Below are 52,902 nucleotides of genomic sequence, written 5' to 3'. Positions count from 1 at the left end.
CGCGCCGGCGCGCACCTCTATCCTGACCACATGGATACGCCGAGCGCGGCGGTCCGGCAACGGTGACAGGCGAGCATCATGCACATTTCGTTTCCCCCCGATCCGCCCGAGTATTGCGCACGCGATCTGGTGCTCGCATTCCCGGCACTGGTCGACGACAGTTGCGTGCAGTGTGCGATCACGGCCGAGGCGCTCGAGGATCACTTCGGCGCGGCGTCGCTCGTGGAGCGGGACCTGACCGACGCGTTCACCGCGCATCGCTCGGAAATCGAGAACGCGGCGCGCAGGATGCTCAAGGAAATCGGCGGGCGTCCGGTGCTGTTGCACAGCGGCTATTTCCGGTTCATCCGGTGACGCGGCCGGGCACGTCTGGGGACGTGTGCGGCGCACGGCATGGCAGGAGGGCGAGATGACACTGTCGGGCAACGTGCGGGAAGGCGAATGGACCGTCGAGGTCGAGACGCGGCCGGTCGAAGGGGGCGGCTTCCGCTGCCGGGTGCAGGTCGCGCATGGCGGGCCGCATGGCCACTTCGGGCATGCGTTCGAGCACAGCCAGACGTACCGGACGGAGCGCGAGGCCGTGCTGGAAGGGCTGCGGGCGGGAATGATGTGGATTGAACTGAAAATGTCGCAGGTTTTCGACGTGTGACGCGCGCCGCGCCGCGCGGGGGGCGCGGGCGGCACGAGAGACGCGGTCACGCGTGCGGCGCCGGGCAGACTGCGGCCGGCGCCGGTTGGACAACGCAGTCGTGGATGAATCATCGCCGGAATTCGCAGCGATGCGAGCGACGAATAAAAGACGGTCGTGCCCTGGAGGGCGCCGTCAGGAGAAATAACATGGGCGTCGGTATGCAAATCGCCTACCTCGGATTCGCCGGCTCGGCCGCACTGGAGGCGGAAGCGGGCGCGCAGCTCGTGCGCCTCGACCGCTTCCGCGCGCTGATCAGCGGCTGCCATCTGGCGATCGAAGCGCTGCACACCGGCAACGGACGGCGGGCTTATGACGTGCGGCTCGACCTGATCACGCGCGGCAACGAGTTGAGGCCGGTTCAGCGCTGCGTCGGCGAGGACGCGAAAGAGGCCATGTGCCGCGCGTTCACGGAGGCCGAGCGCGCACTGCTCGCGTTGCAGAACGGGCAGGGAAAGGGAACGGCAGCCACGAGCCCGGCGCTGGAGCCGGGGCCGCATGCGCACCACTAGCCTGGGCGCGGCGCAACAGACGGGAAACGGCGACGGGGCCACCACACGCCGGCACGCGCGTTGCGGCGCGGCGAACGCAAAAAACAAGCGGCCGGAAGCCGGCCGCCGATGCGCTGCTGTTGCGCGGAGTCAGGTTGTCAGGTGGAGAGTCGCGTCCCGGCCGCTCCCGGCGGGCGTGTCAGACGCGCGCGAGGCCTTCCGCGTCGATGATGCGCACGCGCTTGCCGTGGGTTTCGACGAGGGACTCGCGCTGGAAGCGCGAGAACATCCGGCTGACCGTTTCAAGCTTCATGCCGAGATAGCAGCCGATTTCCTCGCGGGTCATCCGCAGGTTGAATTCCGTCGCCGAATAGCCGCGCGCCTGGAAGCGACCCGACAGGTTCAGCAGGAAGTGCGCGACGCGCTGTTCGGCCGACATCGTGCCGAGCAGCAGCATCTGGCTCGATTCGCGGACGATCTCGCCGCTGAGCATCTGGTACAGGTAGTGCTGCATCGACTTGATTTCGCGGCAGGCCATCTCGAGCTGCCCGAACGGGATGATGCACACGACGCTGTCCTCGAGCGCGATCGCGTCGCAGCTATGGTTGCCGCCGCCGATGCCATCCATGCCGAGCGTCTCGCCGGCGATCTGGAAGCCCGTGACCTGCTCGCGGCCGTCGCGATGCATCATCACGGTCTTGAACGAGCCGGCGCGCACCGCGTAGATGCTCTGGAACGCGTCGCCCGAGCGGAACAGCGTGTCGCCTTGGCGGACGTGGCGCGTCGTGCAGATCATCGCGTCGAGGCGGCCGAATTCGGCGGGCGACAGGTGCGACGGCAGGCACAGCGTACGCATCGCGCAGCTCGAGCAGCGTGCGCCCGGATGTTTCGGCGCGTCGGCGCGTGCGACCGCGTGAAGCGGCATGGCCGGCCGGGTCGATTTGACGGGAACGGCGGCTTCACAAACGGATGCTGATGACATGATCCACTCCGGCACTTTCAGGCGCGGCGCGTTCGACGCGAACGCACCAAGGCATCGATGACATGGCATGCGGCGTCGAACTCGGTGGTCTTGTCGAAGAAGTAATCCGCTCCGGCCGACGCGCATGCCGCCCTGAATGCCGGTGCCGAGTGATTCGTCAGGACGATCGTGACGACACGCGGCGTGGTTCGCGACAGCATCCCGATCAGATCGAGACCGCCGCCGTCCGCGAGCCGCAGATCGAGGATCACGACATCCGCCCGACACTGGCTGATGTGAGCCCATGCGGCGTGGCTGTCTTCCGCCTCGCCCACGATCGCGACACCGCGGATCGCACCGACGAGCAACGCGATCCTCCGGCGCACGGCAATGGCGTGGTCGACGAGGAACACCCTGAGCTCGGGCGACTGACTGGCATTCATGGGAGCCAGTATCGCGTTCGGGCGCCGAAAAGGAAATCGGCCAAGTTGGAACTTTGCGTAGGCCGGTTCGCGCCCGTGTAGGGATTTTCCTACAGCGAGAGCGCGCTGCGCGCCGCGCGGCACGCGGCCAGATCCCACGCCGCGCACCCGACCGACTTGAACAGGACCGGCCCGTCAGCCTCGAACGTGCCGCCGAGCGCGTCGGCGAGCGACGCGACCTGATGCCAGTCCACCTGCGCGAGGATCAGGTCGCCGGCCTCGTGGCGCGCGCCGGCCAGGTCGTCGACGACGAGCCGGCTGGCGCGGACCGTTCCGGCGTCGATTTCGGCGGCATCGGGCGTGAACGCGCCGACGCCGACCACCAGCCGGCCTTCGCGCGCCGGTTCCCGGTAGACGGGCGTGCGGCTGGTCGTGAGGGTCACGACCACGTCGATCGAGTCGGGCACCCCGTCGCCGTCGAGCGGCGCGAGCCGCGGCGCCTGCGCAAGATTCGCCTCGCAGAACCGCGCCGCGCTCTGCGCGGTCGTGCCGCGCACGACCAGCTGCGCATCCGGGAAGATTGCCGCAAGCGCTTCCGCATGGTTCGCGGCCTGCTTGCCGGTGCCGATCAGCAGGATTTCGCGGGGCGCGCCGGCGTGCAGCGCCTGGATGCCGAGCGCGCTGATCGCGGCGGTGCGGCGCCCGGTGACGGTCGGGCCGTCGAGCACGAAGCGCATTTCCCCCGTGACCGCGTCGCACGCGACGACCTGCCCGTGAATCGTCGGCAGGCCGCGCGCGCCGTTGCCGGGGCACACGTTGACGAGCTTGTGGATCGCGATGTCGCGCGCGCTCGACGGCATCGACAGCATCACGCCGCCGGCCTGCAGCGGCACGACCATGCGCTCCGGGCTGACGATCTCACCCGCCGCGTATTCGACGACGGTCTGTCTGAGCGCGGCGAGCAGCGCCGGATAGTCGAGCAGCGCGGCGGTCGCGGCCGCGTCGAAAACGGGAGTCGGAGAGGAGGCGGTCATCTTGGGCGTCGTCTGGGTGTCGTCTGGGTGTCGAAGGGCGGGCGCGGCGTGCGCCCGGTGCGGTGCTGTCGGCGGCGGTCCCGCGCGGCAGTCTGGACTGAATCTATACCAGATATGGTGTGAATCACAAGCCAAAAAAATGGCGGCACGGCAGTTTTGGTTCTAATATATGTCCAGATGGGCGCGCATCCGGCCCGCCCGAGCGGCGGGGCAGCCGTGCATCTCGGGTATAGTGCGAACCCCTTTTGTCCAACGATCCGGCAGGAGCATCACGATGTCGTCCGCGCGCCTCGAGTTTCTGGAGGGCGGTTTCAGGCCGCTGCAAATTTACGAACAGGTCGCGGAGACGATTCGCGACGAGATTCGGGCGGGACGCTTCGCGCCCGATTCGCGGCTGCCGTCGGAGCGCGAGCTGGCGGCGCTGTTCAAGGTCGGCCGGCCGGCCGTGCGCGAGGCGATCGGCGCGCTGCAGAACGAAGGGCTCGTATTCACGAAGCGTAATTCGGGCACCTACGTCGCGGCCGCCGCACTCGAGATCCTCGCGCATCCCGGCGGCGCACGGGCCGCGACCGAGGCCGATTTCAGCCCGACCTCCACGCTCGACGTGCGGCTGATCCTCGAGCCCGCGATCGCACGCCTCGCGGCCGCGAAGGGCAAGCCCGACCGTGCCGCCGAGCACTATCTCGCGCAGATGGAGACCGTGACGGACGTCGCCGATCCGCAGCAGCGCGCGCTGTGGAACGAGAGCGACAGGCTGTTCCACCGGCAGCTCGCGCTGATGACGGGCGACGCGCTGCTGGTCAAGATCGCCGAGGAAGTCGCGAAGACAATGGACCAGCCACTGTGGAAGCGCCTGAAGGACGACGGCATTCACGACGCGGGCCGGATTCGCCTGTACGTGTCCGAGCACCGGCTGATCTACGAGGCGATCGTCGAGGGCGATGCCGATGCCGCGGCGTTCTACGTCGAGCAGCACATCCGGCGCGTGCGGCGCGACATCGCGCCGAAGTGACGCCGATGGGGCGGCGCGTCGAGCCTCGCTGGTCGCCATGACAACCAGCGAGGCGGGAATTTTTTTGAAACGGCTTGCATAACGACCACGCATGTCCTACATTGGTTTTTCTAAAAACCAGTTTGGAGACACCCCATGCGTTACCTTGCCATCGCCCTGGCCGTCGGAACGGCCGTTGGCGCCGTTGCCGCGGCGCACGCGCAGGAAGTCGTCGCGATCGGTCACTCCGCGCCGCTGACCGGCCCGCAGGCCGCGAACGGCAAGGACAACGAGAATGGCGCGCGCCTCGCCATCGACGAGCTGAACAAGCAGCGCGTGACGGTCGGCGGCAAGGCCGTCACGTTCAAACTGGTTTCCGAGGATGACCAGGCCGATCCGAAGGCCGGCGTGCAGGTCGCGCAGAAGCTGGTCGACCGCGGCGTCGTCGCGGTGCTCGGGCCGTACAACTCGGGCGTCGCGATTCCCGCATCGCGCGTCTACAACACCGGCGGCGTGCCGATCCTGCCGGTCGCATCGAACCCGGCGCTGACGAAGCAGGGCTTCAGGAACATCTTCCGGATCGGCGCGAGCGACGAGCAGCTCGGCGGCACGATGGCCGAATTCGCGGCGAAATCGCTGAAGGTCAAGACCGCCGCGATCATCGACGACCGCACCGCGTACGGCCAGGGCGTCGCCGAGCAGTTCGCGAGCGTCGCGAAGGCGAACGGCATCCGGATCGTCGACCAGGAATTCACGAATTCGTCGGCCACCGACTTCCTCGGCATCCTGACGAAGATCAAGGCGTCCAATCCGGACGTGATCTTCTTCGGCGGCTACGCGGCGCAGGGCGCGCCGATGGCCAGGCAGATGCGCCAGCGCGGCCTGCGCGCGAAGCTGCTCGGCGGCGACGGGATCTGCTCGGCCGACATGGGCAAGGTGGCGGGCGAGGCTGCGTCGATCGTGTTCTGCGCGCAAGGCGGCATTTCGCTCGACAAGACGGCCGAAGGGCGCACGTTCCTGAAGAAGTATCACGACGCGTATCACACCGACACGCAGGTGTACGGCGTGAACTACTACGACGGCGTGAAACTGCTCGCCGACGCGATGGTCAAGGCCGGCACGACGACCGACAAGGCGAAGCTCGTCGCGCAGCTCGCGAAGGAAAACTACAAGGGCGTCGCGGGCACCTATTCGTTCGACGCGAACGGTGACCTGAAGGGCGCGCCGACGACCGTCTACGTGATCCGCAACGGCCTGCCGGTGCCGTACGCCGAGTAAGCCGGCCCGATTCCCCGAACCCGAACCCCTCATGAAACTGACCCGTTCCCTTTCCACGGTCGAAGTGCATACCGGCGGCGAAGCGTTCCGCATCGTCACGAGCGGGCTGCCGCGCCTGCCGGGCGCCACGATCGTCCAGCGCCGCGCGTGGCTGAAGGACCATGCCGACGAGATCCGCCGCGCCTTGATGTTCGAGCCGCGCGGCCACGCCGACATGTACGGCGGCTACCTGACCGAGCCGGTGTCGCCGACCGCCGATTTCGGCGTGATCTTCGTGCACAACGAGGGCTACAGCGATCATTGCGGGCATGGCGTGATCGCGCTGGCCACCGCGGCGGTCGAGCTCGGCTGGGTGCAGCGCGCGACGCCCGAGACGCGCGTCGGCATCGACGCGCCGTGCGGCTTCATCGAGGCGTTCGTCCAGTGGGACGGCGAGCACGCGGGGCCGGTACGCTTCGTCAACGTGCCGTCGTTCATCTGGAAGCGCGACGTGTCGGTCGAGACGGCGTCGTTCGGCACGGTGACGGGCGACATCGCGTACGGCGGCGCGTTCTATTTCTATGTCGACGGCGCGCCGTTCGACCTGCCGATCCGCGAGGCGGCGGTCGAGAAGCTGATCCGCTTCGGCGCGGAAGTGAAGGCGGCCGCCAACATCGCGTACCCGGTCGTGCATCCCGAGATCCCCGAGATCAACCATATCTACGGCACGATCATCGCGAATGCGCCGCGCCATCCGGGCTCGACCCAGGCCAACTGCTGCGTGTTCGCGGATCGCGAGGTCGACCGCTCGCCGACCGGCTCGGGCACCGGCGGCCGCGTCGCGCAGCTCTACCAGCGCGGGCTGCTCGCGGCCGGCGACACGCTCGTCAACGAGTCGATCGTCGGCACGGTCTTCAAGGGCCGCGTGCTGCGCGAGACGACGGTGGGCGGCATCCCGGCCGTGATTCCGGAAGTGGAGGGCAGCGCGCACATCTGCGGTTTCGCGAACTGGATCATCGACGAGCGCGACCCGCTGACCTACGGATTCCTCGTCCGCTAAGACCCGTTGTACCAGGTTTGGCGCGCAGGCCCGCCCGGCGGGTTGCGCGCCTTTTTTGCGCGTGCGCGCCGCTCGTGCGCACCGTGCCGCCGTCGTGTCCGGGGCCGTGCGGCGCCCGCCGTGGCGGCGCGCCGCGCGAGTTTTGGTACGATGCACGCTTTCCAGCTGATCCCACACCTGCGTGAATCGCCGATACGTGTCGTTAGTGCGCGACCATTGCGCCAAATGGGTCGCGCGCGCCAAGCCCTTCGCGGCAGCCGTCGCCGCGCCAGTCAAGGGCGTCGTTGCCGCCGCCTGGTTCCATCTGCGTCATCCGACCCGCCGCAGCGTCGCGGTCGCGGCGGCCGCCGTGCCGGCGCTCGGCGTCGTGTACGTGCTCGCGCTCGTGCCGTTCACGCCGGGCATCGGCGACATTCGCAAGGCGCGCGTCGACCAGCCCGCGCAGATCCTGTCCGCCGACGGCAAGCTGCTGACCGAATTCAAGCCGGCCAACCGCGAATGGGTGCCGCTCACGCAGATCTCCCCGCACATGGTCGACGCGCTGATCGCGACCGAGGATCACCGCTTCTACGAGCACCACGGGCTCGACTGGAAGCGCACCGCGTCCGCCGCGCTGCACACGTTCTCCGGCGACCGGCAAGGCGGCTCGACCATCACGCAGCAGCTCGCCCGCAACCTCTATCCGGACGAGATCGGCCGCGCGCCGACGCTCACGCGCAAGGTCAAGGAAGCCATCACCGCGCTCAAGATCGAGGCGGTGTACAGCAAGAAACAGATCCTCGAGACGTACCTGAACACCGTGCCGTTCCTGTACAACGCGTACGGGGTCGAGATGGCCGCCCGCACCTATTTCGACAAGTCGGCGGACGAACTCGACGTGCTCGACAGCGCGACGCTCGTCGGCATGCTGAAGGGCAACAGTTACTACAACCCGGTGCTGAACCCGGAACGCGCGCTGCAGCGGCGCAACACCGTGCTCGCGCAGATGGTGAAGTACGGCAAGCTGTCGCCGGCCACGTACGACACGCTCAGGCGCCGCCCGTTGCGGATCGACTTCGAGCGCCAGAAGGAGCCGCCGGGGCCCGCGCCGCACTTCGCGCAGCAGCTTCGCAAGTGGCTGATCGCGTGGGCCGACCGCAACGACTACAACATCTATTCGGACGGACTGGTGGTCCGCACGACCCTCGACGCGCGCCTGCAGGCGATGGCGACCCAGGCGCTGGCGCTCCAGGCGAACCAGCTTCAGGGCATCGCGAACGGTGCGTGGGGCGGCCGCGAAGGCTGCGGGACCGGCAATGACCTGTTCCGCGCGTTCATGCGCGAATCGCCCGAATACCGCGCGGCGAAGGACGCGGGCAAGACCGACGAGGCCGCGCTCAAGGCGCTGGCCGCCGACCGCGGCTACCTGCGCGCGCTGTGCAAGTCGAAGACCGACGTGCAGGCCGGCTTCCTCGCGATCGATCCGCGCAACGGGCAGATCCGCGCGTGGGTCGGCAGCCGCGACTTCACGAGCGAGCCGTTCGACCACGTGCAGCAGGCACGCCGGCAGCCGGGCTCGACCTTCAAGCCGTTCGTCTATGGCGCGGCGTTCGCGAACGGTGCGACGCCGGAAGACACCTTTGTCGACCAGCCGGTCGAGATTCCGTTGAAGGGCGGCGAGATCTGGCGCCCGAACGACGACGTGCCGCCGACCGGCAAGCCGATGACGTTGCGCGACGCGCTCGCGCTGTCGCGCAACCGGATCACCGCGCAGGTGATGGAGAAGATCGGCCCGTCGAAGGTCGCGCGCCTCGCGCGCGACATGGGCGTGCGCGACAGCACGCTCGAACAGGTGCCGTCGCTCGCGCTCGGCACGAGCCCCGTCACGCTGAAGGAAATGGTGACCTCGTACGCGACGATCGCGAACGGCGGGCTGTATGTCGAGCCGCAGATGGTCTCCCGCATCGAGGACCGGCAGGGCAACGTGCTGGCGGAATTCGAGCCGTCGCCGCCCGAGCGCGCGCTCGATGCCGATACCGACAAGACGCTGCTCGACGTGATGCGCGACGTGGTCGACCGCGGCACCGGCGCGAGCATCCGCACGCGCTACGGCATTCGCGGCGACGTCGCGGGCAAGACCGGCACCACCCAGGACAATGCCGATGGCTGGTTCATCCTGATGCAGCCGCAACTGGTGGCGGGCGCATGGGTCGGCTTCGACGACGGCCGCGTGACGCTGCGCAGCGATTACTGGGGGCAGGGCGCGCACAGCGCACTGCCGATCGTCGGCGACTTCTTCCAGCGCGCGTTGCGTGCGCGCGCGATCGATCCGAAGGCCCGCTTCGACACCGAGGTCGCACCGGGCTGGTTCGCGTCGGCGCGGGCGAAACTGACCACCTGGATCGATTCGTGGTTCAAGACCGGGACGACGCCGGCTGCGCCCGCGAAGGTGCAAAGGCCCGCGCAGAAGGCTGCGTCGGAAGCGGCCGGGGCGTCGGGCGCGCAGGCCGCGTCCGACGGCGTGATCGAGGAATTCGTGCCGGCCTCCGAGGTCGCCGCGTCGGCCGCCGCGCTCGCGGCCAGCAGTGCGGCCAGTACGCCTGCTGCTCCGACGAACGGCGTAAGCGGCGGCAATGCAGGCGGCGGCTCTGGCAGCACCACGCCGCCCGCGTCGCCGGTCGCGCCGGACGCGGCACCGCCCGCGGTGGCGAGCGGAGCGAATTGACCCTGATTCTCTGCGCATGCTCATGTTTTGCGCCGGGCTGCCGTAATACTGTTTTTACGACAGCCCGACACGCGAGCACTCCGCTTCCTCATGCGCAGGTCCTACGAATACGTCGAACTTCAGGCCGGCGACCTCGCCGCCGACACTCCTCTCGAATTCGATCTCTATGATCGCAGCGGCGTGGCGCTGCTGCCGGCCGGCGCCACGCTCGGCAGCGCCGCGCAGCAGGAATTCCTGTTCAGGCGCTTCAAGCCCGCCCGGAAAGGCGAGGCCCGGCCGGCGCAGGCGCCGTCCGCCGAACGCCTGACGCTCGACGGGATGGGGCTCGCGATCGGCACGATGGTCGGCATCCGCCGCCGCACCGGCGCGGCCCGCGCAATGTACCGCTGCCGCCTGATTGGCTACAGCCCGTCGCAATCGACTTTTCTGAGCCCGCTCCAGGGCGCGGCGCTCGACATTGCGCGCGGCGACGATGTCGAGGCGGTCGCCATCGGGCATGCTGGCGTGTTCCGTTTCGCGGCGACGGTCGAAGCCGTCCACGCCAGCCCGGCGCCGTTCGTGATCCTGTCGCCGCCCGGCGTGGTGGATCGCCTGCGCACGCGCTCGCAGGCGCGTGTGCCGGTGCGACTCGCGGCGCGTTTCAGCGTTGGCGAGGGCAGTGGCGATAGCAATGGCAAGGACGACGGCGATGGCAAGGATGACCGAGATGGCAATGGCGAGAACGGCGTCGCCATCGTCCGCGACCTCAGCCTGAGCGGGATGTCGCTCGCCGCCGACCGGACGATCGCCGCCGCCGGCGAGCCGTTGCACGTGTGGCTACCCTATGAGGACGACGGTGCGATCAAGGAACTGGCGTTGTCGGTCACGGTGCGCCATGTGCGCGCCGATCCCGCCGCGCCGGATCTTTGGCTGCATCACGTCGAGTTTCAGGCGATGGAGGCGGCGGATACCGCCCGCTTGAAGGCGATGCTGTTCGACTGGCTGATCGCGTCGCCGCGCGCGGGCTGACTCGGCGGGTCGGCCAGCGCGTTGTCGCCGCGCTGAACCGGCTTGCGCAGCATTGCCCGCTTCCACGCCCAACCTGGACGAAAAAGCGCGCTCGGGCGCCCGGAACGGGAAGCAGACGCGGTGCGAGACGGATTGTCGAACTCACAATTTGATTGTGCGATGTACAAGCTTCGGCGCGTATGACGAAGGATGAACCCGACGCGGACTTCGCTGCCCACACCCGCATTCCCGCCCAAATACCCGATAATCGTCGGACGAAACCCGGCACCCCCCACCAGATTGTATTGTTTTCATCAACAGTGAATTCGTGATTAGGGTGTTTACCCTGATTGCCGGAACTCCTAGACTTCAGTTCATCGCAGCGAACGACAGATTTCGCTGCATAGGACAAAACAATCCCGGAGGTTCCAGATCATGAAATCGCTCATCAAGGCAGTTGCCGTCGCCGTCGTCCTGACCGCTCCGCTCGCGTCGTTCGCGCAGTCGAACCAGCAGCCGCTCACGCGTGCACAAGTGCGCGCCGAGCTGGTCCAGCTCGAGAAGGCCGGCTACAACCCGAACGACTGGGTCAACTATCCCGAGAACATCCAGGCAGCCCAGGCGAAGATCGCCGCGCAGAATTCCGGCGCGCAAGCCGACACCACCGGCTATGGCGCGGACAGCGCAGCGGCGTCGCAATCCGGTCAGCGCGTTGTCGTGCCGGCCAACCGCTCCTCGTCGATCTTCTTCGGTCATTGAGCCCCGTCTCCGGTGCCCGGCAGGGCATCGCGACCGCAAAAGGCCCGCTCTCGTCACGAGGCGGGCCTTTTGCTTGGGCGCGCGTGACTGGCCAGCACGAGCGCGATTCCGCCAAGAATCGCCGCCGATGAGATCACCAGACGCCAGCCCGGCGCCTCGGACAGGAACAGCACCGCGCCGAACGCGGCGATCGGCGGCACCGACAGTTGCACCGTGGCGGCCTGCATCGCGCTCAGGCGCCTGAGCGCCGCGTACCAGATCACGTAGCCGATGCCGGAAGTCAGCGCGCCCGACGCCAGTGCGAGCGCCGCGCCGCTCGCGGTCCAGTGCAAATCGGCGTGCAGCGTCGCGCTGACGACAAGCGCCATCGGCGCGGCGCGGGCGAAATTGCCAGCGGTCGCCGCGAGCGGATCGGCGAGCCCGCGCCCGCGCAGCGAATAGATCCCCCATGCGACGCCCGCGACCGCCATCAGCGCGACGCCTCGCGGCGCCGGCGCGGACACGCCCGGCGACACCAGATAGAGCAGCCCGCCGAGCGCGCACGCCAGGCCGAGCCAGCCGGCCGGCGCGAAACGCTCGCCCGCATGCAGGCCCGCGCCGAACATCGTCAGCTGCACCGCGCCGAACAGGACCAGCGCGCCGGTGCCGGCGCTGACCGTCAGATACGCAAACGAAAAGAACGCGACGTACGCGAACAGCATCGTCGCGGCCAGCCAGTCGGCGCGCTGCGGCGGCCGGCGGGCGCCTGTGCGGACAATGGCGGCCAGCATCAGCGCGCCCGACACGAGACGCACGCTGGCGAAGCTCGCGGGATCGATGCGCGCGTGCTGCAGCGCTAGGCGGCACAGCAGCGAGTTCGACGCGAACGCGACCATCGCGGCGCTCGTCAGTGCGATCGCGCGCAGCGTCGGCCCGGCGCGTTTGATCCGGCCGGTGGCGGCAAGCAGGCGCATCGCGGCCTCAGGCGTGGGTAGCGACGATCAGCACCGCGCCCCCGAGCAACGCGGCGCCGAGCGGCGCGCTGAGCTGCCGTCCCCAGGCCGCGTTCTTCTCGGCGGCCATTGCCGCGGCGAGCGCCAGCATCCAGCCGAGGCTGCCGGCCCCGACGATGAACATCAGCAGCATCAGCGCCCAGCAGCAGCCGACGCAGAACAGCCCGTGGCGCGCGCCCAGCTCGAAGGCGTGGCGCTGCGGCGCGCGGCCGCGCCAGTGGCCGATCACGAACCCGAGCGGCGTGCGGCACCGGTCGAGGCAGCGGGTCTTGAGCGCGCTGAACTGAAACGCGCCGGCGAGCGCGAGCGTCGCCGCGCCGATCAGCCAGCTACGCCACACCAGCGCCGGCACGCGGGCGACGCCGTCCAGGAGCAGCGCGTGCAGCCCGTGCGCGATCAATCCGAAGCCGCTCCACGCCGCGACGTAGCCGAGCGCGACGAGCGTCAGCAGGCGTGCGCGATCGGCCCGACCCATGACGACACGCTCGAATGCATTGAACAGCGACAGCGTGGTCGGCAGCATCATCGCGAGGATCATCAGCGTCCACGATGCCGCGTCGAGCAGCGCGGGCAGCCACACCGCGCCGCCGGGCAGCGCGCGGCACAGCGACGCGACCGGCCCGGACGACGTCCAGCCGCCGTGATCCAGATAGCGGCCGTACGGGCTGCGCGACCATGCCCACAGCACCGCCCACGCGAGCATCACGAGGCTCGCGAACACCAGCGGGAACACGCGTCGATGGCGCAAGGCGGACATGGCCGCTCCCGGCGACGCGACGCGCCCGGCCGCGGACTCCGATTCGGATTCGTCGGTGCGCGGGCGCGTCGCGCGTGCCGGTTCAGGCGTCGAACCGGAACGTGCTTTGCAGCGCGTTATGGTCTTTCAGGTTGACGTCGATGCCGAGCGCCGCGTTTTTCGAGCGATACAGGGGCGCCTTGCCGACGAACACCGGCGCGCCGGGCACGGTCGAGAACACGGTGTCGGACAGCGTGGTCTTCTCGCCGCCGGGGCCGAGGTAGGGCTCCAGCTCGGCGCGATAGTCGGCGCCGATCGACAGCGTGCCTTTGCCCCCGGTGACGTCGAACCTGATCGGCGCGCGCTCCACCGACACCACGGTGCCGATCAGTTTCGCCAGTTCGGCGATCGGGCCGCCCGCCTGGCCGGTGTACACGTTGAGCAGGGCTTTCTCCTGCGCATCCGACGCGGTGTCGCTGATGAAGATCGCGGCGGTCCAGTTGCCCTGCAACACGTTGCCGGGGATATGGCAGACCGCGGCGATCGTGTTGCCGGCGACGTCAAGGCCGTCGACCGTGCCCTCGTCGACGTGCCACGCGACGATCGCGTCGCAGGTGCCGAAATCGGGGTCCTCGCCGATCCAGCATGGACACAGCACGCGGCAATTGCAGACCTCTAGCAGACGACCTTCCAGGTGGTAGCTCATTGTTTCCTCCATGTGGCCAGGGCGATCGTGCTGTGCGCCGCGCAGGGGAAACGGGCTGACACCGGGTCATGGCTCGATTGGCGGTGCGCACGCGAAATGCGTAGACGAATGCGGGGGAGAAGTGTCGTCGTGGGCGCGATTCCGCGGATAGGTGACAGCGTATCGATTTACCAGTGTAGGCGGGCAGGGAGGAGATGCAAGCCGCAGCGCGGGCGTCAGACCTCGTCGGCGTCGTCCAGCAGCTTGTGCCGCATCGCGTAGCGAACCAGCGCCGCCTCGTGCGGCATCTGCATCTTTTCGAGGATCCGGGTCTTGTACGTGCTGACCGTCTTCGCGCTCACACACAGCTCCTGCGCGATTTCGGTCAGGGTCTGGCCTGCGGCGATGCGCCGGAACACGTCGAATTCGCGGTCCGACAGCCGCTGGTGCGGCAGCGTGTCCGCCGGTTCGTTCAGGCTCTGCGCGAACTGCTCGGCCATCGCAAGGCTCACATAGACGCCGCCGGACGCGACCTTGCTCACCGCGCCGACCAGTTCGGCGCTCGCGCTTTCCTTCGTCAGGTAGCCGGACGCGCCCGCACGGAACGCGCGCACCGCATATTGCTGTTCCGCGTGCATCGTCAGCACCAGCACGCGCAGCGTCGGCTTCTCGTCCTTGATCTGCCGGATGAGTTCGACGCCATTGCGGCCCGGCATCGACAGGTCGAGCACCAGCACCTGCGCGGGCGTCGAGCGCACCAGCGCGATCGTCGTGGGGCCGTCGCACGCCTCGCCGGCGACTTCGAAGCCGCTCGCATTCTGCAGAATGTGCCGCAACCCGTCGCGCACGAGCGTATGGTCGTCGGCGATGAGCACCTTGATCATGTGAATGAGCCTTCCTGTTGAATCGCGGTCATCGGAAACGCGACGGTGATCGCGAAGCCGCGCGCCTGCGCGGTGTCGATCGTCACGCTGCCGCCGAGCATGTGCGCGCGTTCGCGTATGCCGATCAGACCGAATGACTTGTCCGCGTGGGCCGGCCGCTTGTCCGCCGCGCCGCGGCCGTTGTCGGCGATGCGCAGCACGCAGAAGCCTTCCTCGATCTTCAGCGTCAGCACGACCTCGGACGCGTCCGCGTGGCGCGCGACGTTCGTCAGCGCTTCCTGGACGATGCGGAACAGCGTCGTCGCGCCCGTGCTGGTGAAATTCAGCCCGCCTTCGATCTGCCGTTCGACGTCGATCCCGTAGCGGTTCGTGAAATCGGTCGCGAGCCATTCGATTGCCGGCACGAGCCCGAGATCGTCGAGCATGACCGGCCGCAGGTCGGCTGCAATGCGCCGCACCGATGCCACCGTCGCATCGATCAGCCGCCGCATCCCGCGCAGGTGCAGCAGCACCTCGTCGCTCGGCTGCGCGGCGCCGGGCGCGCGCAACTGGTGCTCGACGACCGACAGGTCCATCTTCAGCGCGGTGAGCTGCTGGCCGAGATCGTCGTGCAGCTCGCGGGCGATGCGCGTCTTCTCTTCTTCCCGCACGTTCTGCAGGTTCGCCGACAGCTCGCGCAACTCCTCGCGCGATTGCTTCAGCGCGTTCTCGGCGTGCACGCGCTCGGTGATGTCGCGCAGCATGACCGTGTAGAGCTTGCCCGACGCGTCGCGGACCTGCGAGATCGACGCCTCGATCGGGAACTCCTCGCCGTTGCTGCGCAGCCCGAACAGCACGCGCTGGCGGCCCATCTGGCGCTCGGACACGCCCGTCACGCCGAACTGGTCGACGTGCTTCGCGTGCGCGGCGCGGAACCGCTCCGGAATGAAGCGCGACAGCGGCGCGCCGATCGCTTCCATCGCGGACACGCCGAACACCCGTTCGGCCATCGGGTTGAAGATCACCACGGTCTGCGTTTCGTCGATCGTGATGATCGCTTCCATCGACGAGCGGATGATGCCCATCATCCGCGCTTCGTTGAGGATGCCGGTCGTGCGCGCGCCCGGATCGGACGCGCCGGATTGCCGGTTGCGCACCATCGCGTAGACCAGCGCGGCGAACGCGAGCGACGCGGCAAGGCCGGCGGCGAGCACCGCGCCCGCCACCCGCTGCGCGCCCGTCGCGCTCGCGCGGCCGTCGGCCGCATACGCGAGCGTCAGCGCATTGCCGCCGAAGTTCAGCGTGTCGGTCCGGCGCATCAGGTCGGACGACACGAGCGGTTCGTCCGAGCTCGCGTCGGCCGCATAGAGCGGCCGGCCGTCCTCGCTGGCGCTCACGCGCAGGTCGATGCCGCGCTCGGCCTCGAGCGCGCGCTGGAACAGGCGGCGCGGACTCAGCACCGCGAACAGGAATCCGCCGACGTCGTTCTGCCGCTCCGCAAGCGAAGCGGGCGCGGCGGGCGTGCCGTAGACCGGGAGGAACAGCGTGACGGCCGCGCGGGCGTCGCCGGCGGATTCGTCGTCGAGCGGATGCACGCCGAGCGCGACCTCGCCGGATCGCGCGGCCTGCCGCAGCGGCGCCGCGTCGCGCGCCCCGAGCCCGGCGACGGACACCGAAGACGGCGGCGCGCTGAGCGACGCGACCGCGACCGGCCCCGCGGCAAGCGCGGCGTCGCCCGTCAGCGCGGCTCGCGCGGCGGAGGGCAGCGGCGCGTAGCCGAGCTGGCGCACCGGCGACTGGTTCGCATCGAGATCGAGCGCGGCGACGTACTGCCGCCAGCGTTCCGGCGGCATCCGCGGCGTGAGGCCGAGCGTGCCGCGCGCGCCGTGCAGGAGCGTGCTGCTGGCCTGCAGCTCGTGCAGGACCATCGTGGTGATGTGCGTGGCGCGGCGCTCGAAGCGCGCATGCACGGCGTTTTGCCACTGCTCGCGCACGAGCAGCGCGACGCCGCACGACAGCGCCGCGCCGAGCGCGAGCGCAACCACGCCTGCCGGCAGCGGCTGGCGCAAAAAGGCGGCAAATTGTTTTCTTGCGGGCGATCGGTGATCGCGTGTCGGGGTTCCGCTGGCGGTCATCTAGGGGCCACTCTGTATCGAGGCCGCCCGCGGCTCTCGGGCGACACAGGAAAAAAAGGGCGCGTCTTGCGCGCGACTTTTGGCGGTGTGTTTGTTTATTGAGATGGAATTGTGCGCGTTTTGCGACTTTTATGTAATAGGGTCGGCTGAAAAGGCGGCCGGATGGCACGTCGGTTGTGGTTGATCCGCGTCAACGGACGCCCCGGCGCGCGGGGCCAGACTGATTGTCGTGCCGGCGGTCGCAGCCGGAAAACGGATTCGGACAGAACCTTCCGCAGGAGGTGCGGGCCATGTACAAACGGATTTTCGTGGCGCTGGACGACAGCGCCAGCGCGCGTCTGGCGCTGGACGAGGCGATCAGGATCGCTGCCGCATCCGGCGGCACCGTGACGTGTGCGTATGTCGTCGAGCACAAGCCGAAACTGGTGGACGTCGATGCCAGCTTCGTCGACGTTCGGGAAAGCCAGCCGGTCGCGACGGACGTCGCGACGCAGACGCTCGAAGACGCGAAGAAAGCCCTTGCGATGAACCGCGTGCAAGGCACGGTGCGCGCGCTCGACGCGTTTGGCGACGACGTCGCGGCGGTGCTGATGCGCACGGCCGCCGAGGCCGACGCCGAGCTGATCGTGATGGGGACGAGCGGACGTCATGGCCTGCGGCGCCTGCTGCTCGGCAGTGTCGCGGAATCGCTGCTGCGCGCGGCCGACCGGCCGGTCCTGCTGGTGCGGCACAACGAGAAGGGGACGGCGTCGCCGCTTTGACCGCCGTCCATGCGGCTGACCGCCACGCGCACGGCGCGCGGGGCGGCGGCCGGCTGCCTGTCATGCCCTCATGCCGCTTTGCCGGCGAATCTCGCTCCGCCATTTCCCGCCATGTGCTGCCATTTCCGGCAGTCACGCGTACGACAGCGACACGTTATTGCGTGTTTATCTCGCGCCAGTAAATAAGAATCGTCCGATTTTATATCGCACGTTGCATCCGATCGACAGATTGCATTGTTTGACAATCGTAAGTCAGACGCCGACGGTATCGTTTCGTTCGCCCGACTCGTCTGGCGGCCCGAGAGCGGGGCCGCGGGCATTCGGTGCGCGACACAGGTGCGGCCGGCAGTGCCGGGTTCGTCGAGTCGGCTTGAAACAGACAGGGCATCGTTTCTGCGATGTGAAATGACATGCGAGAAACCATCGATTTACCCCTTGTCGTCGATCTCGACGGCACGCTGATCCTGACCGATACGCACACGGAATCCGTCGCGCGCGTCGTCAGGCGGCATCCGCTGACGGCGCTCGGCCTGCCGTTCCGGCGGCTGCGGGGACGCGCGGCGTTCGCGGAGAGGATCGCGTCGCGGGCCGACATCGACGTGGAAACGCTGCCGTATCGCGAAGCGCTCGTCGATTACCTGACCGTCGAGAAGCGGCGCGGGCGCACGATCGTGCTGGCGACTGCCGCGCAGCGTCCGGTCGCGGACCGCGTCGCGGCCCATCTCGGGATCTTCGACGCGGTGCTTGCGACAGAGGGCGGCGTTGAACTGAGCGGCGACGAGAAGCTGGCCCGCGTGCGCGAGCGGTTCGGCGACCGTTTCATCTACGTCGGCAACCGCGCGGCCGATTTGCCGATCTGGCATGCGTGCCGCGGCGCGATCCTGGCCGGCGCGCCGCCGTCGGTCTTGCTCGACGTTCGCGCCAATGCGTTCGTCGAGCGCGAGTTCCCGGCCGAGCGGGGGGGTGCGTCGCTCTGGCTGAGCGCGTTGGGCGCGCATCACTGGCTGAAGAACCTGCTGTTGTTCGTGCCGCTGTTCGCGGCGTTCGGGTTCCTCGACATCGGACGGCTCGCGACGCTCGCGCTGGCATTCGTCGCGATGTCGCTCGGCGCGTCGGCGGCCTATCTCTTCAACGATCTGTGGGATCTGGACAGCGATCGCCGCCACCCGTGCAAGCGCGCGCGGCCGCTGGCGAGTGGGCGGGTGCCGCTCGGCGCGGCGGCGGCGGGCATGGTGCTGCTGGCCGCGCTGTCGTTCGCGCTCGCGTGCGCGGTGTCCGGCGCGTTCGCGGCGGTGCTTGCCGTCTATCTCGTGCTGACGAGCGCCTACATCTGCGTGCTCAAGTCGTACGTGCTCGTCGACGTCATCATGCTGACACTGCTGTACATGCTGCGCATCGTCGCGGGTGCGGTCGCCGTGGGCATCGAGATCAGCCCGTGGCTGCTCGCGTTTTCCATGTTCGCGTTCCTGAGCCTCGCGCTCGTCAAGCGCTGCGCGGAGCTCGTGTCGTTGCGCCCGGGCGGCAGTCCGGCCGCGTCAGGGCGTGACTATCAGGCCAGCGATCTCGACGTCCTCAGGCCACTCGGGATCGGCGCGGCGCTCGCCGCGGTCGTGGTGTTCGGCCTGTTCATCCATGCGCCCGGCACGACGCTGCGCTATGGGTACCCGAATCTGCTGTGGGTCGTCGCGCTCGGCTTTATCTACCTGTTCGCGCGCCTGTGGATCGCCACCGTGCGGGGCGAGATGCGCGGCGATCCGGTCGTTTACCTGCTCGAGAACCGGGGCAGCCTCGCGATGCTGGGCGGGATCGTGCTCACGACGATGCTCGCGCATACGATCACGGTCGATTGACTGGCGGGGCGCGCGCCGGGTCGCATCGCGGTGTGACGGGCCATGCGGTGCGTTCCGGGAGGAGAGGGCGCTCGCTGAATCCGCTCGCGAGCCCGTGTGGCCAGGAGACCCGCCCAAAAAAGATTCTTCGCGGATTTCCGGGGAGGACGCTGGCGGACAGGCAGCAGCCGGCCAGGAAGCGCCATCCGCTTGTCGCGTTACTCCGACATTCAGGCATCGGCTCCGCGCTTGGAAACTGCCATACGTTAATTGGCTCCGCACCCCGCATCCGGCGTTTGAATTTACGCGATTCGCCAACCATACTGGATTCGATTCACACTCCCCGGGACGAGCGTCGATGAGCCACGACGATCATCATGAAGTCGGGCCGGCCCGACACCACGCTGGTGCTCACGATCACGAGGGCAGCGCGCTGTCGGAGATGGACTTGCGCGTACGCGCGCTCGAATCCCTTCTGACAGAAAAAGGGTATGTCGATCCCGCCGCGCTCGACATCCTCATCGAGACATACGAGCACAAGGTCGGTCCGCACAACGGCGCACGCGTCGTAGCAAGGGCCTGGAGCGATCCTGCGTACCGGCAATGGCTTCTCGACGATGCCACCTCAGCCATTGCGTCCCTCGGCTACACCGGCAGGCAGGGCGAACACATGGTGGCCTTGGAAAACACGCCGGCCGTACACAACATGGTCGTTTGCACCCTGTGCTCCTGCTATCCGTGGCCCGTGCTCGGGCTGCCGCCTGTCTGGTACAAATCGGCACCGTACCGGTCGCGCGCGGTCATCGATCCGCGCGGCGTACTGAAGGAATTCGGCTTCGAACTGCCGCCCGACGTGGAAGTTCGCGTGTGGGATTCCACCGCCGAGGTCCGTTATCTGGTGTTGCCCATGCGTCCGCCTGGTACCGACGGCATGAGCGAGCGCGCGCTCGCTGAACTCGTCACGCGCGATTCGATGATCGGCACCGGGTTGCCGAAGACGCCTGACGACCGCAAACAGGATGCCATATGAACGGAGCACAGGACCTTGGAGGCATGCAGGCCTTCGGCCCGGTCCAGCCCGAGGCCGACGAGCCACCCTTTCACGTCAACTGGGAACGTCGGGTGCACGCGCTGACACTCGCCATGGGCGCGACCGGCAAATGGAACATCGACATGTCCCGTGCCGCTCGCGAGAGTCTGCCGCCCGCGCAATACCTCTCGAGCAGTTACTACGAGATCTGGTTCGAGGGCCTCAGGAAACTGCTGCTGGCGACCGGCCTCGCCACTGCCGAAGAAATCGAAACTGGCGTGTCGATGACTGCGGCGGCACCCATTCCGCGCGTATTGATGGCGGACCAGGTGTCTGCCTCGCTTTTGCGAGGCAATCCGGTTGATCGTCCGGCACCCGGCGAAGCACGCTTTGCGATCGGCGACGTCGTGCAGACTCGTCAGTTGCATCCGCTCACGCACACCCGGCTGCCGCGTTATTGCCGCGGCAAACGCGGCCAGATCGTCGCACTGCATGGCGCGCATGTCTGCCCCGACACCAACGCAACGGGCCAAGGCGAACAACCTCAATGGCTGTACACCGTGCGCTTTGGCGCTGCCGAGCTGTGGGGCGAGAATACGACCGCGTCGTCGGTGTGCGTCGACTGCTGGGAACGGTATCTCGAGATCCCAAACGCGCCGGCAGCCTGACATGACCTCGGCCGAAAAACCTTCGTTCGAATATCGCTCCGGCCTGCCGGAAACAACGCTCGGCGGTGCCGAGCCTGTCTTCAGCGCACCTTGGCAGGCAGCGGCTTTCGCGATGACGCTTGCGCTGCATGAGCGCGGTCTGGTCACGTGGACCGAATGGGCGGCATATCTGAACAGGGCGATCCTGGACGCGCAAGCGTCGGGTGACCCGGACCACGGCGACACGTACTACGTGCATTGGCTGACGGCACTCGAACGGATCGCGACGGCGAAAGGGTGGGTGACAACGGACGCATTGTTGAAATGCCGGAACGCATGGGATGAGGCTGCCCGGCGAACACCACATGGCAAGCGGATCGAACTGCGGTGAGCACCTTCCCCGAAAATGCCTGCTTCCGATCGAATCGTAGCTTTGAGCGTGATGGCGCGCGGAAACGGGGCTTGCGTCATTGAGCTGGCGGTGCCCCGCTGGGCTCGAAGGCCGATGTCGAGTGACCAGGCAGGCAAGACCGACTGAGTCCGCAATGCTTCTCCGGGAAAACAGGCAATACGCCGGACAATCGGATGTCACGCTAGAAAACAGCGTATATACGGTATAGCCTATATCTCAACGCTGGCCGCTTCCGACGGGCTTGCTGCGACTACCAGACCTGGAGGGTGAGACGCTTCCCTGGTGGAGTGAATCGTTGGTGCTGCTGGACTATCGACGCAAAAAACGGGAATTGTTTGTGTGCGTTGGGTTCGCTGTTGTCTCGATCAGATTCACTATGCGAGGTAACCATGTGGATCTACCGTGTCGATGAGCCGCGTCTAGGACGCATCCGTATCCGCGAATGGCGCCGCCACGTGCGCCACACGATTGGCCTGCTGCTGCTGTTGCTGGGCGCCGCCGCCATCGGCCTGATCGTCCTCGATCGGTCCAATACTTCTCTCCCCGACAAAATGTTTACGGCCGTGTGGGATGGGGTCAACCTCGTCACGACACTCGGTGCCTTTAGCGAGTTCAATCTGCCTCAAAAGGCCTTCATGTTGCTGGCCATGATCGCGACACTGGTGATCGGCGGATTCGCGGTCTCAAGGCTCACGGGCATGCTATCGGGCGACGACGTGATGGCTTATCGGGAGAACCGGCTCATGGAAACCAGGCTCCAACAGCTCACCGGTCATGTCGTGGTGGTCGGATACCATTCGCTCGGAGCGACGGTCGCAAACCGCCTGCATGAATCGGGAGAGACGGTGCTCGTCCTCGTGGGCGATCAGGATCAGGCCGACCGGGCGGCAGATGGCGGCCACATGGTCGTGCTCGGCTCGCCGGATGCATTCGACGACGTGCTCAAGGGCGCGCGACTGGACAGCGCCAAGGCGATGGTGGTGACGACACCCGACGGCAATAACAATCTCGCGATCACCCTGCTTGCCCATACGTTGAACGCCTCGCTCACGATTGCAGTGCCCGGCGAAAACCCCTTGAGAAAAGGGCTGCTCGAGAGTGCGGGCGCAACCAACGTGATCATTGCCGATGAAATCATCGCCAGTGCGCTGGTCAGCAGGTTCACGACCGCCGTGGACGCCGCGACATGAAACCCGCCGCTCCGACGCCACCCCATCTGCATCACATGCCTTTCCTGCAGGGGCTCTTGCCCATCAATCTCGCGCAACTGCCACACGACATCATCGCCGGGATCACGCTGGCGACACTCGGCATTCCCGAGGTGATGGGGTACACGAAGATTGCCGGCACGCCCACGGTCACCGGCCTTTATACGATCCTGCTGCCGCTCCTGGCGTTCGTGGTCCTTGGTGCTTCGCGTCAACTGGTCGTCGCGGCGGACTCCGCCACCGCTGCCATTCTCGCGGGTACGCTGACGGCCGTCGCCGCGTTGGGCAGCAAGGAATATGTCGGCCTGACGAGTACCGTCGCCTTGACGGTTGCCGTGATGCTGGTGATTGCGCGCATCTTTCGTCTGGGTTTTCTGGCTGACTTTCTTTCTCGCAGCGCGTTGATCGGTTTCCTGACGGGTGTGGGCGTCCAGGTCGCTGCAGGCGAGCTTGCCGGACTGATCGGACTCGCGAAGCAGGGACATGGCCCGTTGATGCAGATCGTGTCCGTGTTCCAGCGCGTCGCCGGGGCGAACTATTCGACCACGGCGCTTTCGATTGCCGTCCTCGTCGTGATCATCGGTTGCAAGCGCATCGCGCCGCGCGCGCCGGGTGCGCTGATCGCCGTGATCGGTTCCATCGTGGCAAGCGGCGTGTTCAATTTTGCCGGACATGGCATCGCGGTAACGGGTGACGTGCCGGGCGGCCTCCCGTCGCTGTTCCTGCCGCCGTTGCATATGGGCGAGATCAACCAGGTGCTGACGACGGCCGCCTCGTGCTTCATCGTTATCATCGCGCAGAGCGCTGCGACGGCGCGCGCGTACGCGAATCGCTACAACGAGAAGGGCGACGACAATGCCGACATCATCGGGCTTGCTGCAGCGAATGCGGCAGGGGCATTCACGGGCACCTTCGTTGTGAACGGCAGTCCGACCAAGACCGAGATGGTCGACGACGCGGGTGGCCGCACCCAGGTCGCTCATCTGACGACAGCCGTCATCGTGCTGCTGGTGCTGCTATTCCTCACGAGGCCGCTGAGTCTTCTGCCTGCCGCCGTCTTGTCAGCCATCGTCTTCTTGATCGGCGTGAAGCTGATCGACGTGAATGGCATGACGGATCTGTATCGCATGCAGAAGGACGAATTCGTCGTCGCGTTGCTGACGGCGGGCGTGGTCGTGTTCGTCGATGTGATGCACGGCATTCTCGCTGCCGTCGTGCTGTCGCTGATCGCGCATGTGCGGCATAGCTACTGCCTGCGCACGCGCGTGTTGACGCACAGCGCCAGCGGCCACTGGATACCGCATCGTGTCGAGCCGAATCTGCTCGCGGCGCCCGGCATCGTTGTCTACCGGTTCGAGGCGGACCTGTTCTATGCGAACGCGGGGCGCTTCACGGAGGAAGTTCTGAAACTCGTCAACGAGGCAAGCCCGCCATTGCGTTGGGTGGTGATCGACGCATCGGAGATCAACAACATCGACTACACGGCAGGCAAGAAGTTGATCGAGTTGGGTGCGGAGCTTGACAGGCGTGGAATCGGCATCGCCGTGGTTGCGCTTGCAACGGGCGTACGGCATGAAATCGACCGGTATAAAGCACTGCGTGCGGGCAACGCGCATCGCGAGATCTTTGACACAGTCGATGCCGCGATCGACGCTCTACGCGATAGTGCACCACCTGCGTCCGCACCTTTGCCGGGCGCCAAACCGGGATGAAGCAAAGCAACATGACGGAAGTCCGCTTCGACCTTGAATCGAAAAATGGAGTGATGCGTGCCTGATTCCACTGCCGCAAAGCGCGCCGAGCCCGCCACGGATCGCGCTGATGCCAAGCAAGAAGATCCGTCCGTGCTATTTGCGGGGCGTGGCTCGTTGGCTGCGCGCGTCAAGCAGGGAAAGGCGGCGCGCAGTAAAGTACCGCGCGAGAAGCTGGCGGACTGCACGATTGCAGATCGTGATCCCATCGCACTGCTCGATGCGTCCAATGTGGGCCGGGTGACGGAACTGATACCCATCCGCTATGGGCGGATGGTCGCGGGTCCGTTCGCGTTCTATCGCGGTGCTGCGCCGTTGATGGCGCACGATCTGTCGAAGCTGCCGCATTCGGACGTGATCGTGCAACTGGGGGGCGATGCGCATCTCGCCAATTTCGGACTGTTCGCAAGCCCGGAGCGACGCATTCTCTTCGGTCCCAATGACTTCGACGAAACGCTGCCTGGTCCATTTGACTGGGATGTGCGCAGGCTTGCCACATCATTCGTGATCGCGGCACGCGAACGCGGATTCGCGCTGCGCGACCAGCGCGGCGTGGTGCGTCGGCTATGCAGGACCTTCCGGCAACGGATCGCCGAGTTTAGCCGCATGGACACGCTGGACGTCTGGTACTGCCAGTTCAAGGCGGCGAGCATGCTGGCCATTGCCGATTCGGTGGTGGAAAGGAAGAAAGAACTGGCCGTGATCGACCAGGCGAGGCAACAGTCGTCGCGTTCCGTGATGACTCATGCAACCGAACTGGTCAACGGCAAGCTGCGCATCAAGGACGTACCTCCGCTCGTGTACCACATCCCGCTGGAGAACTCGCACGATCATAAACGGTACGATGCGCTGGTCCGAAGCTTCTTCGCCGACTACCGGCTAACGCTTCCCGATGACAGGCGTGCACTGTTCGATCGTTACGAACTGGTGGACGTCGCCATTCGCGTCGTGGGTATAGGGTCGGTCGGAACGCGTTGCTACGAGGCGCTTTTCATGGCCGACGGACAGTGCCCACTGTTCCTTCAACTCAAGGAGGCGCGGCCTTCTGTGCTGGAGGATTACCTGCCACCGAGCCGCTATCCCAATCACGGCCAGCGTGTCGTGAACGGGCAGCGTCTGCTGCAGTCGGCCAGCGACATTTTTCTCGGGTGGTCGAAGATGCGCCACACGGACAACGACTTTTATGTTCGGCAGTTGCGCGACATGAAGGGCGCATTCGACTTCACGGCTTTCGACGTTGAAGATCTCGACGAGTATGCGGTTTCGTGCGCTCATGCGCTGGCCCATTCGATGGCGAAAGCCGGCGATCCCGCATTGCTCTGCGGCTATGTCGGCAAGTCCGCCGCGTTCGACGAAGCCGTTGAGCAGTTTGCGCTCGCTTATGCGGACCAGAATGAAGCGGACTGGACGGTTTTGAAAGCGGCAGTCAAGACGGGGCGCATCCAGGTTATTCGCGAATGAGGTTGGCGCGCCCTTCACGCAAAGGCCATACGAACATAAATACGCGATCGGGCTGGCGCGATAGACGCTGGCGGCGATTTCGGAACAGCGATCGCCGCCCCCCGTGCAAGCGCGTGCGGCCATTGGCGATCGGACGGCTGCCGCTTGGCGCCGCGGCGGCAGGCACGGTGCTGCTGCTCGCATTCTCCATGTTCGCGTTCCTGAGCCTCGCGCTCGCCAAGCGCTGCGCCGAGCTCGTGTCGTTGCGCCAGCGCGGCAGTCCGGCCGCGTCGGAGCGCGACTATCAGGCCAGCGATCTCGACGTCCTCAGGCCGCTCGGCATCGGCGCGGCGCTCGCCGCGGTGGTGGTGTTCGGCCTGTTCATCCGTGCGCCCGGCACGACGCTGCGCTATGGATACCCGAATCTGCTGTGGGTCGTCGCGCTCGGCTTCATCTACCTGTTCGCGCGCCTGTGGATCGCCACCGTGCGGGGCGAGATGCATGGAGACCCCGTCGTTTATCTCCTCGAGAACCGGGGCAGCCTCGCGATGCTGGGCGGGATCGTGCTCACGACGATGCTCGCGCATACGATCACGGTCGACTGACGCGCGGTGTGCGCGCCGGGATGCATCGCCGTGCGACGGGCGGGGCGGCGCGTTCCGGGCGGGGTGGGGTGTGTCCGCCGAGCACGCTCGCGGCCCTGCGTGGCCGGGAGACGCGCCCCAAAAAGGTTTTTCGCGGATTTCCGGGGAGGGCGCTTGCGGACAGGCTGTAGTCGGCCAGGGGCGGACAGCCTGTTCTCTATATACATCCGTCCCCTTTTCGCAGTAATTTTGGGTGTCACTGCTTATAAACCGGAAAAACCGTTCAGTCCTCCAAATCGAAAAATCAAGATGGCTGGGCATGGCTTCGGCGATACCTACCAGAGTTATGCTGATGGTACAGAAGCAGCTTTCAGGTTCATCTGGGCTTCAAAGATGAGCAGATCGCTCTCTTCATTGTCCCTCATGAGCCCAATGACCCTGGAGCTGACCTGGATTTCGCCATTGTTATCGAGGCGAACGTATCGGGGGTATCGATCCAGCAATAACTCGACCAGCCCGCGACTGTAACCCTCGCGAATCAACTTGATCTTCGCGTCGTCGGTGGTGCCATACTTGATCCGCTTGTAAAAATCGGGATCAACAGCGCCCACACCATTCAGAACCTCTACAAATTTGAAAATTTTGTTGTCAAAAAAGTCATCTTCTTCTTTCAGCCGAACGATGGCGAGGTTGACTTTCTCTGCGTCATCCTTGGTTGAAATCCTGACCCAGTATGGGTAATGGCTATCCCCGTACTTAGTGTCGCCCCAATTCGACACGTAAACAAAATCAGTCCCTTTCTTTTCAGGGAGTTCGCGCCAGTATTTTAGCGTAGATCTCAGAACTTGCTTAACGCTGTATCTCTTCAATTTCCAGTCCAAGAACATAGCGTAAAAATCAATAGTCGCTTGATTCTGGAGCCGTTTCAGATCGCTATACTTTCGCTTGTCATCGAATTTGTCGATGAAGCATGTCTTGATTTCCAGCAGCAGCCGGTCGGCATTGTCGATCAAGCCGTTCGCCTCAACCGACATATTTATGGCTTCGTCAATTTTGTTTTCGGAGGTGAAAACATCGATTTCGCTAACGCTGTTGGCAATCAGTAGACGGCCAACCTCCGTTTTCACGTACTTGCATTCTGCGCCAGTGACCACACCTGGCTGAAGGTTCTCAAGCCTTGCTACAGCGTCGCGATGACGGTCTGCGACCTCGCCATCAATGATGGGTGTCGCCTCAAGAAGAACGTTGCTTACGCTGTCGTGGTCTACCTTCGAGACATTTACGGATTTTTCGTAAAATGTGAGGAGGTTAGATCTTTTGTTTGTGAAGCCATCTACACCTAAGAGATAGATACTCGACTCCAGCTTTTTAAGCGTAGCTCCCGCTTCGGGTGAGAATACGTCACTGAACCTGTTTACGCGACCAATCAAGTTCTTGAATTGGGATGAGGTCAGATTTCCTGGTCCTTTCGAGTAGTCAAATACGAAAAGACGTTCAATCGGAAGATTGACGCCTTCAAGCAGCGTGGAGTTGCACACCAGATATTTCATAGCCTTGGACTGGTGGAACAAATTCTCCAGATACAGCCGAATGGTGTCAGGGATGGAGCCGTGGTGGTACATCACGCCCTTGCGCAAGCACGAGATGAGCCGATACCGCTTATCGAATGCATCTTCAAGCTCATCACAAGCTGTTTTAACCAATGGGCATTCAATGTCAGGCAACTTCTCGGCGAGTTCAAGTGCGAACTGCTCAATCCGTTTCTTGGTGTTGCCGTAAATGATATTTTTGGCAAGCGATTCGCGTTTGATCAGATCGAAGCAGTTTTTGTACTTTTTGTCTATTTCTAACCATTGGTTGAGGAAGTGATCGTAGAGCTTCAGTTTGCCATCGTTTTTTCCAGTCCTGAAGTCTCGAACGTAGAAACGCTCAGACTTGATATATTCATCGACCCTGAAGCCCTTGGGCGTCATGTCCAGGTAACGAACTCGAACGTTGAGTTCATCGCAAAGGAATGGGGTTAGAAATTTGAATGAGGTCTGGGGGCTCCGGGCGCCCAAAATACATAGCATTGTAGCTAGGAGTTCATTGCGACTATCGCCCTGAAGGAGGTTGTGAGCCTCGTCGACAAAAACCATGTCGAATTTTAGTGTGCTGTATTCGTTAAGTAGCCGATTCAGGCGTTCTTGCGTAAGCACAAAAAGTCGATTGTTTCGCTCGGGCGAGTACATCTCAGGGTGCGTTACAATCTTGCCCAGATTCGGGATATCTGCGTAAATTAGCCGCCTCTTCGTCTGGGCCAATAACGCTTTCGATGGCACCAAGATAAGTATGCGCTTGGAGGGGTTGTCTTTGGCAGACTTAATAATTAGCTCGGACTTCCCATAAGAGGTGGGAGCGATAACAACTGACGAATTCTCATATTCGTCTTGGACGAAAGTTCTCAGCGTATCCTGTTGCTCCGTGAGCACCATGCCCTGATCCCGGAACGTATCTACGTAACTGCTCACGATGTTTTGGATAAAAGACCTGCTGAGTCGTTCGTCTTGTTCAAAAGACTTACCGATAAAGGACGAGGTCGAACCCCTTCCTGATGTGTTTCTCTTCCATATTAAAGAAAGGGGAAACGACATCAAAATTGTCGAGTTTTTTGAGGATGATTACGTGAGCTAGTAGCTCACCTAGCATACCAGTCCGGGTGTTCAAATCCTTGGTGGAATAGCGATCCCAAAATGACTTCAGGGTGGCCTTATACTTGAAAATCACCATGTTACGGCTGGCTAAGTCGGCGCCGTGGCAAATCCGTGTCAGGTTGTCCCTTAGTGCCGTCTTCATCTCATCGGACAAGTTCTCTACACAGCACATTGCGTACTGACCGGTTTGCTTGAAAATAACGCCATCCATAACTCAAATATCCAAAGGGGCCACAGTCTCTGAAATCCTCCCGCTGCATCCATCGCAGCGGCCTGGGGTTCTGGCAGACATTTTTGGGCTTTCTGAATTGGCCTCTTCTACTGGGTAGCTGAGCCAGCGAAGGGGCTGGAGGAGCCATAAGGGCACTATACCATTCGATGAAGTATAGCAAGATGATCCTGTTGAAAGTAGAGACTAACGTCTGTGGCTGTGGGGCTACTTTGAGACTTGGGCGAAGTCGACCCAGCACACGTGCTAACAACTTGTAACGACACAATCACGGTATTCTTTAATTGGATACGTAGCGCATATCGACGCCCGCAAGATCCGATTCGGGATTCGCGTCGTCGAACAGATGTCTCTCGGAAAATGGGCACGCATTTCATGGGCATCGGTCGAACTCATCGCCTTGGCGACCGCGCAACATGAAATCGGAACGTATATTGAACGACTGCTAACGGGCAATCACCGGCGCCCGAATGGCGGACTGGTACCTCCGCCGAGTGGCTCATGTTGGCCGATTTGGTGAGGTTGCCAACAGCCGCTTAGTGGCACTCCAGTTTGCAAAATCTGGATCTGGTTGTTAACCGGTTTGGAGAAAGTTGTCTGACCGAAGTGGGTCGACAAGCGCCTTTCCCCAGAAAACCGCGAAGAACAAAAAAACGCCCGTCACCGGGCGCCAAGACACGATGCCGAGCCGTCCTGAACGGCCCGGCCACTTCTTTCCCGCTCAGTGCGACATCAGCACCGGCGCGGTCATCGACTCGAGGATCGTTCGCGTGACGCCGCCGAGCACACGCTCATGCACCCGCGTGTGACCGTATGCGCCCATCACCAGCAAGTCGGCATGTACATCGAACAGGCGATTGAGCAGCACGGCACCGGTCTTCACGCCGGGCACATGCGGCGTCGCCGAAAACGACGCGCGAATGCCGTGCCGTTCCAGATACGCGGCGAGATCGATGCCGGCGGGCGCGTTGTCCGCTTCGGCGCCGTGGCTGCGCTGCACCGCCTCGATCGTCACGAAGCGCGCGCGCTTGAGCAGCGGCAGCGCGTCGGCGACCGCGCGGGCCGCCTCGCGGCTGCCGTCCCACGCGATCATCACATTCTCGCCGAAGGTCTTCGGCAGGCCGGCGTAGGGCAGCACGACGGCCGGACGGCCCGAGCCCATCAGCAGGTCTTCGATGAAGTTGCGCGCGATGTACGAGGCCGGCTCGTCGGGATCGTACTGGCCGAGCACGAGCAGATCCGCATGCCGCGCGTGCAGCGTCGCGACCTCGGTCGGTGATCCGGCCGGCGCGCGCCACTCGACGGCCCGGCCGACCCGCTCGGCGGCAGCGTGGAAACGGTCATGCACGGCCTGCCGCCGCTCGGCGTGCTGCGCTTCGTTCTCGCCGAGCCGCAGGCTTTCGTCGGCGCGGAACAGCGGCTGAAGCAGGTCCTGGCACACGACGTACAGTCCGATCAGATGCGCGTCCCATTGCTGCGCGAGATCGAGCGCGAAGTTCATCCGCGCGTCGCAATGACGGCTGTCGTCGAGATGCACCAGCAAGGTCTTGTAATTCATCGCGTTTCCTCCGTGGTGTGGGTGCCGGTCTCGGCCGGCGACGGGCTGGCGCCGCGCGCCGGAATCATCAGCACGGGACAGGTCGCGAGCCGCAGCACCCGTTCCGCGACGCTGCCGAGCATCATGCGCGACACGCCCCGGCGGCCGTGCGTGCCCATCACGATCAGGTCCGCGTGCGATTCGCGCGCGGCCAGCTCGATGCGATGCGCGACATCCTCGCTCGGCGGCTCGACCTCGACGACGCGCGGATTGCCTTTCACGCCGCGCCTGGTCATCTGGCTGAGTGTCGTGGCGATCACGCGCTCGCCTTCGGCGCGGTACGCGTCGAGCAGCAGCGACGGATCGTAGCCGGGGGTGTCGAACGCGAGAATGGGAATATCGACGACATAGACGGGATGCAGCTCGGCGCCGGTGTCGGCCGCAAGCTGCAACGCGGTGTCGAGCGCGCGCGACGCGGTATCGCTTCCGTCGAGCGCGACGAGGATGTGTGAATACATGAAGACCTCCCAACCGCTCAGTGCGACATCAGCACGGGCAGCGTCATTGACTGCAGCAGCGTTCGCGTCGCACCGCCCATCACGAGTTCGCGCCAGCGCGCATGGCCGTATGCGCCCATCACGAGCAGGTCGGTGCCGGTTTCATACGCGCGCGACAGCAGGATCTCGCCGACATTGCGGCTGTCGCCTTCCTCGACGGTGATCACGTCGACCTTCTGGCCGCGGCGCGCGAGCGTCAGCGCGATGTCCGAGCCGGGAATGCGCATCCCGAGCGGCTCGCCCTTGCCGCCGGCGATCGTGACGACGGTGACCTGTTTCGCGTGTGCGAGGAACGGTTCCGCGTCATGGAGCGCACGCGTGGCTTCGCGGCTGCCGTCCCACGCGACGAGCGCGCGGTTGCCGATCGTCGGGAACGCGCCCGCGTAAGGGACGAACAGCACCGGCCGGCCGGCGGACAGCACGAGGTTCTCCGGGAAATGATCGTCGATGTAGGTCTCGGGATCGTTCGCGTCGGTCTGGCCGGCGACGACGAGATCCGCGTAGCGCGCCTGCTCGGGTACCGCGTCGTTCGCGCGCGTGCCGGCGACGACCCAGTCGCCCTTCAGCTTCGCGCGGGTGAGTTCCGCATGGAACAGCCGTTCAAGCGCCGCGCGGCGCTCGCCGCGCTGACGGTCGCGCTCCGCGAAATAGTCCGCATAGCCGGCCATCAGATAGAACGACGTTGGCTCCGGCGTATAGATCGCGAAGATCGCCGTCACGTGCGCGTTGAAATGTTTCGCGAGACGCAGCGCGACTTCGAGCCGGGGGTGCGCGTGGTCGCTCGCGTCCAGGTGAACCAGAATGCTCTTGTAGTTCATCGTGTGATCTCCTCGATGCCGTCGGCGGGCCGGCCCGCGTATGCCCTCCAGTCTATGAGCGGCGCCGGCCGCCCGCTTGACGCAGATCAACGGCGCTCCGGGCGTGCCGCGCCGGGCAGCCGCACGCCGCGCTTGATGCAAGTCAACGGGCCATTCGGCAGGTTGCATACATTGATGCGGTGATCGCCGGGCCGGCGTCACGCGGAGCGGATCGCGCCGGCCGCGCCCGGCCCGGATCGCCACGTGTCCGGACGGCGCACGCGCCACCGGCTTTATCTCATCGTCACGAATCGGGATCATCAAGGAGAGAGCAATGCAGCAGCAGACTACGCGCGTCGCGTTCGTCACCGGGGGCATGGGTGGGCTCGGCGCGGCGATCAGCCGCCGTTTGCATCAGGCCGGAATGACCGTGGCCGTATCGCATTCCGAACGAAATGATCATGTCGAGTCCTGGCTCGCGCACGAGCGCGAAGCGGGGCGCACCTTCCACGCGTACGGGGTCGACGTCGCCGACACGGCATCGTGCGAGCGTTGCGCGGCGCGGGTGCTGGCCGATCTGGGACGGGTCGACGTATTGGTCAACAACGCGGGCATCACGCGCGATTCGACCTTCGCGAAGATGTCGAAGGGCGACTGGGACGCGGTGCTGCGGACCAACCTCGACTCCGTCTTCAACGTCACGAAGCCGTTCCTGCCCGGCATGGTCGAGCGCGGCTTCGGCCGCGTCGTGAACATCGGCTCGGTGAACGGCTCGCGCGGCGCGTTCGGGCAAGCCAACTATTCGGCAGCGAAGGCGGGCCTGCACGGCTTCACGAAGGCGCTTGCGCTCGAAACCGCGCGGCATGGCGTGACGGTCAACACGATCTCGCCGGGCTACCTCGCGACATCGATGGTGGAGGCGGTGCCCGAGGAGGTGCTCCAGAAGCGCATCCTGCCGCAGATTCCCGTCGGACGCCTCGGCAAGCCGGACGAGATCGCGGCGCTGATCGCGTTCGTCTGCTCCGACGACGGCGCATTCATCACGGGCGCGGATCTCGCCATCAACGGCGGGATGCACATGCAATGAGCCCCGCGCGCAGACATGCGGCCAACGAGCCCGCGATGCGTGCGGCCGGCGAGCCGGCCGCGCCGCACGAGGTGACCCACGCGCACGCCGGCGCGCCGGCGCGGATGCCGGCCCCGGCGCAGGGCGAATGCGACGCGCCGACGCCGCCCGTGGGCGACGCGTGGGATCGTGCCGCGCATGCGATGGTCGCGGCGGCGACGCTCGGCATGTCGCCCACGTCGCTGGCGATGGCGGGCCTCGACTGGGCGATGCACCTGGCCGTGTCGCCGGGAAAGTGCGTCGACCTCGCCACCGAGGCGTGGCGCGCGGCCACCGCCGCGGTGCCGTTCGTGCCGGCCGCGCCCGACGCCGCGGAAACGGCGCACCACACCGCACGCGCGCATGCGGGCGGCGACCCGCGGTTTGCCGACCCGGTCTGGTCGCAGTGGCCGTTCAGCGCGTACCGCGACACGTTTCTGGCGGTGCAGCAGTGGTGGCAGGATGCGACGACCGGCATGCCGGGCGTCGACCGCCATCACGAGGAGATCGTGCGTTTTTTTGCGCGGCAATGCGTCGATGCGTGCTCGCCGGGCAACTTCGTCGCGACGAACCCGGTCGTGCTGGATGCGACGGTGCGCAGCGGCGGGATGAACTTCGCGGCCGGTGCGCGGCACTGGCGCGAGGACATGGAGGCGATGCTCGCGCACCTGCGCGGCCAGCCTTCCGCACCGCCGCGGAATTTTCGTCCGGGGCACGAGCTCGCGGTGACGCCCGGGCGCGTCGTGTTCCGCAACGAGATGTTCGAGCTGCTGCAGTACACGCCGACGACGCCGCAGGTGGCGCGCGAGCCGATCCTCATCGTGCCGTCGTGGATCATGAAGTACTACATCCTCGATCTGCAGCCGCACAATTCGCTGATCCGGCATCTCGTCGGGCAGGGCTTCACGGTCTTCGCGATCTCGTGGCGCAATCCCGGCGCCGAAGCGCGCAACGTCAGCCTCAACGATTACCTGGAGCACGGGCTGTTCACCGCGCTGCGCGAAGTGCAGGCGCGCTGCGATGCGCGCGTGCACGCGACCGGCTACTGCCTCGGCGGGACGCTGCTCTCGATCGGCGCGGCGGCGCTCGCGCGCGATGGCAACGCGGACGCGCTCGCGACGATCACGCTGCTCGCCGCGCTGACCGATTTCAGCGAGCCGGGCGAGCTCGGGCTGTTCATCGACGCGAGCGAACTCGCCGCGCTCAACGCGCTGATGTGGCGGCAGGGCTACCTGGACGGCGCACAGATGGCCGCGGCGTTCCAGCTGCTGAACGCGCGCGACCTGATCTGGTCGCGCATGATGAGCGAGTATCTGCTCGGGCGCCGCCTGAAGCCGAACGACCTGATGGCGTGGAACGCGGACACCACGCGGATGCCGTACCGGATGCACAGCGAATACCTGAAGCATCTGTTCCTCGACAACGATCTCGCCGAGGGCCGCTATTGCGTCGGCGGCAAGCCGGTGGCGCTCACGGACATCGATACGCCTCTGTTCGTCGTCGGCACCGAGCGCGATCACGTGTCGCCGTGGCGGTCGGTGTACAAGCTGCATCTGTTCACGCATCACACGCTGACGTTCCTGCTGACGTCGGGCGGCCACAACGCGGGCATCGTGTCGGAGCCGGGCCACGCCGGCCGGCATTACCGCTGCGCGACGCGCGAGCCGCACGCGCCGTACCGCAGCGATCATGCGTTCTTCGACGAGACGCCGCCCGTCGACGGCTCGTGGTGGCCGCACTGGTCCGCATGGCTCGCCGATCGCTCGTCCGGCAAGGTCGCGGCGCGCGAGGCGACGGAAGGGCTCGCCGCCGCGCCCGGCACCTACATCTTCGAATCCTGATCACGCGGCGCGCCCGCGCGACGCCGCTTGACGCAGGTCAACGGCGCGCCGCCAGCCAGTTCCTAAAGTGACGGGCATCCGTCATCGGAGAAACCCACATGAAAGCACTCGTTTATCACGGTCCCGGTCAGAAGTCGCTCGACGAGCGGCCGATGCCGGCCCTGCAGGCGCCCACCGACGCGATCGTGCGCGTCACGCGCACCACCATCTGCGGCACCGATCTGCACATCCTGAAGGGTGATGTGCCGAGCTGCGAGCCGGGGCGCATCCTCGGCCACGAAGGTGTCGGCATCGTCGAGCAGGTCGGCAGCGCGGTGACGGGATTCGCCGTGGGCGACCACGTGCTGATTTCGTGCATCACGTCGTGCGGGCAGTGCGAGTATTGCCGCCGCGGCATGTATTCGCACTGCACGACGGGCGGCTGGATCCTCGGCAACCGGATCGACGGCACGCAAGCCGAATACGTGCGGATTCCGCACGCGCAGACGAGCCTGTACCGCATTCCGCCGGGCGCGGACGAGGAAGCGCTCGTGATGCTGTCGGACATCCTGCCGACCGGCTTCGAATGCGGCGTGCTGAACGGCAAGGTGCAGCCGGGCAGCACCGTGGCGATCGTCGGCGCCGGCCCGATCGGGCTCGCCGCGCTGCTGACCGCGCAGTTCTTCTCGCCGGCCCACATCGTGATGATCGACCCGGACCCGAACCGGCTCGAGGTCGCGAAGCGCTTCGGCGCGACCGCTTGCGTGAACAACCGTCAGGGCGACCCGGTGGCGGAGCTGCGCGCGGCGACCGGCGAGGTCGGCGCCGACTGCGTGATCGAGGCGGTCGGGATTCCGGCCACGTTCGAGCTGTGCCAGCAGCTCGTCGCGCCCGGCGGCGTGATCGCGAACGTCGGCGTGCACGGCGTGAAGGCCGACCTGCATCTGGAACAGCTGTGGGATCGCAACATCACGATCACGACGCGGCTCGTCGATACGTCGAGCACGACGATGCTGCTGAAGACGGTCGGTTCCGGGAAGCTGGACCCGACGCGCCTCATCACGCACCGCTTCACGCTCGACAACGTGCTCGGCGCGTATGAAACGTTCGGGCACGCGGCCGATACGCACGCGCTGAAGGTCATCATCGAAGTCTCCTGAGCGGCACAGGCCGGCGCCGGCCGCAATCGCGCGGCCGGCGCTGGCTTGACGCGCCGCGCGCCGCTCCTGCACGGCAATCGCCAAACCCGTTTACAATTCGCCCGATGCCGTCCTCGCAGCGGGAATGCGGGGCCGGCCGTTGCACGGTCGATCACGTCGAGCGTGATGACACCATCTGCATCGACCTCCAGGAGCGCCGCCGTGTGGCACTTTCCCGTCGCTATCCCCTCATCGCTCGGCCCGTGGGCCGTGTTCGCCAGTGTGCTGATCACGCAGCTCGGCATGCCGGTGCCGGCCGTGCCGATGCTGATCCTCGGCGGGACGATGGCCGCGATGGGGCAGGCGTCGTACGGCAGCATGTTCTGCGCGGCGGTCGGCGCGACGATGATCGCCGATTCGCTGTGGTTCTTCATGGGCCGCACGCGCGGCCGGCGTCTGATCAACGGTCTCGTGCGGTTCTCGCTGTCGCTCGACACCACCGTGCGGATCGCGCGTAATGTTTTCGAAAGGCACGGCGCGCCGCTGCTCGTGCTCGCCAAGTTCCTGCCGGGGCTCGGCCTCGTGTCCGCGCCGCTGCTCGGGACGACCGCGATCGGCGTCGGCGTGTTCCTGCTGTGGGATCTGGCCGGCGCGTCGCTGTGGGCGGCCTTCTGGCTGGTCGGCGGCGCGGCGGTGCACGACCAGATCGTGCAGCTCGTGCTGTGGCTGCGCGCGAGCGGCGGCACGATCCTCGACGCGTTCGCGGCGATCTTCATCACGTTCGTGCTGTATCGCTGGGTGCGCCGCCTGCAGTTCCGGCGCTGGCTCGCGCAGATGCGGGTCTCGCCGCAGCAGCTCGACGAGATGATGCGGTCCAACGATCCGCCGCTGATCTTCGACGCACGCCCGCGCGCCGTGCGCGAACGCGAAGCGTACCGGATCGCCGGCGCGTATCCGCTCGATCTCGATTCGCCCGACCAGCTCGATCCCGAGCTGATGAAGCGGCCGATCGTCGTCTACTGCGTGTGCCCGAACGAGGCGACCGCGAAGCGCATCGTCGGCAAGCTGCACCGCAAGCAGATCCACCACGTGAGGGCGCTCAAGGGCGGCCTCGACGCGTGGGAGAAGCACGGCTACCCGGTCGAGCCGCTGCCGACGGACTTCGATGCGTCGAAGTACGAGGTGCCGCGCGAGCACGGCGTGATGGACGGCGAGTACACGGTCCGCGCAACGCTGTCGAAATAGGCGGCGCGGGCTGCGAAAGCACCGCCCGCCCTCCAAAAGGCATTCGTTTTTTTCGTCTTTTTCCCATTCCCCCAAAAAATCGACTGGCGCGATCCGCCGGAAGGTTCTTATAATCGCGCCTGCCTGTTTCGTGCGCGCCATCGCGCACTAATTCGTGGCGCGGCATACCGCGCCTGAACCGGGTTGCGCACACCGCGCGCACACTCAACACAATGACGGCGGCCAGACCGAGGCTGCCTGGAGACGTACGTGAAAAAACAAGACGACCAGCTCCATCGCGGGCTGGAAGAGCGCCACATCAACCTGATGGCGCTGGGGGCGACAATCGGCGTGGGCCTGTTCCTCGGCTCGGCGACTGCCATTCGCGCAGCCGGTCCGGCCATTCTCCTGACGTATCTGCTGGGCGGCATCGTGATCTTCCTGATCATGCGCGCGCTCGGCGAAATGGCGATCCACAATCCCGTCGCGGGCGCGTTCAGCCGCTATGCGCGCGACTATATCGGCCCGCTCGCCGGCTACCTGACCGGCTGGACCTACTGGTTCGTCTGGATCGTCACCTGCATGGCGGAAATCACCGCGGTCGGGGTCTACATGCACATGTGGTTCCCCGGCGTGGCGAACTGGGTCTGGGCGCTGGTCGCGCTGCTGATGATGGGCAGCGTGAACTTCATCGCGGTGAAGCTGTACGGCGAATTCGAGTTCTGGTTCGCGCTGATCAAGATCGTCACGATCGTGCTGATGATCATCGGCGGCGCGCTGATGATCACGCTCGGCATCGGCAACGGCGGCGTCGCGACCGGCATCTCGAACCTGTGGAGCCACGGCGGCTTCATGCCGAACGGCATCAGCGGCGTGATCGGCGCGCTGCCGATCGTGATGTTCGCGTACCTCGGCGTCGAGATGCTCGGCCTGACCGCGGGTGAAGCGCGCAACCCCGAGAAGTCGCTGACCAAGGCGGTGAATTCGGTGTTCTGGCGCGTGCTGATCTTCTACATCGGCGCACTGTTCGTGATCATGTCGATCTACCCGTGGGACCAGATCGGCACGCAGGGCAGCCCGTTCGTGATGACCTTCTCGCGTCTCGGTATTCCCGCCGCCGCCGGCATCATCAACTTCGTCGTGTTGACCGCCGCGCTGTCGTCGTGCAACAGCGGCCTGTTCAGCACCGCGCGGATGCTCTACAACCTCGCGCAGCAAGGCCAGGCGCCGCGCATGCTCGGCCGCGTGAACGACAAGGGCGTGCCGGTCTACGGCGTGATCGTGTCGGTCGCGCTGCTGCTGGTCGGCGTGCTGCTCAACTACCTCGCGCCGCAGCACGTGTTCGTGTGGCTCACGTCGGTCTCGACGTTCGGCGCGATCTGGACGTGGGGCGTGATCCTGATCGCGCAGATGCGGTTCCGCCGCACGCTGTCGGCCGACCAGGTCGCGCGCCTGCCGATCCGCCTGCCGTTCTATCCGTTCGGCTCGTACATCGCGATCGCATTCCTGACCCTCGTGGTCGTGCTGATGGCGTTCTCGCCCGACACGCGCATCGCCCTGGCGATCGGGCCGCTGTGGATCGCCGCGCTCGCGGTCGCCTACGCGGTGTTCTACGCGAATCGCCCGGCGCCGTCGGTGTCGGCGGGTTCGTAAGCAATACGCGTCGCGCGGTGCCCGCCCGGGCAGCGCGCGATGTGCCGGCGGCGCGCGCCACGCGCGCTCGCCAGGCTTGACCTGGATCAGTGATCCCCCGAGTCCAGGCTCTATCCTGACGGCATCGTTCGTCCGCGAACCACGCTGCCGTATCCCGGGCGCCGGCGCGCAAGCCGGCCAGGCCGCGCGCCGTCTACCGCGCTGCGTCCCGCGCCTCCGCGGCTGCCGCTGGTTTCTCGTTGCGGACGAAACGCAACGAACGGAGACCTTCTTCATGCAGACCGCCCAACCATCCCCGTCCGTCAACCGGATCGAGCTCGCCGTCGATACGACGCCCGCATCGTTGCGCGCCGCGCAGTACGTACGCACGCTGTTGCGCCCCGGCATGCAGCTGCGTGTCGCCAGCGTCGTCGAGAACCCGCGCGTGCTGCTGCCCGACTTGCCGAAGGTCGATTCGCTGCTCGCGGCGGCCCGCGACGAGCTGGCGCGCGAAGCGCAAGCCGCGCTCGACCGCGTCACGCCGTCGTTCGCGGACAGCGGCGCGCAGCTCGAAACGGCGATCGTCGATACCTCGGCGACGGGCGGCACGACCGCCGATGCGCTCATCGCCGACGCCACCGCCTGGCAGGCGGACCTGCTCGCGATCGGCGCGCGGCAGCATCACGGGCTGTTGCGGCTCGTCGAGGGCACGGTGTCGGAGACGGTGATGAAGCGCGCGCGCAGCGCGTTGCTGATCGTGCCGGCCGGGTACGAGCGCCCGATCGAATCGCCGCCGCAGCGGATGATGTTCGCGGTGGACGGCAGCGAGCCGTCGCTGCACGCGGTGCGTGTCGGGATGCAGCTCGCGAGCCCGTCGACGCTGCTTTACGCCGCCTATGTCGTGGATCGCGCGGTGCGCCTGACGGATCTCGTGCCGGTGCGCTCGCTCGAGGATGCGTACCGCGCCGAAGGGCAGGCCGCACTGGCCGAAGTCGGCTCGCTGTTCGCAGGCCGGGACAATCCGACCAAGCGCAGCCTGCTCGAAACCCATCCGACCAGCGACGACGTCGCGCACGCGGTGATGCGCGAGGCGGTGCACTGGCACGCTGACCTGCTCGTCGTCGGCACGCACGGTCGGCGCGGGCTGGCCGGCTGGCTGCTCGGCAGCGTGGCGCGGCGCGTCGCGCAACTGGCGCAGGTGCCGGTGCTGCTGGTGCGCGGCCAGGACTGAGGGCGGCGGGAGGCCAGCCACCGACCGCATCGCCGGTGGCCGCGCGGCGTGGGGACGTCCCGCGCCGCGCCATGCGCGCTCAGGGCGTCGCGTGCGCCGGCCCACAGCGCTCGCACGGGCTCGCCGCCGTGCCGTTGTGCGATGCGCCGCCGTGAAAATCCAGCGCCACGCCGCCGCGTACCGGCACCGTCACGAGCCTGCTTTGCCATGCGCCGTCGAGGCGAACGGCGACGCGATAGCGCCCGGGCGGCACCTTCGCGTAAAAGTACGGCCCCTCGGCGCGCGCATCGAGCGCGGCCGTGCCGGTGAGCGCCTGAATCGCAACCTCCGCATCGGACAGATAGGTGCCGCGCATTGTGGTGAACAGCAGGCGCAGGTTGTAATGCGGGGCAGCCGCGCGCATTGTCTGCGCCTCGTCGCTGCCGATGCCGCCAGTCAGGTAGGTCACGCCGCCGCGCGTGACGGGCGCGGGACTCTCCTGCGCGGGTGCGGCGCCCGTCAGCAGCAGACCACAGACCAGCACGGCGCAGCATGCGCGACCACGCATCCGGTTCATCACGTTTCTTCTCTCCATCGAACGAGCGCCACGGCGTGCGGCGTCGGGAAAACCAGCGTACCGGCCCGCGTATACGGCCCGTTGACGTGGATCAATCCGGCCGGCTCAGCACGGATTACGCTGACATGCAAGGCATGTTTCGCGCGTCGGCGCGTCCGCCGCGCATCCGGTTGGTGGCCGAATCCATCGGCTAGTCGACCCTGCATCGTCAGGGACGTTTGAGGAGAGAGCGCAATGAGCAATCTGTCACGTTACGACCCGTTTTCGATCGAGCCGGTATCGGACCTGTTCCAGGGGCTGTTCCGTCCGCTGCGCGGGATGGCTGGTGCAGAGGAGTCCCAACTGGCGTCGATGAAGATCGACGTTACGGAAAATGAAACGGCATACACGGTGAAGGCGGAAATGCCGGGCGTCGACAAGAAGGACATCGATATCCGCATCGACGGCAGCACGGTCTCGATCAGCGCGAAGGTCGAGCGCAATGAAGAGCAGAAGGAAGGGGAGCGCGTGATCCGCCGCGAGCGCTATTCCGGCGCGTTCAGCCGCTCGTTCACCCTCGCCACCGACATCGACGATGCCGCGGCGACCGCGCAGTATCAGGACGGCGTGCTGTCGTTGACGCTGCCGAAGAAGTCGCGCGCCGAGCAGACGCGGGTGACGATCAGCTGATCGCACGCCCGGCACGCCGCGATGCGCGGGAAGCAATGCATGCGCGAGCGCGTGCGAAACGGGTTGATCCGGTCGCAGCGGCGTGCCGCGTGTTCAGGAGCGTGAGATGAAGACCGACAAGCAGGTGAAGCAGGATGTGGAGGACGAGCTGGAGTGGGATCCGGCCGTCGACGCGACCCGCATCGGCGTCGAGGTCGAGGATCGGGTGGTGACGTTGTCGGGCCACCCGGCGAGTTATGCGGAGAAAGTCGCGGCCGAAAAGGCCGCGCATCGCGTGGCGGGCGTGAAGGCGGTCGTGGTCGAGATGGAAGTGCATCTGCCGCACGACGACCATCACACCGACGAAGACGTCGCGAAGGCCGTGCGCGCGGTGCTCCACTGGACGGTCGGCCTGCCGGACGAGGTGATCAAGGTCCAGGTCGAGAAAGGCTGGGTCACGCTGACGGGCAAGGTCGACTGGGGATACCAGCGGCAGCTCGCGCTGCGGGCGATCTCGCAGATGCGCGGCGTGACGGGCGTGTCCGACCAGATCGAGGTTGGCGGCGACGTGGCGCCGGGCGACATCGGCGCGAACATCCGCAAGGCGATGCAGCGCCACGCCGACCGCGAAGCGAAGCACATCGAGGTGATCGTCCACGACGGCACCGTGACGCTGAACGGCAAGGTCGGCTCGTACGCGGAACGCGCAGTCGCGCGGGGCGCGGCGTGGTCGGCGCCCGGCGTGCGCGCAGTCGTCGACAATCTGGTGGTCGAATAAGCCGCCGCCGAGGCGGCCCTGCCGTTTCCACTCGCCGGCGCTATTCGGCGCCGGCATCGTCCGGCGCGTGCGCGACGCCGCCGGGCCTGCGCGTGCGCGCGTAATGCGCGACCGCGTCGGTCACGGTCGGGAAGAAATGCGCGGCGCCGATCTGCGCGTACAGCCCGTAGTCCCGCAACCGGTCCTTGACCGGCCCTTTCAGTTCCGCGAACCACAGCTGCACGTGACGCGCTTCGAGTTCGGCGCGCAGCGCCGACAGCATGTCGGCGGCGGTCACGTCGATGTCGGTGATCGGCTCGGCGGCGATCACGACACAGTTCGCCGGCGCCGTCTCCGCGTCGATCGCGTCGAGCACGTGCTCGCGGAAAATGCCCGCGTTCGCGTAGAAAAGCGGTGCATCCCAGCGGAACAGCACCAGCCCCGGCGTACGGCGCGCGTCGGGGTGGCGCGACACGTCGTGATAGCCGCGCGTGCCGTCCACCCGGCCGAGCACCGCGTCGTAGGGGTGCCACGCGCGCCACACGAACGACAGCAGCGATATGCCGATCGCGACGAAGATGCCCGGCATCACGCCGAGCAGCGCGACGCCCGCGAAGCAGCAGGCCGACACCGCGAACTCGCTGCGCCGCATCCGGTAGAGCCGTGCCATGCCGTGCAGATCGACGATCGCGATCGATGCCGCGATCACCACCGCGGCGAGCGCCGCTTGCGGCACGCGCGCGAGCAGCGTCGGTATCGCGCCGAGCAGCACGACGAGGCACGCGGCCGCGACCAGTCCCGTCACCTGCGTCTGCGCGCCGGACGCAATCGCGACCGGCGTGCGCGACGCGCTGCTGCTGACCGCGCAACCGCGGAACATGCCGGCGAGCAGGTTGGCGACGCCGAGCGCGAAGACCTCCTGGTTGCGGTCGGTTTCGTGGCGGCCGTGGCCGGCGAACACGCGCGACAGCACGCTGATGTCGGCGAACGACACGAGCGCGGTCGCGAACGCGTCTGCGACGAGCCGCAGGCCGTCGTCCCAGCTGACGGCGGGCCAGTGCGGCGCGAGGATGCCCGCCGGCAGCGCGCCGACGCGAACGACCCGGCTCGTCCATGCATCGGGCAGCGCGAGACTGACGAGCGTGGTCGCGACGACCGCGATCAGCACGCCCGGCCACGCGGACGCGAAGCGCCGCAGCAGCACGATCGCCGCGATGCATCCGGCGCCGAGCGCGAACGGCGCGGGATCGAACTGGCCGCCGGCAATGCGCGCAGCGACCTGGCCGAGCGTGTCGACGAACGCGCCGGTCGGCACGCGGAAGCCGAACAGGTTCGGCAGCTGGCCGGCGATCAGCGTGACCGCGATGCCGTTCAGATAGCCGTACTGGATGGGTTTGGACAGCAGGTCGGTGACGAAGCCGAGGCGCAGCAGGCCGATCAGGATGCAGAACGCGCCGGACAGGATTGCCAGCATCGCCGCGAGGTCGACGGCCATGCGCGGATCGCCGTGCGCGAGCGGCGCGACCGCGCCCGCGATCAGCGCCGCGAGCGCGGAATCCGGGCCGAGTACCAGTACGCGGGTCGGCCCGGCGAGCGCATAGCCGACCAGCGCCGCGATCGTTGCATAGAGCCCGGCGCTGACGGGCAGGCCGGCCGCCTGCGCGTAGCTCATGCCGACCGGCACGAGCACGGCGGTCAGCACGACGCCCGCGAACACGTCCTTCGCAAGCCAGTCGCGCTGGTAGTGGCGCAGTGTCGCGAGGCCGGGCAGCCAGCGCGACAGCATATCGGCGATCAGCGGCCGGCGCGGCGGTGCAGCCATCCAGCCAGCAGCCATGCGGTGCCGGCGGCGGCGGCGAGGCTCGCCAGTGCCGCGCCGGCCACCGCCGAGGGTCGTGCGGCCCACAGCGCGCCGGCGAGCGCTGCGGCTGTCGCCGTGGCTGCGCGCGGCGGCCATGCGACGGGAGCGGCGCGGGAGATCGCGATGGCGCGCGGCGGCATGCGGGGGGGAGCGGATCGTTTCATCGTGGCACCTCCATTGAACAGGGCAGGCCGTGTCGGCTGACGCGCCGATGGCCGGGTTTCCTTCGCGTCGCCGGGGCGGCGAAGGCCCGGCGCGAAACGTGTGTCCATGTCTTCAGTATCGTGTGCCGGCTGCGCGCCGCCAAGCAGGTCGCGCTGAACATCGCGTCAACGAATGCCGCCTGTCTGTCGGAAATTCCCGACAGGCGCGCGGCGCATCTGCCGATTCCCGGCGTATCACCGTGCCGCCCGCGCCGCCCGCGCCGCCCGCGCCGCGCGCGTCGCGTCGTGCGCACCGATGACCGACCAGATTTCATCGGCGGTTTCGCAGAACGTGAACAGCGCGAGATCCTCGGGCGAGATCATCCCCTCGTCGACCAGGAAGTCAAAGTGGATCGCGGCGCGCCAGAACGACTCGCCGACCAGCACCACCGGCAGCGGCGCGATCTTGCCCGTCTGCAGCAGCGTCAACACTTCGAACAGCTCGTCGCAGGTGCCGTAGCCGCCGGGGAAGAACACCGCCGCGCGCGCCCGCTCCAGCAGATGCAGCTTCCGGATCGCGAAGTAGTGGAACCGGAAGCACAGCTCGGGCGTCACGTACGGGTTCGGAAACTGCTCGTGCGGCAGCGAGATGTTCAGGCCGATGCTCGGCGCGCCGGCTTCGTGCGCGCCGCGGTTGGCGGCCTCCATGATGCCCGGCCCGCCCCCCGTGATGATGTGCAGCGTCGGCGGGGCCGAGTCATGCGTGCGGCCGACCCGATTGCCGAGTTCGCGCGCGACTTCGTAATAGCCGCTGCGCTCGAGCAGGCGCGTCGCCGTGTGCACCGCACGCAGGCATTCGGGGGCGTTCGGGCGCGCGGCGAGCGCGCGCTGCGCGTCGGCGAGCCGGCGTCGCGCGACCGACGACGACACGATCCGCGTGCTGCCGTACACCACCACGGTATCGGTGATGCCGAGCCGCTGCAGGCGCGACTCGGTTTTCCAGTAGTCGAGCTGCAGCCGCACGCCGCACATGTCGGGCTGCTGGAGAAAACCTGCATCCTCGTCAGCGGGCAGATAGGCCGGACTCGCGATCAGCCGGCGCACGCGCGGCGACAGCGCGGCCTTCGTCGCGCCCGGCGGCGTGGCGGAAAGCGCCGGGCGCTTGCGGCGCAACGGCTTGCGGGGCGCGAGCGCGATGCGGGTGGAGGCGGGGCGCGGCGACTTTGCCGCGCCGCGCGACGGGCGTGCCTTCATGTCATGTGTGTCGGGGCGGGAACGCGCGCGGCGCGCGCCGGGGGCGAGCGTTCAGCTCGCGTCATCGGCGAACAGCCGGTGCTCCGGCTCGGTCGATTCGGTGTCGACGCATTGCACATGCCAGTGGCCGGTGACCGGCGTATGGTGTGCGTGGCGATACCAGCGCGCTTCGCCCGATGCGCCTTCGTACGGGTCCTGCCCTGATCCGTACGCGAAATCGTCGAGCACGAACAGCGGGTGCGCGACGTCAGGGGCGGTCACGCGCACGCCGTTGTCGGCGGGTTCGAGCATGCCCCACGCGGGAAGGTGCATGCCGGCGTGCCCCTCGCAAGACCACTTGTGCTCGGCCGGGGCGAGCCAGAGGATCGCATAGGCGGAAGGATCGGCGCTGTCGAACGTGTCGAGATGGACGGTGATACGCACGGCGGACTCCTGTGGTGAATGGCGGCTCGGTTCGGGGCGATGCGCTACTGGCTCATGACCCAGTTGATCAGCCGTTTCGCATCCTCTGCGGAAAGCGGCCCACCGCGCTCGGCTGCGCTCGGCATCGGCGTGTCGCCCCAGTGCGCGCGGCCGCCCCGGCGCAATTTGTCTTCGAGCATCAGGTGCGCGTTCGGCGTGTCGCGGTAGCGTTCGGCGATCTGATGAAAAGATGGTGCGAGGAAGGGCGTGTCCGGCGTATGACAGAACATGCAGTGTTGCTGGTCGACCAGTTCGGTCGGCTCGGCGACCTGTTCGGCGGCGGCGTTGCGCGCGATGCAGGCAAACGCGGTCACGGTGACGAGCAGGGCAGTTTTCAGCGAATGGTTCACGGTGCGCGTCCCTTGACGAGATGGGTTCGACCAGTCTAAGGTCGTGTCTGCGCCGGCCGTTGACGCACGTCAATCGCGTGCGCCACGCGCCGGCGCCGCGCCCTCGGGGTGGCGTGGCATTTCCTCGTATCGTCCGCGCGAATCCGCTCGCATTCGTTCGCCGGCTGCCGATCCGTGTCCGGCTCGGGATGTCCGGCGCGCGCCGGCCGCTGCATGCGGCGCTGTGGCAATTGATGCAGCGCAAGGGCAGTCGGCGGCATCGTGGCCGTTTCGCGTTCCAGTCTCTACGCTTCCAATACATCAACCTTTCGTCGCTTCGAGTGAGGAGTCAGTCGATGTCACAGGACAGTTTGTTCGAGTCGTTGGTGCGAGCCGCCGCGAGCCGTTCGATCGCGGAAGAGGAGTTGCGTCACATGCTCGAGGACGAAGTGCGTGCGCTGTCTTCCGGCGCGCGCGTTCACGATTACATTCGGGTGTTCGCGATTCGCCATTTGCGCGAGCGGATGCTGTCGGACGACGACGGCTCGAGCGGCGCTCCGCCCGGTTATTTCCCCATCCAGTCAGCACACCATGCGCGCAATGGTCTTTGACGGCGTCTCGCCGCACCTGCTCCTCCGCGATCTGCCCGACCCGTCGCCCGGCCCCGGCCAGCTCCTGATCGACGTGCATGCGTGCGGCGTATGCCGCACCGACCTGCACGTCGTCGACGGCGACCTGACCGAGCCGAAGCGGCCGGTGATTCCCGGCCACGAGATCGTCGGCACCGTCGCGGCGCTCGGGCAGGGCGTGACCGGCTTCACGGTCGGCGAACGCGTCGGCGTGCCGTGGCTTGGCCACACGTGCGGGCATTGTGCGTTTTGCGCGGCGGACCGCGAGAACCTGTGCGACGCGCCGGGCTTTACCGGCTATACCATCGACGGCGGCTACGCGGAGCGCACCGTCGCCGACGCACACTATTGCCTGCGGCTGCCGCCGGGCTACGACGACGTGCATGCGGCGCCGCTGCTGTGCGCCGGGCTGATCGGCTATCGCACGCTCGCGCTCGCGGGCGACGCGCGCCGCGTCGGCATCTACGGTTTCGGCGCGGCCGCGCACATCGTCGCGCAGGTCGCGCGCCATCAGGGGCGCGAGGTCTATGCGTTCACGCGGCCGGGCGACACCGCCGCGCAGCAGCTCGCGCTGCGGCTGGGCGCGCGCTGGGCGGGCGGCAGCGACACCCGCGCACCCGAGCCGCTCGACGCGGCGCTGATCTTCGCGCCGGTCGGCGCGCTCGTGCCGCTCGCGCTGGCGGCGGTGGTGAAGGGCGGCACCGTCGTGTGCGGCGGCATTCATATGACGGACATCTCGTCATTCCCGTATTCGCTGCTGTGGGAAGAGCGCAAGCTGCTGTCGGTCGCGAACCTGACGCGCGCCGACGGCGACGCGTTCATGGCGATCGCCGGCGAGATCCCGCTCGAGATCGAGGCGACGCGTTATCCGCTCGCGGACGCGAACCGCGCGCTGGACGACCTGCGTGCCGGACGCCTGTCCGGCGCGGCGGTCCTGACGATGCGTTGACGCCGCAGCCGCGGCGTGTGCAACGACAGGCGGCGCATCGCTGCGCCGCCCGATGCGCGCCGTGCCCGGCGCGGGCGACCCAGGCCGGCTCAGGGCCTGTTCACGCGAATAACGGGCTTGCGCTGGGCCTAGCCGGCCAGCGCGGCGGGGGCGTCGCTCGACGCCTGCACCGCGTCGAGATCCACGCTTTGCAGATAGGTCGGCACTTCGCACGGCCACCCGAGGGTTTCCTGGATGCGACGGCGCATCGCGTCGGCCGCGGCCGGCTCGCCATGCGTGACGAACGTGCGGATCGGCGTCGTCGTGACCGCGCGCAGCCACTCGATGATCTCGCTGTAGTCCGCATGCGCGGACAGCGACGCGATCATCTCGACATGCGCGCGCACCCGGACGTATTCGCCGTGCAGCTTGATCGTTTCCGCATGCGCGGCGAGCGCCGCGCCGCGCGTGCCGGCCGCCTGATAGCCGACGAGCGCGATCGTGTTGCGGCTGTCCGGCGCGTATTGCGCGAGATGGTGAAGGACGCGCCCGCCGGTGGCCATGCCGCTGCCCGCGAGGATGACCATCGGGCCGTGATGCGCGGCGATCGCCTTCGACTGTTCGACAGTCCGCACCATCACCGCCGCATGGGCGATCGCTTCCGCCTGCGAATGCGTGAGCCGGTGCTCGCGGACGTGGTGCGCATACAGCTCGGTGACGCTCGTCGCCATCGGGCTGTCGACATAGACCGGCACCGGCCTCATGCGGCCCGTCTCCTTCAGCCGCGCGATGTAGTGCAGCACTTCCTGCGTGCGCCCGACCGCGAAGCACGGCATCACGACTACGCCGCCGCGCGCGAAGGTTTTCTCGAACAGCTCGGCCAGTTCCGTTTCGGGGTCGCCGGCATCGTGCAGACGGTCGCCATACGTCGACTCGACGACGAGGTAGTCGACATGCGCGAGCGGCGCGGGCGCGCGCATGATCGGGTCGTTCGGGCGCCCGACGTCGCCCGAGAACGCCAGCACCTTGTGCTGCCAGCACACCACGACGCTCGCCGCGCCGAGGATGTGGCCCGCCGGGAGCAACCGGAAGTGCAGTTGCTCGCCCAGCTCGACGGGTACGTCGAAATCGCGCCGCACGAACTGCCGCAGCGCGCGCTCGGCGTCCTCCAGCGTGTAGAGCGGCAATGCCGGATGGTGCTTCGAATAGCCGTGGCGGTTCGCGAAATCGGCTTCCTCCTCCTGCAGCCTCGCGGCGTCGCGCAACATCACCTCGCACAGGTCGGCGGTGCCGGGCGTGCAATAGATCGGCCCGCGAAAGCCGTCGCGCACGAGCAGCGGCAGGTAGCCGCTGTGGTCGATGTGCGCGTGCGTGAGGATCACCGCGTCGATCGTGTCGGGCGGGACGGGCAGCGGGCTCCAGTTGCGCAGCCGCAGATTTTTCGTGCCCTGGAACAGCCCGCAATCGACGAGAATGCGCCGACCGCCGCCTTCCAGCAGGTAGCGGGACCCGGTGACGGTTTCCGTCGCACCGAGGAACGTGAGTTTCATGACAGCTCCGGTTCGCCCGTGGCGAATGTGTCTTACGAATCAGATCAGATTGCACACCAAAGGGCGGGGTGGCGCTTGACATGGATCATGCGCTCGTCAGGCGAGGGCGCCCCGGTGCGGCCGCGCTCGCCGGGCCGCCAACAGGCGGCCTGGGGATAGCATCCGCCCCCCGGCGCGGCGTTGATTTGGCGCAACCACCCTCAAGTAATCCACGCGGACGCCGTTTACCTGAATGGTTTTCCCCGCGCGTACGCGCACGATCTACTGAGTCATTACCCATGTTCTCGTCCATTCGCGCACGCATCCTGACGGCTTGCGTTGCCATCGTCGTATTCGCGCTTGTCGCCACCACCCTGATCAACTATTTCATTGCGAAGTCGTATAACGACGACGCGATCGATCGGAACCTCACCTCCGTCGCCAGCGGTCACGTGGTCGGCATCAACGACTGGGTCGCGTCGAAGATCCGGATGATCTCGTCGCTGCAGGAGCCGGTGCTCGGCGCCGATCCGCTGCCCATGCTCAAGCAGGTCGCCGATGCCGGCGGCTTCATGAACGTCTATGTCGGCTATGCCGACAAGACGTCCAGATTCTCCGACCCGACCGGCATCCCGCCGGGCTACGACCCGACCGCGCGCCCGTGGTACAAGGCCGCGGCGGCGGCCGGCAAGGCGGTCGTGATGCCTTACCTCGACATCCAGTCGGGCAAGATGGTCGTCGCGGTCGCGGTGCCCGTGATCCGGGACGGCGCGGTCAAGGCGGTCGTGTCGGCCGACGTGGCGATGGACGTCGTGGTCGCCAACGTCAAGGCGATTCATCCGACGCCCGCGAGCTTCGGGATGCTGCTCGACAGCGCCGGCCACATCGTCGCCTACTCCGATCCGAAGCTGACCCTCAAGCCCGTCACCGATCTGATGCCTGATCTGAGCATTTCCCCGGCGGCGCTCGCGAGCGCGACCGCGCCGGTCGAGGCGCACGTCAACGGCGAAGCGAAGCTGATGCGCGCGCAGCCGGTCGCCGGCACCGACTGGTATGCGGTGGTCGCACTCGACAAGTCGGAAGCGACGGCGGGCATGCGCTCGCTCCTCACCGCGTCGCTCATCACGCTTATCGTGATCGTCGCAATTGCGTCGGTCATCGTCGGCGCGATCACCACGACGATATTCCGTCGCCTGTCGCAGGTGCGCAATGCAATGGCGGCGATCGGTTCCGGCAACGGCGACCTGACGCAACGCCTGCCCGCCGACGGCCGCGACGAGGTGACGGACATTGCCCGCTCGTTCAACGCGTTCGTCGACAAGCTGAACCGCGTGATGCTGCAGATCCGCGACGCCAGCGAATCCGTGCGCACCGCCGCCAACGAGATCGCGGCCGGCAACCAGGATCTGTCGTCGCGCACCGAATCGGCGGCGGCGAGCCTCGAGGAAACCGCCGCGTCGATGGAAGAGATCACGGCGACGGTCGGCCAGTCCGCCAGCGCGGCCGGCCAGGCCGACGAGCGCGCGGCCGCCGCGTCGAAGATCGCGTCGCACGGCGGCTCGGTGGTGTCCGACGTGGTCGCGACGATGGGCAAGATCGAGGAAGCCTCCGGGCGGATCGGCGACATCATCGGCGTGATCGACGGCATCGCGTTCCAGACCAACATCCTGGCGCTGAACGCCGCGGTGGAAGCGGCGCGCGCGGGCGAGCAGGGCCGCGGCTTCGCGGTCGTCGCGCAGGAAGTCCGCAGCCTCGCGCAACGCAGCGCGCAGGCCGCGCGCGAGGTGAAGGTGCTGGTCGAATCGACGGTCGCGTGCGTCGCCGACGGCTCGGGCCAGGTGCGCCAGGCCGGCGAGACGATGCGCGAAATCGTCTCGAACGTCACCAACGTGACGACCATCATTTCCGAGATCACGCATGCGGCGAACGAGCAGACCCGCGGCATCCAGGAAGTGAACCGCGCGGTCACGCAGCTCGACGAGATGGTGCAGCAGAACGCCGCGCTCGTCGAACAGTCGACGGCCGCCGCCACCGCGCTGCAGACGCAGGCGAACGCGCTCGCCCAGACGGTCGGGCAGTTCCGGGTCGCCTGACGCGGCGCGACGCGCGCGAAGGGGCGGGGCAACCGATGCGCCGCGATGCGGCGAATGCGTGCGCCGCGTCCATGTTCTGTCACTTTGCGCGTGCAGGCGTGGCCGTTCCCGGGTGATACTTGCTCTGTCACCATGCGACAGACAGGGATCGCCGATGGCCATCGCTCCGCTCTTGCGACGTTTTCCCGCGCGCCGGCGTATCGCCGGCGCGTTGGCTTTTGTGGCGCTGACGACCGGGGCATGGCCGGGCGCGCACGCGCAGACGCCGTCGCCGCTCGGCGAGTGGCAATATTCCGCGGGCGTGCCGCTCGAAAAAATGTTCGAGCCGCAACAGGCAGACTGGGAAGTCACCGTCGGCGCGGCGATGGCGCTGCAGCCGCGCTACCCCGGCGCGAGCCGCTACTGGGTGCTGGGCGGGCCGACCATCGACGTGCGCTATCGCGACCTGTTCTTCGTGTCGACCGGCGAGGGCGTCGGCGTCAATGTGCTGCGAGGGCCGAACTGGCGGGTGACGCTGTCCGCCGGCTACGACCTCGGCCGCCGCACGGCGGACGATCGCGGCCACCTCGACGGGCTCGACAACATCAATGCGGCCCCGGTGATCAAGCTGTCGGCCGATTACGTGATCTCGAAGGAATTTCCGCTGGTGCTGCGCGCGGACGTTCGCCGCAGCATCGGCGGCTCGAACGGCTGGGTCGGCGACCTTGCGGCCTACCTGCCGATGCCCGGCAGCTCCGAGCGCTTCTACTGGTTCGCGGGGCCGAGCGTGACGTTCGCCGATGCGCGCTACATGAACGGCTGGTTCGGCGTCGGTGAAGGCGCGGCGGCCCGCTCCGGCCTGCGAAGCTATGCGCCGGGCGCGGGCCTCCGCTCGGCGGGCGTGGGCGTGACGATGGTCTGGTTCTTCCGCCCGAACTGGTTCTTGACGGTCGACGGCGCAGTCGAGCAACTCGTCGGGCAGGCGGCGCGCAGCCCGATCACCCAGCAGACCACCAACGGCGTGTTCGATTTCTCGTTGAATTACCAGTTCTGAACGCGGATCGAACTGCACACGATCAAGTCTGGTTGCGCTAAGGCTGTACCGTACTGGCCAGGCTTGAACAGACAAGCGGGGCGGGCGTCATGCGTGCCGCCCGAACGCTTCGCGCAGCTTCTGCTTCGCCAGCTCGAGCGTGGCGCGGCGGTCGTCCGGCAGCTTCGCGCCTGCGCGATTGATGTAGAAGTTCAACATCGACATCGCCGATTGAAACGGCGTCCCCTTGCGGCGCGTGCTGCGCTCGGCGGCACGCTTGAGCGCCTGCGCGATCGCGTCGGCCGACGCG

General features: G+C 66.7%; 51 protein-coding genes. 30 read left to right on the top strand and 21 right to left on the bottom strand.

Features of this window, described 5'->3' with window-relative positions:
- Positions 1–78 precede the first annotated feature (78 nt).
- The 3 genes from LIG30_RS12415 (at position 79) to LIG30_RS12405 (ending at position 1,200) form a co-directional block, all read left to right on the top strand.
- On the top strand, positions 79–354 hold the full coding sequence (locus tag LIG30_RS12415; RefSeq protein WP_038712532.1) for a DUF1488 domain-containing protein: 276 nt from the start codon (positions 79–81) through the stop codon (positions 352–354).
- 55 nt (positions 355–409) lie between these two features.
- Positions 410–649: a hypothetical protein gene (locus LIG30_RS12410; RefSeq protein ID WP_038712559.1), complete on the top strand. Its 240-nt coding sequence runs from the start codon at positions 410–412 to the stop codon at positions 647–649.
- A 188-nt stretch (positions 650–837) separates the two neighbouring features.
- The gene (locus LIG30_RS12405) at positions 838–1,200 is read left to right on the top strand and encodes a hypothetical protein (protein WP_051994987.1); all 363 of its coding nucleotides are present in this window, start codon (positions 838–840) and stop codon (positions 1,198–1,200) included.
- 178 nt (positions 1,201–1,378) lie between these two features.
- On the opposite strand, the gene LIG30_RS12400 is transcribed toward LIG30_RS12405, so the two are convergent.
- From LIG30_RS12400 to lhpI, 3 genes are all read right to left on the bottom strand, one after another.
- A complete protein-coding gene (locus LIG30_RS12400) occupies positions 1,379–2,161 on the bottom strand; it encodes a helix-turn-helix domain-containing protein (RefSeq protein WP_038712556.1) in 783 nt (260 codons plus the stop codon).
- A gap of 17 nt (positions 2,162–2,178) precedes the next feature.
- Complete coding sequence (locus LIG30_RS12395; protein WP_038712531.1) at positions 2,179–2,583, bottom strand: response regulator; 405 nt, start codon at positions 2,581–2,583, stop codon at positions 2,179–2,181.
- 89 nt (positions 2,584–2,672) lie between these two features.
- Positions 2,673–3,596: a bifunctional Delta(1)-pyrroline-2-carboxylate/Delta(1)-piperideine-2-carboxylate reductase gene (gene lhpI, locus LIG30_RS12390; protein WP_038712528.1), complete on the bottom strand. Its 924-nt coding sequence runs from the start codon at positions 3,594–3,596 to the stop codon at positions 2,673–2,675.
- 274 nt (positions 3,597–3,870) lie between these two features.
- On the opposite strand from lhpI, the gene LIG30_RS12385 reads away from it, so the two are divergent.
- The 6 genes from LIG30_RS12385 to LIG30_RS12360 all read left to right on the top strand — a co-directional run bounded on the left by LIG30_RS12385 (position 3,871) and on the right by LIG30_RS12360 (position 11,354).
- Positions 3,871–4,608 carry a FadR/GntR family transcriptional regulator gene (locus LIG30_RS12385; protein WP_038712526.1) on the top strand — a complete coding sequence of 246 codons (738 nt, stop codon included), beginning with the start codon at positions 3,871–3,873 and terminating at the stop codon, positions 4,606–4,608.
- A gap of 135 nt (positions 4,609–4,743) precedes the next feature.
- The gene (locus LIG30_RS12380; RefSeq protein ID WP_038712523.1) at positions 4,744–5,865 is read left to right on the top strand and encodes a branched-chain amino acid ABC transporter substrate-binding protein; all 1,122 of its coding nucleotides are present in this window, start codon (positions 4,744–4,746) and stop codon (positions 5,863–5,865) included.
- Positions 5,866–5,896: 31 nt separating this feature from the next.
- Positions 5,897–6,904, top strand: coding sequence for a trans-3-hydroxy-L-proline dehydratase (gene lhpH / locus LIG30_RS12375; protein WP_038712522.1), 1,008 nt, complete (start codon positions 5,897–5,899; stop codon positions 6,902–6,904).
- 205 nt (positions 6,905–7,109) lie between these two features.
- A complete protein-coding gene (locus LIG30_RS12370; protein WP_038712520.1) occupies positions 7,110–9,608 on the top strand; it encodes a transglycosylase domain-containing protein in 2,499 nt (832 codons plus the stop codon).
- A gap of 27 nt (positions 9,609–9,635) precedes the next feature.
- The gene (locus LIG30_RS12365) at positions 9,636–10,616 is read left to right on the top strand and encodes a flagellar brake protein (RefSeq protein WP_326973037.1); all 981 of its coding nucleotides are present in this window, start codon (positions 9,636–9,638) and stop codon (positions 10,614–10,616) included.
- A gap of 414 nt (positions 10,617–11,030) precedes the next feature.
- Positions 11,031–11,354 (top strand): DUF4148 domain-containing protein, encoded by a 324-nt coding sequence (locus LIG30_RS12360; RefSeq protein ID WP_038712517.1) that lies wholly within the window; start codon positions 11,031–11,033, stop codon positions 11,352–11,354.
- A 53-nt stretch (positions 11,355–11,407) separates the two neighbouring features.
- Here LIG30_RS12360 and LIG30_RS12355 read toward each other — a convergent pair whose 3' ends face one another.
- The 5 genes from LIG30_RS12355 to LIG30_RS12335 all read right to left on the bottom strand — a co-directional run bounded on the left by LIG30_RS12355 (position 11,408) and on the right by LIG30_RS12335 (position 16,765).
- A complete protein-coding gene (locus tag LIG30_RS12355) occupies positions 11,408–12,307 on the bottom strand; it encodes a DMT family transporter (RefSeq protein ID WP_038712515.1) in 900 nt (299 codons plus the stop codon).
- Positions 12,308–12,314: 7 nt separating this feature from the next.
- On the bottom strand, positions 12,315–13,103 hold the full coding sequence (locus LIG30_RS12350) for a DUF2182 domain-containing protein (protein WP_038712513.1): 789 nt from the start codon (positions 13,101–13,103) through the stop codon (positions 12,315–12,317).
- An 82-nt stretch (positions 13,104–13,185) separates the two neighbouring features.
- Positions 13,186–13,788: a DUF1326 domain-containing protein gene (locus LIG30_RS12345; RefSeq protein ID WP_038712512.1), complete on the bottom strand. Its 603-nt coding sequence runs from the start codon at positions 13,786–13,788 to the stop codon at positions 13,186–13,188.
- A gap of 215 nt (positions 13,789–14,003) precedes the next feature.
- A complete protein-coding gene (locus LIG30_RS12340) occupies positions 14,004–14,651 on the bottom strand; it encodes a response regulator (RefSeq protein WP_038712509.1) in 648 nt (215 codons plus the stop codon).
- Positions 14,648–16,765 (bottom strand): PAS domain S-box protein, encoded by a 2,118-nt coding sequence (locus tag LIG30_RS12335; RefSeq protein ID WP_038712508.1) that lies wholly within the window; start codon positions 16,763–16,765, stop codon positions 14,648–14,650. Before LIG30_RS12335 ends, LIG30_RS12340 begins: the two co-directional genes overlap by 4 nt.
- A gap of 290 nt (positions 16,766–17,055) precedes the next feature.
- On the opposite strand from LIG30_RS12335, the gene LIG30_RS12330 reads away from it, so the two are divergent.
- From LIG30_RS12330 to LIG30_RS12290, 9 genes are all read left to right on the top strand, one after another.
- Positions 17,056–17,526 (top strand): universal stress protein, encoded by a 471-nt coding sequence (locus tag LIG30_RS12330; RefSeq protein ID WP_038712507.1) that lies wholly within the window; start codon positions 17,056–17,058, stop codon positions 17,524–17,526.
- A 410-nt stretch (positions 17,527–17,936) separates the two neighbouring features.
- Positions 17,937–19,376 carry a UbiA family prenyltransferase gene (locus LIG30_RS12325; protein ID WP_038712505.1) on the top strand — a complete coding sequence of 480 codons (1,440 nt, stop codon included), beginning with the start codon at positions 17,937–17,939 and terminating at the stop codon, positions 19,374–19,376.
- A gap of 337 nt (positions 19,377–19,713) precedes the next feature.
- Positions 19,714–20,385, top strand: a complete 672-nt coding sequence (gene nthA, locus LIG30_RS12320) for a nitrile hydratase subunit alpha (protein ID WP_038712503.1) — start codon at positions 19,714–19,716, stop codon at positions 20,383–20,385.
- Positions 20,382–21,053: a nitrile hydratase subunit beta gene (gene nthB / locus LIG30_RS12315; protein WP_038712501.1), complete on the top strand. Its 672-nt coding sequence runs from the start codon at positions 20,382–20,384 to the stop codon at positions 21,051–21,053. The genes nthA and nthB overlap by 4 nt, the downstream gene beginning before the upstream one ends.
- Position 21,054: 1 nt before the next feature.
- Positions 21,055–21,423 carry a nitrile hydratase accessory protein gene (locus tag LIG30_RS12310; protein ID WP_038712500.1) on the top strand — a complete coding sequence of 123 codons (369 nt, stop codon included), beginning with the start codon at positions 21,055–21,057 and terminating at the stop codon, positions 21,421–21,423.
- Between the two features lie 410 nt (positions 21,424–21,833).
- Positions 21,834–22,634 carry a potassium channel family protein gene (locus LIG30_RS12305; RefSeq protein WP_083494005.1) on the top strand — a complete coding sequence of 267 codons (801 nt, stop codon included), beginning with the start codon at positions 21,834–21,836 and terminating at the stop codon, positions 22,632–22,634.
- Positions 22,631–24,364 carry a SulP family inorganic anion transporter gene (locus tag LIG30_RS12300; RefSeq protein WP_038712499.1) on the top strand — a complete coding sequence of 578 codons (1,734 nt, stop codon included), beginning with the start codon at positions 22,631–22,633 and terminating at the stop codon, positions 24,362–24,364. Before LIG30_RS12305 ends, LIG30_RS12300 begins: the two co-directional genes overlap by 4 nt.
- Before the next feature lie 57 nt (positions 24,365–24,421).
- Entirely contained in the window at positions 24,422–25,864 is a 1,443-nt protein-coding gene (locus LIG30_RS12295; RefSeq protein WP_051994986.1) for a DUF2252 domain-containing protein, read from the top strand.
- A 122-nt stretch (positions 25,865–25,986) separates the two neighbouring features.
- Positions 25,987–26,448, top strand: coding sequence for a hypothetical protein (locus LIG30_RS12290; RefSeq protein ID WP_038712497.1), 462 nt, complete (start codon positions 25,987–25,989; stop codon positions 26,446–26,448).
- 323 nt (positions 26,449–26,771) lie between these two features.
- Here the strand turns inward: LIG30_RS12290 and LIG30_RS12285 are convergent, their stop codons facing one another.
- The 5 genes from LIG30_RS12285 to LIG30_RS12265 form a co-directional block, all read right to left on the bottom strand.
- On the bottom strand, positions 26,772–28,937 hold the full coding sequence (locus LIG30_RS12285) for a DEAD/DEAH box helicase (protein WP_200929677.1): 2,166 nt from the start codon (positions 28,935–28,937) through the stop codon (positions 26,772–26,774).
- Between the two features lie 49 nt (positions 28,938–28,986).
- Entirely contained in the window at positions 28,987–29,331 is a 345-nt protein-coding gene (locus LIG30_RS12280) for a hypothetical protein (protein ID WP_200929675.1), read from the bottom strand.
- Between the two features lie 739 nt (positions 29,332–30,070).
- On the bottom strand, positions 30,071–30,907 hold the full coding sequence (locus LIG30_RS12275) for a universal stress protein (protein WP_038712494.1): 837 nt from the start codon (positions 30,905–30,907) through the stop codon (positions 30,071–30,073).
- Positions 30,904–31,404 carry a universal stress protein gene (locus tag LIG30_RS12270; RefSeq protein WP_038712491.1) on the bottom strand — a complete coding sequence of 167 codons (501 nt, stop codon included), beginning with the start codon at positions 31,402–31,404 and terminating at the stop codon, positions 30,904–30,906. The genes LIG30_RS12275 and LIG30_RS12270 overlap by 4 nt, the downstream gene beginning before the upstream one ends.
- Positions 31,405–31,421: 17 nt before the next feature.
- Entirely contained in the window at positions 31,422–32,261 is an 840-nt protein-coding gene (locus tag LIG30_RS12265) for a universal stress protein (protein WP_038712490.1), read from the bottom strand.
- A gap of 313 nt (positions 32,262–32,574) precedes the next feature.
- Between LIG30_RS12265 and LIG30_RS12260 the strand changes: the two genes are divergently transcribed.
- From LIG30_RS12260 to LIG30_RS12235, 6 genes are all read left to right on the top strand, one after another.
- Entirely contained in the window at positions 32,575–33,327 is a 753-nt protein-coding gene (locus LIG30_RS12260) for a beta-ketoacyl-ACP reductase (RefSeq protein WP_038712547.1), read from the top strand.
- A 104-nt stretch (positions 33,328–33,431) separates the two neighbouring features.
- Complete coding sequence (locus LIG30_RS12255) at positions 33,432–35,186, top strand: PHA/PHB synthase family protein (RefSeq protein ID WP_235510291.1); 1,755 nt, start codon at positions 33,432–33,434, stop codon at positions 35,184–35,186.
- A 98-nt stretch (positions 35,187–35,284) separates the two neighbouring features.
- Positions 35,285–36,325, top strand: coding sequence for a zinc-dependent alcohol dehydrogenase family protein (locus LIG30_RS12250; RefSeq protein WP_038712488.1), 1,041 nt, complete (start codon positions 35,285–35,287; stop codon positions 36,323–36,325).
- A 201-nt stretch (positions 36,326–36,526) separates the two neighbouring features.
- The gene (locus tag LIG30_RS12245; RefSeq protein ID WP_038712487.1) at positions 36,527–37,549 is read left to right on the top strand and encodes a VTT domain-containing protein; all 1,023 of its coding nucleotides are present in this window, start codon (positions 36,527–36,529) and stop codon (positions 37,547–37,549) included.
- A gap of 249 nt (positions 37,550–37,798) precedes the next feature.
- Positions 37,799–39,181, top strand: coding sequence for an amino acid permease (locus LIG30_RS12240; protein WP_038712486.1), 1,383 nt, complete (start codon positions 37,799–37,801; stop codon positions 39,179–39,181).
- 274 nt (positions 39,182–39,455) lie between these two features.
- A complete protein-coding gene (locus LIG30_RS12235) occupies positions 39,456–40,391 on the top strand; it encodes a universal stress protein (protein ID WP_038712483.1) in 936 nt (311 codons plus the stop codon).
- Positions 40,392–40,470: 79 nt separating this feature from the next.
- Here LIG30_RS12235 and LIG30_RS12230 read toward each other — a convergent pair whose 3' ends face one another.
- Entirely contained in the window at positions 40,471–40,947 is a 477-nt protein-coding gene (locus LIG30_RS12230; RefSeq protein WP_051994985.1) for a carboxypeptidase regulatory-like domain-containing protein, read from the bottom strand.
- Positions 40,948–41,181: 234 nt separating this feature from the next.
- Between LIG30_RS12230 and LIG30_RS12225 the strand changes: the two genes are divergently transcribed.
- Positions 41,182–41,616, top strand: coding sequence for an Hsp20/alpha crystallin family protein (locus LIG30_RS12225; protein ID WP_038712482.1), 435 nt, complete (start codon positions 41,182–41,184; stop codon positions 41,614–41,616).
- A 106-nt stretch (positions 41,617–41,722) separates the two neighbouring features.
- Positions 41,723–42,373, top strand: coding sequence for a BON domain-containing protein (locus tag LIG30_RS12220; RefSeq protein WP_038712480.1), 651 nt, complete (start codon positions 41,723–41,725; stop codon positions 42,371–42,373).
- Positions 42,374–42,413: 40 nt separating this feature from the next.
- On the opposite strand, the gene LIG30_RS12215 is transcribed toward LIG30_RS12220, so the two are convergent.
- The 5 genes from LIG30_RS12215 to LIG30_RS12195 form a co-directional block, all read right to left on the bottom strand.
- Positions 42,414–44,174, bottom strand: coding sequence for a SulP family inorganic anion transporter (locus LIG30_RS12215; RefSeq protein WP_051994984.1), 1,761 nt, complete (start codon positions 44,172–44,174; stop codon positions 42,414–42,416).
- Positions 44,147–44,377: a hypothetical protein gene (locus LIG30_RS12210; RefSeq protein ID WP_152986074.1), complete on the bottom strand. Its 231-nt coding sequence runs from the start codon at positions 44,375–44,377 to the stop codon at positions 44,147–44,149. Before LIG30_RS12210 ends, LIG30_RS12215 begins: the two co-directional genes overlap by 28 nt.
- Positions 44,378–44,611: 234 nt before the next feature.
- A complete protein-coding gene (locus LIG30_RS12205) occupies positions 44,612–45,610 on the bottom strand; it encodes a TIGR00730 family Rossman fold protein (RefSeq protein WP_083494002.1) in 999 nt (332 codons plus the stop codon).
- Positions 45,611–45,661: 51 nt separating this feature from the next.
- Complete coding sequence (locus LIG30_RS12200) at positions 45,662–46,096, bottom strand: DUF3564 family protein (protein ID WP_038712537.1); 435 nt, start codon at positions 46,094–46,096, stop codon at positions 45,662–45,664.
- A complete protein-coding gene (locus tag LIG30_RS12195; protein ID WP_083494001.1) occupies positions 46,078–46,422 on the bottom strand; it encodes a c-type cytochrome in 345 nt (114 codons plus the stop codon). The genes LIG30_RS12200 and LIG30_RS12195 overlap by 19 nt, the downstream gene beginning before the upstream one ends.
- A gap of 335 nt (positions 46,423–46,757) precedes the next feature.
- Between LIG30_RS12195 and LIG30_RS12190 the strand changes: the two genes are divergently transcribed.
- Both LIG30_RS12190 and LIG30_RS12185 read left to right on the top strand, forming a co-directional pair.
- Entirely contained in the window at positions 46,758–47,012 is a 255-nt protein-coding gene (locus tag LIG30_RS12190) for a DUF3562 domain-containing protein (protein ID WP_051994988.1), read from the top strand.
- The gene (locus LIG30_RS12185; RefSeq protein WP_038712477.1) at positions 46,993–47,979 is read left to right on the top strand and encodes a zinc-dependent alcohol dehydrogenase family protein; all 987 of its coding nucleotides are present in this window, start codon (positions 46,993–46,995) and stop codon (positions 47,977–47,979) included. Before LIG30_RS12190 ends, LIG30_RS12185 begins: the two co-directional genes overlap by 20 nt.
- A gap of 128 nt (positions 47,980–48,107) precedes the next feature.
- On the opposite strand, the gene LIG30_RS12180 is transcribed toward LIG30_RS12185, so the two are convergent.
- A complete protein-coding gene (locus LIG30_RS12180) occupies positions 48,108–49,508 on the bottom strand; it encodes an MBL fold metallo-hydrolase RNA specificity domain-containing protein (RefSeq protein ID WP_038712474.1) in 1,401 nt (466 codons plus the stop codon).
- Between the two features lie 278 nt (positions 49,509–49,786).
- Here LIG30_RS12180 and LIG30_RS12175 point away from each other — a divergent pair, with 278 nt between their 5' ends.
- Positions 49,787–51,580, top strand: a complete 1,794-nt coding sequence (locus LIG30_RS12175) for a methyl-accepting chemotaxis protein (protein ID WP_038712473.1) — start codon at positions 49,787–49,789, stop codon at positions 51,578–51,580.
- 154 nt (positions 51,581–51,734) lie between these two features.
- Complete coding sequence (locus LIG30_RS12170) at positions 51,735–52,613, top strand: MipA/OmpV family protein (RefSeq protein WP_038712471.1); 879 nt, start codon at positions 51,735–51,737, stop codon at positions 52,611–52,613.
- Positions 52,614–52,700: 87 nt separating this feature from the next.
- Here the strand turns inward: LIG30_RS12170 and LIG30_RS12165 are convergent.
- Positions 52,701–52,902, bottom strand: a 202-nt coding sequence (locus LIG30_RS12165; RefSeq protein ID WP_038712469.1) for a DUF3175 domain-containing protein, incomplete at its 5' end; no start/stop codon positions are given.

The organism is Burkholderia sp. lig30, assembly GCF_000687455.2.
Lineage (GTDB): Bacteria > Pseudomonadota > Gammaproteobacteria > Burkholderiales > Burkholderiaceae > Burkholderia.
The sequence above is the reverse complement of the archived record's forward strand: the minus strand, read 5'-3'. Positions and strand labels throughout refer to the sequence as shown.

What these genes read in the sequence shown, in the direction of transcription:
- LIG30_RS12220 (WP_038712480.1), top strand. Translation starts at nt 41,723, where the DNA reads ATGAAGACCGACAAGCAGGTGAAGCAGGATGTGGAGGACGAGCTGGAG.
- LIG30_RS12280 (WP_200929675.1), bottom strand. Translation starts at nt 29,331, where the DNA reads ATGGATGGCGTTATTTTCAAGCAAACCGGTCAGTACGCAATGTGCTGT.
- LIG30_RS12175 (WP_038712473.1), top strand. Translation starts at nt 49,787, where the DNA reads ATGTTCTCGTCCATTCGCGCACGCATCCTGACGGCTTGCGTTGCCATC.
- LIG30_RS12190 (WP_051994988.1), top strand. Translation starts at nt 46,758, where the DNA reads ATGTCACAGGACAGTTTGTTCGAGTCGTTGGTGCGAGCCGCCGCGAGC.
- LIG30_RS12210 (WP_152986074.1), bottom strand. Translation starts at nt 44,377, where the DNA reads ATGAAACGATCCGCTCCCCCCCGCATGCCGCCGCGCGCCATCGCGATC.
- LIG30_RS12380 (WP_038712523.1), top strand. Translation starts at nt 4,744, where the DNA reads ATGCGTTACCTTGCCATCGCCCTGGCCGTCGGAACGGCCGTTGGCGCC.
- lhpH (WP_038712522.1), top strand. Translation starts at nt 5,897, where the DNA reads ATGAAACTGACCCGTTCCCTTTCCACGGTCGAAGTGCATACCGGCGGC.
- LIG30_RS12255 (WP_235510291.1), top strand. Translation starts at nt 33,432, where the DNA reads ATGCCGGCCCCGGCGCAGGGCGAATGCGACGCGCCGACGCCGCCCGTG.
- LIG30_RS12275 (WP_038712494.1), bottom strand. Translation starts at nt 30,907, where the DNA reads ATGAATTACAAGACCTTGCTGGTGCATCTCGACGACAGCCGTCATTGC.
- LIG30_RS12325 (WP_038712505.1), top strand. Translation starts at nt 17,937, where the DNA reads ATGCGAGAAACCATCGATTTACCCCTTGTCGTCGATCTCGACGGCACG.
- LIG30_RS12180 (WP_038712474.1), bottom strand. Translation starts at nt 49,508, where the DNA reads ATGAAACTCACGTTCCTCGGTGCGACGGAAACCGTCACCGGGTCCCGC.
- LIG30_RS12265 (WP_038712490.1), bottom strand. Translation starts at nt 32,261, where the DNA reads ATGAACTACAAGAGCATTCTGGTTCACCTGGACGCGAGCGACCACGCG.
- LIG30_RS12185 (WP_038712477.1), top strand. Translation starts at nt 46,993, where the DNA reads ATGCGCGCAATGGTCTTTGACGGCGTCTCGCCGCACCTGCTCCTCCGC.
- LIG30_RS12205 (WP_083494002.1), bottom strand. Translation starts at nt 45,610, where the DNA reads ATGAAGGCACGCCCGTCGCGCGGCGCGGCAAAGTCGCCGCGCCCCGCC.
- LIG30_RS12310 (WP_038712500.1), top strand. Translation starts at nt 21,055, where the DNA reads ATGACCTCGGCCGAAAAACCTTCGTTCGAATATCGCTCCGGCCTGCCG.
- LIG30_RS12385 (WP_038712526.1), top strand. Translation starts at nt 3,871, where the DNA reads ATGTCGTCCGCGCGCCTCGAGTTTCTGGAGGGCGGTTTCAGGCCGCTG.
- LIG30_RS12225 (WP_038712482.1), top strand. Translation starts at nt 41,182, where the DNA reads ATGAGCAATCTGTCACGTTACGACCCGTTTTCGATCGAGCCGGTATCG.
- LIG30_RS12335 (WP_038712508.1), bottom strand. Translation starts at nt 16,765, where the DNA reads ATGACCGCCAGCGGAACCCCGACACGCGATCACCGATCGCCCGCAAGA.
- nthA (WP_038712503.1), top strand. Translation starts at nt 19,714, where the DNA reads ATGAGCCACGACGATCATCATGAAGTCGGGCCGGCCCGACACCACGCT.
- LIG30_RS12260 (WP_038712547.1), top strand. Translation starts at nt 32,575, where the DNA reads ATGCAGCAGCAGACTACGCGCGTCGCGTTCGTCACCGGGGGCATGGGT.
- LIG30_RS12400 (WP_038712556.1), bottom strand. Translation starts at nt 2,161, where the DNA reads ATGTCATCAGCATCCGTTTGTGAAGCCGCCGTTCCCGTCAAATCGACC.
- LIG30_RS12250 (WP_038712488.1), top strand. Translation starts at nt 35,285, where the DNA reads ATGAAAGCACTCGTTTATCACGGTCCCGGTCAGAAGTCGCTCGACGAG.
- nthB (WP_038712501.1), top strand. Translation starts at nt 20,382, where the DNA reads ATGAACGGAGCACAGGACCTTGGAGGCATGCAGGCCTTCGGCCCGGTC.
- LIG30_RS12340 (WP_038712509.1), bottom strand. Translation starts at nt 14,651, where the DNA reads ATGATCAAGGTGCTCATCGCCGACGACCATACGCTCGTGCGCGACGGG.
- LIG30_RS12350 (WP_038712513.1), bottom strand. Translation starts at nt 13,103, where the DNA reads ATGTCCGCCTTGCGCCATCGACGCGTGTTCCCGCTGGTGTTCGCGAGC.
- LIG30_RS12345 (WP_038712512.1), bottom strand. Translation starts at nt 13,788, where the DNA reads ATGAGCTACCACCTGGAAGGTCGTCTGCTAGAGGTCTGCAATTGCCGC.
- LIG30_RS12270 (WP_038712491.1), bottom strand. Translation starts at nt 31,404, where the DNA reads ATGTATTCACACATCCTCGTCGCGCTCGACGGAAGCGATACCGCGTCG.
- LIG30_RS12395 (WP_038712531.1), bottom strand. Translation starts at nt 2,583, where the DNA reads ATGAATGCCAGTCAGTCGCCCGAGCTCAGGGTGTTCCTCGTCGACCAC.
- lhpI (WP_038712528.1), bottom strand. Translation starts at nt 3,596, where the DNA reads ATGACCGCCTCCTCTCCGACTCCCGTTTTCGACGCGGCCGCGACCGCC.
- LIG30_RS12235 (WP_038712483.1), top strand. Translation starts at nt 39,456, where the DNA reads ATGCAGACCGCCCAACCATCCCCGTCCGTCAACCGGATCGAGCTCGCC.
- LIG30_RS12170 (WP_038712471.1), top strand. Translation starts at nt 51,735, where the DNA reads ATGGCCATCGCTCCGCTCTTGCGACGTTTTCCCGCGCGCCGGCGTATC.
- LIG30_RS12410 (WP_038712559.1), top strand. Translation starts at nt 410, where the DNA reads ATGACACTGTCGGGCAACGTGCGGGAAGGCGAATGGACCGTCGAGGTC.
- LIG30_RS12355 (WP_038712515.1), bottom strand. Translation starts at nt 12,307, where the DNA reads ATGCGCCTGCTTGCCGCCACCGGCCGGATCAAACGCGCCGGGCCGACG.
- LIG30_RS12415 (WP_038712532.1), top strand. Translation starts at nt 79, where the DNA reads ATGCACATTTCGTTTCCCCCCGATCCGCCCGAGTATTGCGCACGCGAT.
- LIG30_RS12405 (WP_051994987.1), top strand. Translation starts at nt 838, where the DNA reads ATGGGCGTCGGTATGCAAATCGCCTACCTCGGATTCGCCGGCTCGGCC.
- LIG30_RS12305 (WP_083494005.1), top strand. Translation starts at nt 21,834, where the DNA reads ATGTGGATCTACCGTGTCGATGAGCCGCGTCTAGGACGCATCCGTATC.
- LIG30_RS12300 (WP_038712499.1), top strand. Translation starts at nt 22,631, where the DNA reads ATGAAACCCGCCGCTCCGACGCCACCCCATCTGCATCACATGCCTTTC.
- LIG30_RS12215 (WP_051994984.1), bottom strand. Translation starts at nt 44,174, where the DNA reads ATGGCTGCACCGCCGCGCCGGCCGCTGATCGCCGATATGCTGTCGCGC.
- LIG30_RS12330 (WP_038712507.1), top strand. Translation starts at nt 17,056, where the DNA reads ATGTACAAACGGATTTTCGTGGCGCTGGACGACAGCGCCAGCGCGCGT.
- LIG30_RS12360 (WP_038712517.1), top strand. Translation starts at nt 11,031, where the DNA reads ATGAAATCGCTCATCAAGGCAGTTGCCGTCGCCGTCGTCCTGACCGCT.
- LIG30_RS12230 (WP_051994985.1), bottom strand. Translation starts at nt 40,947, where the DNA reads ATGAACCGGATGCGTGGTCGCGCATGCTGCGCCGTGCTGGTCTGTGGT.